The sequence below is a fragment of the Bradyrhizobium sp. SEMIA genome (assembly GCF_014844175.1).
Classification (GTDB): Bacteria; Pseudomonadota; Alphaproteobacteria; order Rhizobiales; family Xanthobacteraceae; genus Bradyrhizobium; species Bradyrhizobium arachidis.
In genome coordinates this window covers 6,307,822-6,365,492 of the sequence record NZ_CP046601.1, presented here as the reverse complement: position 1 = coordinate 6,365,492, position 57,671 = coordinate 6,307,822, and the positions used below count along the sequence as shown (strand labels likewise).

Genomic DNA, 57,671 nt, shown 5'->3' with positions numbered 1-57,671 from the left:
AAATGATCGCCGCAGCCGTCACGCCCCACAACGCGCTCGACACTGGCCGGCAGGTCGCGATAACCTGCTGCGACGACATCAGCGAGTTTGTTGATCTGATCCGGCCGCTCCGTCGGAGATTCAATCAGGACCCAGCGGCGAATGCCCTCGAGAATCTGGGCGATTTCGAACCCGTTGCTGGACAGAGTTGTCTGACGCCTTTGAATTCGATTTGTCATCGCATCTGCATGACCATAATGCCCCTATGTCCTCACGTCAGAATCGAGCCGGAAGATCTAGAGAAGCGCCAACCATTGTGACCCGGGGCGTGCCTATGAACCCGATCCTGCTGCGGCAACGATGCTTACTCGCCTGTCGCTCACAACTGATCTACCAAAGCTGGTAGTTTTCGAGAGGATTATGCAGTTGTCCTGACCAGGTACCCGCATGCGTCGTGGCGCGGCAGGTCGCAGACCGGCACAAGCATAGCTCGACCGGCGAAGCGCCCGAAATCGCCGGAGCTGATGAGACCTTTCAATACGAGCCTAATCTGTGGAACCAGTCGCAGCCCAGGCAATCGTTGGATCGCGGTCGTGGAAGCGACTAGGGAGTGAGGCCATCGACCATTCTGCTGTCCCGACGGGGTCTGCGCAAAACCGCACTCAGTCTAGCAGTAAAGTACGAAGTGCGCCCCGGAAGTTGATCAATGGATTTCCATCGCTTTGTCGGGTGGCGATAATTCGTCCGATAAAGACGGTGTGTGTGCCAAGCAACTTGTGGTCATACAAAACGCATTCGAGCGCGCAAAATGCGTTGGGCAATAGCGGTACATCGAGGGTGCCCTGATCCCAGGCCCCGGTGTCGAAGCGGTGAACGCCTTTCGCCCCCTCCCGACCACCAAAACGCAGCGCAAGGTCCTCCTGGTCACTGCGGAGAACACTGACCCCAAAGCTGCTGTTGGCAAGGATCTCATCATGTGCCTCGGAGCGGGCATTGATGCCAACGACCAGGCACGGCGGCTCCATGCAGATGGACGTCACAGAGCTCACCGTCAGTCCACGTCGTCCGGCTGCCGTCCCGGTCGTCACGATAGCGACACCGCTCGCCAGGCTTTGCATGGCATGGCGGAACTCTGCCGGTTGGATAGATGGCATATCCCGGATCGCAGGAGGGAACTGGTGGCTCATGATTAGCCTCTGCAGTTGAACCCCACTTCTAGCGTCTCCACACCCAGAGACGACTTTGATCCCCATGGGGCTTGTAATGGGGGAGCCGGTGTCGAAATTGCGTGACGAGTAGGCTCAGATGGAGACCGGGTATGACTTCGATGTCTTCTGGATTAGCTGACAGTCACAGCCGGACGGACGTGCAATATCTCGGCGGGTTATGCCGGATGGCGATCGCAGCGACAGAACTAGGAATTGCCGTCGCCTCTGTTTCGACAGTGCGTCCATTAAACAGCAAACCGCGCTGAGCAGCCCGGCGAGGCGCCATTGCACAGGGAATCGTGGTCGCGATCCAAACAGCTGGGCTGGAATCTGGCTCGGCCCCGTGGGGAGGGGATGATGCCGATTGCGGTAACAGCGCGCCTGCCAGAGTTTCTCAGCATGTAGACGGCATCGGCGCGCGCCTAATGTACTTTTAGGAGAACACGTGTTTTTGCCGCGACAAGATGCTCATCGAGCGTCGCGTGCAGCGCACACCGCAACTCCGGTGGGATTGAGCTATCCGTATCGATCAATTCCCGAAACTTCCGTATGATGTGTTCTATCGCAGCAATAGATCCTAGTGTTTCAATCCTCTGCCGGGACATCATCATCTCCTTAGGCGCGCAGCGCGTTTCATCGCGGGTCCTCACCTCGGCAATGTGGTCTGCAACAGGCTCTCATCGCTAAGGAGGCTAGCTCTCGCGCCCGGGCTCGGCGCGAATTGCTTTCGTCAGGGCGAGCGCAGGCAACGCAGGCTCCTTGAAATCCCGCAGAAGTGATGCATTCGTGGCTCCAATATTGTCGCGCTCGTGAACAGCAGACCTGGTCGCAATACTGGAACATCGGCCAGCTCGGCTGTCAGGCGTTCGAAACCGCGATCAGGCGCTTCAGTCGAGCGGCTGCGGCGCCGCGATCAAGTGATTCTTGTCCAAGTGCTACGCCTTCCTGCAGGGTCGAGGCCCGCCCAGCCACGATCAACGCCGCTGCCGCGTTCAAAAGTGCGGCGTCGCGAAATGGACCTGGTACGCCATCAAGCACATTTTGCAGCGCAACGGCATTAGTCTCAGCATCGCTGCTTTCCAGCGCGTCGTTGCGGCGGCGGGGGAGCCCGGCTTGTTCCGGCGTCACTTCGAAGGTGCGGACTATACCCGCCTCAAGCGCAGCAACAAACGTTGGGCCGGAGAGGGTTATTTCGTCGAGCCCGTCCGAGCCATGAACAACCCATACCGACTCGGCACCAAGGTTCTTCAAGACGTACGCCAGAGGCTGCACCCATTGGGCAGACAATACCCCAACGATCTGTCGCTTGACCCCGGCCGGATTGCACAGAGCCTCGATCAGATCAAAAATCGTATGGGTTCCAACTGCGGCCCGGATCTGCCCGATGCGCTGCATCGCCGGATAATGGGCTGACGCAAACACGAAGCCGATGTTGGCTTCCTGCACGCAACGTGCGATCGCGTCAGGCTTGAGATCAACCTTCACACCGAGGCGCTCCAACACGACTGGGGCGCTTGAACCCGACGACGCAGCGCGGTTGGCATGCTTGACCACAGGAATGCCGGCCCCGGCGACGATGAAGGAAGCACACGTCGACACCTTGACCGAATGCGTAGGGGTCTTGCTCGTGCCAGCGAGGCCGACGGGGTCGCATGTCGCCTCGACCCGCGGCGTTCTATTCCGCATCGCCAAGGCGGCGCCAGTGACTTCTTCGACCGTTTCGCCCCGGACCCGCATCCCCATCAACAAGGCGCCGATTTGCGAGGGAGTCGCGTAACCCGACATCATGCTGTCGAAGGCTGACGCAGTTTCCTCACGCGTCAGAGTGGCGCCTGTGGCAACTTTGCCCATGATCGATCTAAGCACTTCCATCGAACTTTACACGTTCCTGTCCAAACCTCGAGCTCTCCCGCAAGACATCGTTGAAGAGACCCGGCACCGATTGCCTTGATGCAGTGGCCCGTCCCACGTGGCATGGCCTCATTTACGCTTGAGGCGGCAGGCGGTTGAGTGTGGGCATGCTTGGTGAGGCTACAACCTGACGCTACGTGAGGGTCAAGCTCTCCATTTCGGTGGTGCCGTCGAGAGGAGATCGTCGGTCAGCTAGAACACTGCCGTTGCTTGTCGCAGGACTGATGACGCGGTTTTTTGGCGGCAATGGCCTTTTGCCGCGGTGTCCCGGCCGGATCACCTCATCCTTCTTATAGCCTGCCGTCGCCGCGGTGGCGAACCGTTGAAGCGGCTTCATCTACCTGCTTCCAGGCTATCCGTGATGGGGAGGTCGAGCCCGATCTCAGCTGGCTCTACACAATAACCCCACCTGGTTGCAAATGAAGGTGGCCGTTCATAGTGCGATGGACCCGTCCCGTTGATCCGCTTGCGTGAGGGCCGGTCATGTTCGGTTCTGCCTTACAGCAGAATACGCCCTGCTGTGGCGCGTCGAGGCGATCGGTTTTCAGAGCAGCCTCTGCTGTGGCAAGATGATTTTGGAGAACATCGAATGGCGTGATGTGCCTGCCTTGCATGATGCCGCTGTCGATCCATACGCCATGCGGATCGAGACGAAGTACTTTGCTTGGTCGGGACGTATACGCGTATCGGAGCCGCCGCGCACGGCCTGAGCGCGATTGCATGCCCAGTTGAAACAATGTCGGACTGCGAAAGTGCAGGTCCTGGATGAACTTCTGCAAACGGGCAGCACCGAACATTCGCGCTTGAAGAGGGGCCCCGCATCAACCTCATGGTAGGATTGCAGAGCCAATTTCAAGTTTGTGCAGCGTTTTGATAACGTGCGTCACACCCCTATTGGCAATCAGAACGTATCGAAGGGTAACTTCTGCATTCGCCTATCTCGACACGCGCGACTGACCATAGTGTTGGTCAATTGTAGGCGGCCATGCTCGTCACCTGACCGCGGGTGACCATCCTGCAGGTCACCCTGGGATCACTTCCCCGGATAGGCGAATGAACAGGCCGCCACATTCACTTCGAGTCGCTGCTTTTCTTGCTAGTGTCTCGCACGGAGATAACGTAGCGACATCGCTGACTGAGGCTCGCTTGCTTGGATCTGAGGCAGGCAGTGATAGCGGTGCGATCTGGTATGTGGCTGCTACAAAGGCGGAACACGTCCTCCATGCAAGCCTCTTTCTCTTCTGCGGTCGGCGTTTCATCGCGCGCGTTGACCGGCCTTGGGATTACAGCTGTCATTGCGGCGACAAGAGCAATGGCGCAGCGGGAGATTGTGAGGCGCGAAGCCAACTGACTTCGTTGATTTTGAGTCATGATATCCATTCAAGTCCGGTTGGGTGCGTTATTGATCTTCCTGCGCGAAGCGCAACGTGACCTATCAGCCAGGAAACAGGCCGGAACTGCTTAAGGAAGGTGCCGGCATGCTCGTTCTTCCGCTTTTGCGTTCGTGCGGTGCTGGTCATCCGTCCGGCACGACAGAAACCACACCTGCTGTAGTGGCGGAGCACCACGAAGAGTGGAAGTACTGGCGGCTGAGCTGGCCCAGCAAGTAATCATTCGGGAGCATCCAGTGGTTCGGTGCATGCCTGGATGTCGCGATGCACCGTTTGGGCCTGACATGTGCTTAGGTACTCTGGCTCAGCCTACCACCAACTGACCAATGACGTCGTAGCCGGCGCGACGACGGGATGAAGGGCATGGCCCTATCGCGAGGCAGGGAGAGCAGGCAAAAACCGCAGGTGCGCCCAAGCCACTGTTCATGATGCATTCGATCGTTCAGGGCGAACCATGATGACGCGCGCCGGGACTATGTTTGCTGTGGTCGCGCCTGTGTTCCGCGTTATGTGAAGACGTCGGGTGAGGTATCTGGGATGGAGTCTCCGTCTGGCGTTGCGCTGACGTTGGCGTGATCGGAGCGCCCGCCGTGTAGAGCTCGAAACGCGCGATTTCGTCCAGTCGCGATAGGAGCAGCTCCGACGCAGCGCGGACAAGGATGCACCCTGAGGATCTTAGCGTCCTGATCGAGTCGCGCCAGGTGAGTTTGGATATCTGAAACATTCGTGATTCGCTTGACGTGTCTGGAACGGCCTGAATTGTCGGAGGTGGTTCCCACTTGTCTAGGATCGTACAATCTAACGCTACGTGCGATTCAAGTCCCTTCGTGCGTCTAATCGTCTGAGGATGTCGAGGCTGTGCATTCTTCGTGCGAGCCTCGGCTGCAACGCGCACTGTGGCTTCAGAATAGCGGCTGTGCGTGGCGACTGCCCTTCAGCACCCGAGGCTTCGAGCGCCGCTGCTACGTGATTATACGGAGCGCCGGTGTCGCATTTCTTTGATCTGCGAATTGCATGCTCTCGGCATGAATGCGAAAAGTAAACTCTACCAAACCGAGCACTGGCGAGGCCGTGCGGAAGCAACGCGAAAGAAAGCGGAAGCGCTCGCTGACGGGAGAGCCAAAGACAGGCTGCTCAAAATTGCGGTGGAATACGACAAACTAGCTCGGCGCGCCCACATGTGGCAGATGCACAAAGACGAGGACGATACGTGACGCGACGCGAGGAAGAGCTGTAAAGTGTTGATCGCTATCCGACCCAATGGTCACGCAGATGTCGCACAGCAAGCAAGTCAGTGCGTGGAAGTGACGTTGAGGGGCACCGTAGGGCGGGGCATCCTGACGGTCCTGTCCCGCGCTCCAGATAGCGAAATATAAGGCGGAGCGATCCGCCTGCCCAGCGCTCCTTCAGTCCTACTTCCTTAGTCAGCTTCTCGAAAGCAAATACTCATAAGAAAAAGCGCAGCCTAGACCTCAATTTGCAGTCTATGCGTCGCAGTAACGCGGAAGCCCGGAGCCAATCCGCGCCAGACCGTTCAGCTGTTACAGGTCAGTGTGTGGAACTTCGTTGCGGCTGCAATGGCATATCAGTTTCGGCAATTCGAGCTATCTGCGTCATTGATGGTGCGTGGGTATACGGAGCGGCCGCGGCATGCGCGAGGCGTGGCAAAGCCCCTACCTGCTCTGCCATCCGCCAGCTTATTCAGAAGAACGCTGCGATGATCCAGTAGAGCCCGGCCCAAAGCAGCACATTTATGAGGAGTGCGGCCAGCGGCCAAGGGTTCCACCTCCTTTGCGCCGACCGGGAGCGACAATCGGCGCGGTAATGCCTGATCGGTGGGTGCTTTGGTGCGCGCCAATGCGTCATTTCATCAGACGTCGCGCTGGTCCGCTGAGAAATGCCGGACTTTGCATGCCTCGTACCACTCATAATCTCGCAGTCCTCTTGCAAGGAGAGTATCGGAATGTTTGTCTGTTGCGCGGCGAGCCTCCGTCCGATGGTATGCTCGCGTATCATCGGTACAGTTGCCGTCGCTTTCCGTCACCGCAGCAATCTACATGCCACAACGCAGAAGTATCCGCACCGCTTTGATGCCAGCAAAAGCGCGTATGTCGGGCGTTGGCGACATAGAGCCGCTGCCAGAGGTCGGATTCGCGACGTCCATGTCTGAAAGACAACACCCGCATTAGCTGCAAAAGGCTGAGCGTATCGCGAGCGCCATACCCTGAGCAATGAGTTCGAACTCGCATCGTAGTGCCGCGTGAAGATCGGCCGACGATGATTGAGATCGACTAATCATTGTTCCTGACCATTAGCTTACGAGGAGAGGCCGAGATGGCAGGCGATCCGCTCGATTGTCGTCGGTTCGACGTCAGTTCATACCAGGCGTCCGCGGCTCTGGGGGCAGGCCGATTCGCGCACCCTCGTTCTATCGTGCCGGGCGCTTTGCCACTGTTCAGACTCGAGGAGAAAGCCATGAATGATCAGGTACGATCTCGCCAAGCAGTAATATCGTCGGTTCAGCTGGAGCCATCACTGGCTTTGCGAGACATCATGGAATCTGGATGTCAAGGCCCACTATAGAGAGAATGCCATGATGACGACCAATTCATTGAAGAGAGGGGGCCGCCAGTCTCTTGCGCTCAAGCGCCATGACATGAATGCGTACTACCGCTTGCTTGAAGCGCGGGAGAGCGATGGCAGACATAAGTGTTGCTCATGCGCGCTGTATTCGGCGATGTGCGACCAATACTGGCCGGCATCCATGAGTAAGATGCTTCGCATGAAAGGGGCTCGATGACGGAGTTGTACTATGAGCCGGGAAGGTGCGGTCGGCGGACCGATTCGCCATCGCCCAGATCGTGCTACCGCCCGCACTCACGTAATCGGTGGCTCCTGAGAGCGTTCCGCCCACGATGCGATCGTTAGAAGACTATAGCAGGAGAACGAGTGATGATGGACATCTGCGGCTTTCTCAGATGGTGCTCTCAAGAGCGGTACCGTAACGATTTGCGAGACAACGTAAGCCGCGTCGGTTTCAAGGCCCTTCGAAAGGCAAAGGAGCGGGCGTGCGAGCGCAGTTGATTGAGAAGCTGGAGGCCGGCCGCGTGCAACACGGCCGGTTCGCTACGGTTCCGGGGTCAGGCCCTTGCGGCGTGTTCCTTGTGCAGGGGCCTTGCGGGTGTGAACTAAAGATAAGTGGATTTGTTCGTCCTGGTTGGGAGCATGTTGCGGTCTCGACGCCGCGGCGCTGTCCGAATTGGGAAGAGATGTGCTTTGTAAAAGACCTGTTCTGGGATGAAGAGGAATGCGTCATGCAACTGCATCCGCCATATTCGCAGTATGTGAATAACAGCCGATATTGCCTTCACCTGTGGAGACCCACTCATCGGGACATCCCGATGCCGCCGCCGAGCTTTGTAGGCATCGTTGGACTAGGGCCCTCGGAGGCAGCAATGTTGTTCGCGCGGATGAGCGCGGCACCATGATGAGCTGATTAGGAATATCCAAGCGCAAGGTGACGCCGAGCGGCTGCAGAAGACCGATTCGGCGCCGCCGAACCGAGGCGCCAAGAGCGTGTATATGTTAGGATCAATTGACCGTAGCCGTGCGCGGGGGGCAGCCGATTAGCTACTATCGACCGGGAGAAGCTAACAGTGCACTGATCCCCGGAGCCGTGCTGAACGCGGATCGGCGGCAACAACAGCATTTCGCCAGGCCGACGATCATCCTCACAAGGCATCACTGGGCGATCCGACGGCGCGAATTGCGCACTCTTGGGAGCGAAGTGTGTGCCGACCGGCGGCGTCGCGATGGTTGTGAGATCGAGGCCGAGGCGACGGTCGCATTCAGTGACGAAGGCGCTCTCGCCCCATCACCCTGACCGCATCCGGAATTGCAGAAGGTCGCGCCTGCCGTCGATGTGCGACAGTCATCAGCTCGCCGGCCACAATCCCACATTTGGCGCGGGGCTCGTGAGCAGCGTCGGTCGAGACACTAATTAGGCGCGGGGCGGCAGCTTCGCTAATTTATCTGGTTGTCAGCTCGTCGTCAGCTTGCCGCACGATCATTCGCAAGCAGAGCGTAAGCAGCCCGCTCGCTCTGAGGAAACGTACGCTGAAGAAGCAGGCGAACCGGCATGTATAATCGAGTTAGTGACCGATCCACACGCCCTAATCAAGCTGACGAACCGAGTGGGTCGGCGGACAGCTACGAATTTGCTCAAGCATTGACGGATCTCGCTCAACGGGAGAGCCCGCCATGCGGGGAATTGTCTGACAAAATGGGCCTCTGCTGCAGCAAGCCACAGACCTCAAATGCAATCATTTACAGTCCAAGCACCTCGGAGCCTAGCACATCCTCTCTGTCCTCCAGCTCAAATCCATCGTCTCCAGCGAGGCCTATTCGTCCTCTGTTCGAATACAGGACTGCGGAATTGTCCGGTGCCAATGTCAACGGAATCTGCGTTGGATTGGCAGCGGAGTGGCTCCTCAATCTCCCGAGTAGCCCGTCATCCCGGATGACGGCACTGCGCCCGGGGACTCAAAATCACAGCTCAGCGGCAATGCGGCAGCAGCGGTATGAAGACCTCAAGCGTCTGTTGCGAAGGAATAGGCGGAAGGTTCCCACAACCTTCAAGCAAAAAGTACGATGTTACGCGAAGCCGGCCTAGAGCCGTTCGCCCAAGAGACGCGATATAGGTTTGGTACATCTTCGCGCATTGAGCAGATCGTGAATGAGGTCGCCGACGATGGGTCGATCTACTTGGTCAGCTTGCGGTTCGCCGCAGGTGGCGCCCACACAATCGTAACGTCGACATCGAATGGAATAACGACCCTCTTTGATCCCAATTATGGGGAATTTACTGTTCGCTCAGATCAGATGGGTGAGTTGTTCAAAAGTCTCGCCGACCGCTACAGGAACCCGAACCAACATGATATATCGACTGTCGTCACACTAAGGATGACGTGAGTGTTTGGGACGTTGTAAAGATACTTGGCCGAGGCCCGCGAGCGGATCCTTTCGCGATCGATGCCGGACATCCGCAACGCGTCCAGCAGTGCAATCACGGGAGGGAACACGGATTGTGGCGCCCTCAACGCGCGCCCGACGTGAAGCAGAGCTCAGGGCGCCCCTTCGAATGTTGGAGCGCCATGCTCGGCGGAAGCTCTCTGGAAGTAATGCAGCGAGGGGAAAATGCTCAGAGAGAGAGAGAGAGGCTGGCCGGTCACTCAGATTGATGAGCTCGTGCCCTGGCGCGTCAAAGCCTAGATGGGCTGCGCTTGCACTCAGGCAGGACGGTGGTCCGTTAGACTTTCCTGAAAGTTGGCTAAGCTCCTTGTGCGGGTTTCGACGCCTTTAGCCCTTGCGCTCAGGGCTAAGGGCGGGCATCACGCATCCAACACAATCGGCAGAGTTGTATTTTCGTCTGCTTTGGAATCTTTGCCAGCCGCTTCTCCACTGACCTCCCCAGGCAAGCAGCTGCTGTCGACGACAATGCGTGCCGTCGCACCAGCGCACGACCGAGTCGACGCTCGCCACGAGCTCGGCAACAATCCGTGCTTGTCCTCGTCTTCCGCTTTTGCTGTGGTCCGGATCTGCTTGAAGATCTCAACGCCAGAACCGAAAGTGATAACACTATGCACTATGTTCGTTCCAAGCCTAACGGCAAACGTTTTGGCGAGCCGACTACAAGGTCCTTCAACAATTTTCGAATTTACGGCCTGCAGCCCCTCTCTGCTGAGCTGGCTGTTGGTTTGATCTGGAAGATCCGATGACTTACATATGATCCCAGTGTCACACCGGAAGCAGCGCGGGCGCGACTCGGCGCTGGTCAGGACGGTGAATCAGACGCTGTCGCTGCCACGCCCGCACTGGTTGAAGTTAGCAGAAACGTGACTCGGCGCCTGAAAGCCCCACGCATACACGGGGCAAGCGCTGTCCCTACCACGCGCCGCTAACTTCCATGTCACTGTAGAAGGACTAGCTTTCCGAAAGCTGACGAACCCGACGCCTTTCACAAAACGAAAGCGGCCGGTGTGGGGCGGTGCCATCCTGGCTCGAAGTCACCCATCTGTCCAGCGGACGTCCGCCCCAAGGGTATGGTCAAGCATAGACATAAGCCGATGTCTTCAAAGAGGTCGTGAAACTCGCATATGCCATGTGCCGCGAGAAGGTGTCAGCAGAAGCCCATCGATATTTGCAAGGCGCGGCTCCGCGACATCATTCACGAAAGACGATCCTTTACCTCCGCGACTTCGACGACACCCGGGCAACGTCCGATCAAGCTCGAAAGTGATCGGAAACCAGTCCAACGGGCGGCCTTTCACTGTTACCCGATACCCTCGGTCGCGTCCTCCGGAAGTTGTCGGCGGTGTGTCGGACCATGTCGAATAGCTCGATGTCACAGGTGACCCCGTCTTTTCCCGATCACGTACATATGCGGCCCGTGCGGCCCATAGATTTTATCGCCGCTTAAGTGGCGGACAATGATGCCGGTGTCTTCGCATTGTCCGGAAGCTGGAAGGCGCGTCAGCGCATCACGCGGGCCAAGATAACCGTGAAGCGCCAATCAAAACGGGATCCGATCTGCGCTTACTGTTCACGACTCATCGTTTGTCGATCTTGTGGCCAGAATCGCACGGTAGTCTCTCCTGAATCAGCTGCCGCGAGTCCGAGCAAGCCGCTCGCGAAGCGTGCCCTCCAGAGCGGAAGCCCCGCGACGATTGAGAGCTGCAGGGCAGTTTCCCTTTCGCCGATGTGGCGATGCATTGCTTCACGAGCGACGGCCTCCTCAGCTTCTGGAAAGCCTATCCATAATACGATCAGCTCAATTGATTGTTTGGACGTGAGGCTAGCGTGGGCTCGTACAATTTCGATCCATCCAATGTAACAGCTTCGCCCCAGGTACGGCATGCGGTCTCGGAAGAGCCCCAGGGCGGGCATGCCGGGCACGAGGGCTCTGAGCAGCACTTGGCAGGCGACAGGTCCTGACCATCGTCAGCATGATGGCGGCACGGTCGGCCCCCGCCGGCTACCGGCGAAGGTCCAGTTGCGCTCCCAGGCGATGCCTCTCAATGCGCGCTCAGCGCAATTGTTAAAGGGCATGATGTTTTCAGCGCTCAAACCCGGTGGAGAGGACTGGTCGTCCGGATTGGTCCGTCGAAGCCGGGATAGGGGCGCTGGAGCACGAAACGGTGGCAGGCCGCCATGACCATGAGCTGCGAGCTCGCTTTGTTACTTTGCCGCCCCCTACGACTTGCCCGGCTGCACTGCGAGCGCGGATCCGTAGATGTCGTGCAAGCCACTGGCTCCTGAAACAAGGAGAACCAAGCATGCAAATCGTCGGCATGGACATCCACCGATCGTTCGCCCAGGTGGCGATCCTGGAGGACGGAACAATAATCCGACAGCTCCGCGTAGATCTCGTCCACGATCGGCCTGTCGCCTTTGCCAAGACACTCAGCCTCGAAGATGAGGTGGTCATCGAGGTGACGGGCAACAGCGCGGCTGCCGAACGTATTCTGCGCCCGCACGTTAAGCGCGTCGCGGTCGCCAATCCGAGGCTCGTTCGGGCGATTGCCTATGCGCGAGTCAAAACGGACAAGGTCGATGCTGGGACCCTGGCAAAGTTGCATGCTGCCGGCTCTTGCCGGAGGTCTGGGTTGCTGACGAGGACACCTACAGCCGCCGGCGCCAGATGGCCGAGCGCGCCGGCGTCTTGGCGCAGATCATCGGGATTGAAGGACGCATGAAGGCTATCCTGCATGCCAACCTCATCCCGCCCTACAAAGGCTATCTCTTCGGCAAGCGCGGACAGCATTGGCTGGACAGTCTGCCTCTGCCATCGGAGGAGCGTGCAATGCTCTGGCGTCTGATCGTGGAACTCGAACGCGTGACGAAGCAACTGTCGGAGATCGACAAAGTCGTGCCCAGCAGGCTCTGGACGATCCACGGGCTCTCAAGCTGATGACGATCCCCGGCGTGAGTTCGGTTGTCGCATCGAGTGTACTGGCCTCCATCGGCGACCTCGCACGCTTCCCGTCGCCGGATCAGCTCAGCAGCTATTTCGGGTTGACTCCGCGGGTTCGGCAGTCAGGCGAGCACCCGGCGTGGCATGGCCGGATCTCGAAGCAGCGCAACCGTGACGCCCGCAAGATGCTGGTTGAGGCGGCGTGGTCAGCCAAGACGGCGCCGGGTGCGTTGCGAGCATTCTTCAACCGAACGCAGAAAAAGCACGGGGTCGGGGGTCGCAGCCGTCGCGACGGCGCGCAAGCTCGCAGTCATGATCTGGCACGTCCTGACGACCGGGAAGGACTACGCTTAGCGCGGCCAGCGTTCACGGCGATGAAACTCGCTGAAGGCTGGGGCTCCCCGTGCCTACGGCAAGGCTGGCCCGGGCCGGGAACTATTGGATCAAGGAAATCCGCGAACGGCAAGCTGGTTACGTCGCACGCGTCGAGCAGGCCTACGAACGCATGGTGGCTGCCTGGAAGGAAAAACCAAAAAAAGCTGCCACGAACTGAAGGTAAGGACTTCTCAACACCATCCGTGGCCAAGCAGATCCCGCCATCGTCGAGGAAGCGGGCGAAGTCGTCCCAGCGGATCATGTAGTTCATAAGCTTCAGGACCTCGGAGGAGGGCGAGAGGGTTTCGTGCCGCGCAACAACAAGGCATGCATGTACTCAAGAAGCGGCTTGCTCTTTTCGTTGTGCACAGCGGGACGCTCGTCGGCGTCCCGGCCGTTGATAGTGCGCTCGATCTCGACATCGATGTGTCTGACCGGAGCGAGATTAGGTTAGGCCCTCATAGCAGCCTGTCGGAATTCGACGTGGCAGTGCATCAGGGATGCTTCGCCTTTCCGCGGTTGCATCGTCCGCGCGCGGAACCAGCAGGTGGAAAGACGTCCGGCATCGGCCAGCTGTCAGACATACTGCACCAATCTAAGGTAATCGTCCGTGAGGACAGGTGAGCGAATCGAACAAGCCGCGTCTTCAAGGAAGGTGGTCAGAGTCCGACTAGCCAGATTGCGCACTTCGACAGATTGCCGGGCCGGCGCGCGAGTACGGAGAGTTGCAAGTTCGGAACTGACCAGGTGAGCCGCCGCTGCGGCGCAATCTGAGGCAGAGAAGCAGCCAGCAGACATGACAGCTTTTGCCAGCCCCAATGTGGTGAGCCAACCCGCATAGATCAGCACGGACCCATCTGTCTCATTGAGCCCAGAGAGCTCCTCAATTGCAGCAGCATGGACTGATGCCGCTCCAACTGACCGAAAGAGATCGGCTATTTCGTCACGCGTGGCTTTAGAGAGGAGGCAGCGGCCGAGATGTGATAGGAGCGCCTCAGTCGGACCTTCGAAGATGCGAAGGATGCGAGCGTCTCGATAGATTTTGGCTAAAGGCGCTCCTTCGTCGTAACCACGGCCACCTAACAGCTGGACGCATTGATCAGCGACAAGGCCGCACCACTCCGAGGACAAAACCTTCGTTGCCGACGCAAGGTGGACGTTTGGCGTGCCTTGCGCTGAAACAAGTTGGCATGATGCGGCCAGCATCGCCTTCACGACTTCCCGCCGCAGCACCATCTGTCCAAATAACTGCTCGATGTAGCTGTTCTCGATCATGCGCAGTTTACCGAGCCGGCGATGGCTTGCATAAGAGGCTGCGACCTGGATAGCGCGCTCAAGGGCTCCAAGACCCATAGCAGCCACACCGATACGGCCGCGGTTCATGCTAGATGAAGCCGCGCCCCAGCCGTCTTGATCGCGAGAGAGCACGTAAGAACGCGGCACCTCAACATCGTGGAACTCCAGGGTATTCTGAATGATGCCACGTAGACCCAGTGTGCGATGCTCGTGCGTGACCTTGAGGCCTGGAGCCTGCCTGTCAACGAGTACACCAACGAGCCGACCTTTCGCATCGGGTCCAGACGCGCGCGCAAAGCAAACGATCCAGCGAGCCCAGTCAGCGAGGCCGATCCAGATCTTGCGGCCAGAAATACGAACTTTATCTTCGCGCATCAGGGCCGAAGTCTCTATGTGCCTCGGGGCCGAGCCAGCTCCGGGCTCCGTCAAAGCGAAAGCGCAGAGATCGCCGCGTGTTGCACCCCAAATGATATGCTTTTGTTCCGGGATGTGCGGTGCCGCTTGGATGCAGGGCAAGGCCAGGAAGTTATGGATGACGAGGGTAGAGGCAGCGGAGACATCGAAGGATGCAGTGGCAGAGATGAGGTTGATGGCCTCCTCTAAGGGGAGAGCTAATCCGCCGTGCTCTCCTGGTGTGGTGAGCCCGAACAGTCCATGCCTTGCCAATATGCTGTGTAGGGTTGGAGGGAATGCTCGGCGGTCATCCGCGTCGGCGAAAGTTAGCTGACTCAGGTCAGCGATCAAATCGGAGTATAGTGCAGCTGCACGGCGTTCGGCCGTGCGTTCCTGCGCCGGGAATTGGGCGTAAACCTGAGTATACATGGCCATAAGGTTCACAATGAGCCCGGTCGCGCTTCATGCCAATTCATCCCCGCGGCTATCTCGGTTACACATTGGTATAGTGTGGATGTAAGTGCAGTATAAGCACGTTCCGCGGGACTTCGACCTATTGCAACCGCTGCGTGGGCTCTCATCAAGATAAGTCTTGTCGGACCTATCGGAGGCACACGCTCGTTTCAGTAACCTCCCATTCTTCTCAAGACTCGCTCTGCATTGTCGATTGGTGTCTTGTCCCAAAGCGAGCCGACCGAGGAGAGGTCTGTCATGCAACATTGGGCAGCATAGCGAGGCGAACGTGAAATATGGCATTCAAAACATGTCCTCTGTGGCTCTTGCGCGTGCAAAAGTCTTTCGCGACCAAAGCGGCTCACATGCGCAAAAGGAAAGAAGATGGTCTTGCGCCACGCACCTCCCTGTCTTGGTCATGATCGGCGCGATGCCGTTCACGAGTTGCGCCAGGCAGGCAACTCCTACCCGATCGGCGTGATTCAGAAGGGAAATGCAGGCGCCGCCGAAGGCGAGCGCGTCCTCCATTGTATAGATTTCCTCAAGGATGGGGGGCCACTAGCCAGCGGTCTACCGCCGGGGTAGCCTCGTTGCGCGTTCGATACCAGACGTTCCATCCGTCGAAGCTGAGCATAAGACGCTTTTTTTGGAGCGCCGCGTGGCCGCAGCCGCATCAGCTAGGACGACGACCTCATCAGTAAAGCAGTCCTCACGTCGGTGCTCGCGAGAAACGAGGCGATGTCCTGACTGTAATTCCCGAACTAAGTATGGATTGAAATTTAGTCGACGTAATCAAGCTGTGTTCGAGGACGGTTTCTTCCCATTGGCCAAAACTAGGTATGTTGCGCAACGATGAACCGCACCGTCTGCGCTCCGATGGCCGGGCTCGTAGATGCCACCATAGATGCATCGGCCCCGATGTTCGACGAAAGCACCAAACAGACGAGAGTTCGTGTAACCAATGGTGAAGTCGCGATCGATCAGAACTGTGGCTTTCCTGATGTTCTTCTCGGCTGGCCTGCGGCTGATGACAGTTACGACGTGGCCTGCTGCTCTGCGAAAGGAACGAATGAAAATGCGTGCCGACACGGGAGAGAACTCCATGAAGCCGATCTGCATCTATTGTGGCATTTGCGCAGTACGAGCCTTCGGCAGCGGCGTCGTGGAGATACCGGAAAGGGCCTACAAAGAAGTGGGATATCGACGATCCGCATCGAGCAGGGCAGCGAGTTGTCTCGCGCAATCTTGACTGAGGGCGACAGCGCGGCGTTATGCTTGGTTTGCCTGCCCGGCAAGCCAAACGATGATGCGTTCATCCAGGCTTTCAACGGCCGCTTCCGGGCGGAATCTCAGCGACGATCGGTGCCTCCGCCTTGCAGGCGCACAGAAAAGGAGGGAGATTTGGCGCAAACACCACAACAAAAAAGCCCCTAGAGAGCAATCGGCAACAAATCGCCAATTTTACGGCAAAACCACGTGGCCCAGCCAGCCCGCTAGGACGTTCAGAGTCGTTAGTATCCTCAAGAAAGTCATTCCCCGTGATCTGCCGGACCGTATGCGCAACAGCATCGATTACGCAACCTTCTGACACACAGCGGCTTGCTAGGGCTATGTTGCAAGCCCGCCGACGCAAAACCCTGGCATTCCCGCCAGGGTTTTGTATGGTCATTGATAATTTGGCAGAGTAGATCAGAAGTCCATACCGCCCATACCGGCGCCTGGAGGCATTGCTGGACCAGCCGCGGCCTTCTTCGGCAGCTCGGCAACCATCGCTTCCGTCGTGATCAGGAGAGCGGCCACCGAGGAGGCGTTCTGGACCGCGATGCGCACGACCTTGGTCGGGTCAATGATGCCCTTGGAGACAAGGTTGCTATACTCGCCTGTCTGCGCATCGAAGCCATAAGAGTACTGCTCGTTGTCCAGGACTTTGCCGACCACGATCGAACCGTCTTCACCGGCGTTGATTGCAATCTGGCGGGCCGGCCAGGACAGTGCCTTGCGCACGATCTCGACGCCGGTCTTCTGATCGTCGTTCTTGGTGCGCAGGCCCTTGAGCTGCTCGGAAGCGCGGAGCAGGGCGACGCCGCCGCCCGGGACGATGCCTTCTTCCACGGCTGCGCGGGTCGCATGCATTGCGTCATCAACGCGATCCTTGCGCTCCTTCACCTCGACCTCGGTCGCGCCTCCGACGCGGATCACCGCGACGCCGCCCGCGAGCTTGGCGAGACGCTCCTGGAGCTACACGCCCTTTATCCCGTCACTCATAACGGTCTGGTTGCAGGTTCGAGTCCTGCCAGGCCCACCACGCTTCGCCCTACGGGCTACGCGTGACGCAGCCGCGCGGAGAACGAGGGGCGGAGCGTGGTGTGCGGCGTAGCCTAGACGAAGTGAGAGCGAAGACGGATGAACTGCTGCGAAACGGGCGAAGGCGGGCTGTAAAATCAATTCCTTGGGCTCTTACCGAATTTTTCGGTGGACTGGCTGATTTTGTTGAAGCCAGACATGATCAAGATCACCACACTCCCCGTTGCGACACGCGACATTCGCGCGTGCATCCAGCGGCGGATGTGTGGCGCCGCGGCTACCTTCTCTTGCCTCTCTCACGCCTGGCTCTCTCATTTTGGGACTGAACATGCGCAAGGTTCTGGCGATTTTGGTGATCTCGTGCTGGGCCAATTTGGCTTACGCACAAAAGGCCGACCTCGTTGTCACGAACGCAAAAATCGTGACGCTGGATTCTGCATCGACGATCGCGCAGGCTCTCGCGGTCCGCGAAGGCAAGATCGTTGCAGTTGGCGGCAACGATGCCATGGAAGGCCTGATCGGGCCCGCGACGCGCCGCGTCGAGGCAGGCGGACGCACGATCATTCCGGGATTGATCGATTCCCATATTCACGCCGTGCGCGCCGGCCTGACCTACGCAACCGAGGTCAACTGGATCGGCGCAAAAACGGTTCGAGAGGCCATGGAACGCTTGCACCAGGCGGCAAAAGCGCGCCCGGCGTCCTGGATCATCGTGGCCGGTGGCTGGAGCGAGTTGCAGTTTGCGGAGAAGCGGCGGCCAACCCTGGCCGAGGTGATGTCGGCAGTTCCCGACAATCCGGCTTACATCCAGCTGTTCTATTCGGCGCTGCTGATGACGCCGAAAGCGCAGCAAGCGCTCGAGATATCCGCGGATCAATTGCCGGCCGGAATCACGGCCGAGCGCGCCGCATCGGGCGAGACCACGGGCTGGTTCAACGGCTCCATTGTCAGCATCTCCGCGCTGTTCGATCGCCTGCCGAGGCCGAATTTCGAAGACAATGTCGCCGGGACCCGGCAGTTCTTCACGGAGCTCAATCGCCTCGGAATTACCGGGATCGTGGATCCCGGCGGCTTCAGCATTTATCCCAGCCACTACGCCGCCTTGCAAAAGCTTTGGCGCGAGAAATCACTTTCGGTGCGAGTCGCCTTCAGCCTGTTCGCGCAGAATGTCGGCGCGGAATTCGAGGAGTACAAGGGTCTCACGCCGTTCCTGCCGATGGGATTCGGCGACGACATGCTGCGATTCAACGGAATCGGCGAGCGGATCACCGGCGCCATGTACAACAACAACGCGCCCGACGCGGCCGCCAGGGACAAGTTCCTCGAGATCGTTCGCTGGGCAGCCAAACAAGGGCTTACCGTCACCATCCACTGGCAGGAAGACAAATCCGTCCACCAACTCCTGGACCTCTATGAAGAGGTCAACAAGGAGACGCCGATCGCACCGCTGCGCTGGTCGATCGCCCATCTCGACAACGCCTCGTCCGAAACGCTGGCGCGCATGAAGGCCCTCGGTGTCGGCTGGACCATGCAGGACGCCATGTACCTCGGAGGCGACCGTATCGTGGTGCAGGCGGGCGAAGCCGCGCGCAGCATGCCGCCCATCGTCACGGCGTTGCGCACGGGCGTCCATGTCGGAGCCGGCACGGATGCGCATCGGGTCGCATCCTACAATCCATTCGTCGCGCTGCAATGGATGCTCGACGGCAAGACCGTCGGCGGAGTATCGACACGCGGCCCGGACGAAACACCCAGCCGCGAAGATGCCTTGCGCCTGTACACGGTGGGAAGCGCCTGGTTCTGCTTCGACGAGACGCGGCGCGGCACGCTCGAAAGCGGCAAGCTCGCCGACTTCGTGATTCTCGATCGGGATTTCATGTCCGTCCCCGTCGAGCAAATCGGCGCCACGACGTCGCTGCTGACGGTCGTGGGCGGCAAGGTGGTCTACGCAGCGGATGTTTTCGCGAGCGCGAAATAATGCTGCCGGGCCCACCAGCAAATCAACTGTGCAAGTTCGTTATCGCAGCTTGCCGAGCCACAGCGCGGTGAGCGCCGAGCGATTGCTCACGCCGAACTTGGCGTAGATCGACTTGACGTGGAAATGCGTGGTGTTCGGACTTTGGTCGAGCCTCTGCGCGATCTGCTTTTCCGTGTCCCCGTCGAGCAGTGCGAGCAACACCCTGCGTTCGGCAGGCGTCAGGGGCGCCTCGGCGATGAGCAAACCGTGACTGAGCAGTTGCTGCCGGCAAAACCATCGCAAGGCGCGCATCACGAAGCCCAGACGCTGGGCGTCCTGCGCCGAGAAGCGTGGTGACTGTGTGTCGCGAAATACGAACAGGCGAATCCTCACGTCGGCGTTGAGCGCGATGCGCACGGAAATGCTGTCGGCGAAGCCGACGTCCAGATAGTGCCGGCGATAGTGCTCGCCCTCGAACCATTCCGGCGGCAGCGCTTCGAACAGCAGGCGGACGCGGAACGGCTCATCTCCCGACATCGATAGGATCTGAGACAGGTCGACGTTGTCGGACCACAGCTTATCGTACTGCTTCTGCACGGATGCCGCCACCGCCGGTATCGGATCCAGCACGCGGACGAGGCGCGGACGCCAGCCGAGCAAGGGATCGGCCCGCTTCGGCGAAGGCAATCGCACGACCACACCCCATAGCACATTGCGTGCCGACAACATGGTGCGCAGTGCGGCCAGCAGATGTGTCAGTGCGGCGTCGCCGTCGCCGACGGAGAACTCGGCCAGCCGATCCCAAAGTGCATAGACATCTTGATTCTGCGGACTGGTGGAATCCGTGGATAGATACATGTCCCCCCCGAAACGAGTGCGCAGGTCACCGACCTTCGAGCAAGCATAGGAGACACCGGACCACCTTTCTAGGTAGTTCCCGGACGCATCAAGTGGCGCGATATTCAGTGCGGGTGTTGGGAGGACTGGCCTTCTCACCGTCACGATATTCGGAGATTAACGATGCGCACAGCAACGGGCGCGCGCCGGCTTGACACGCCCGACGACGACCGGACGGAGCGGCGATGGCGTCTCGGCTTTTTCATCGCCCTATTCTGCGCCGTCTTGATTGCCCTCGCGGCCTTCGCGCAGGAGCAACCCGCTAAAGCGTTGATTCGACCCACCGGCCCGCTGCCGGCGATCAACATTCCCTGATCGGGCGCTGTTGACGCACCATTTGCCTGGAGCCGAGATTTCATTTGCATTGGAAATTGTGTGATCCAGACCGCTAGCGATTGGGCATGTTTGCTCATGCTGATTTCAGTTTGCCTTGGGGCCTGCTTTGTCTGGGCATTCTGGGAGATCGAAGAAGCCCGCCGTCGCCGAGAATGGAATCGTGAGCTCGTGCGCGAAGCACGACGCTCGCTAACGCCCAGTCATTAGCCAACTCCTGGAGATCATCATGCGCGCCGTTGCAACTGCTGCGATCGCAAACGCTTTTGTCCGGGTGTTCCCCGCATCGTCATTGCAGGCAAACGTCCTCGAGCAGACCGCGTTGTTCTGTGGAGCCGCCCTCTTGGTGTGGCTGCTGTCGATGACCTATGGGCTGGATCTCAGTGCCGGATTCTTCTAAAGCGCGATGAGATTGGGATGAATCGTCATCGCGCTTTAGGTTGTTGTTTGCGCATGATCTTTTCGGAAAACCGCTTCGCACTTTTCCGGATCATGCTTTAGCCGATCAGCATCTGATTTTTTGCGTTTGCTTCGGTATCCAGGTCCGCTGAGCACATGTGCGGGGGTCGTCGCGCTCTTCAGGGGCAAGTTGATAGAAGGACGCGGAAATGCGCTGCTCAGACGTTTTGCTCTGCGGCTCGAAGTCCTGGGTTGAAGGTGCCGGCTGTCTCGCATCTCTTCTCGTCTTCGCCACGTTTTGCATGAAGACGATGCTCCAGCTCAGGATCACGGCCATCTTGAGCAATGTCGCGTTCATCGCATGTCTCGGACTTCTCGATATCGCGATCGACGGGCCGGAATCCGACCATTCGGGTTTATCTTCAGATACTCACCGCGATCGGTGCTGAAAGCTGTGGTGTCGAGCAACGCCAGGCATTGCCCCATAAGCCCTGTTGGGCCCAAACCAGGGAGCCGCCCCGCCGGGGAGTTCGAGGCCCATTCTGCCTGCTGGCGTTAACTCACAGTCGTTCAAAATATCCCTATTGGGATACTGGGCCTGAAACGAAGCTGGATTTTGAGTCGCCCATGTCGGGCACTGGGCGCTTGCAGAGCTTATCGCGCCAATCGATATAATCGCTGCAATGATGGAAGTCCTGAATCTAACCATAATCGTGCTCCGAACGTTTGTAGTTTCGTGCGGAGCATTCGCGCTGGCAGAATCAGCTGCTCTGTCGAAAGCGTTTCCTTCGAATTTTTTTGATGGGAGTTAGATAGGTACGCGCTCGAGAAATGACACGCAGTGGAAAATCACAGCTGCGCGAACGGCAGATCGGTACGCTCACCGTTGCGTGACCCGCACATCCGCGCATGTCTGAAGTCGGGATTACGGTGACAGAGCACTCAATGACTCCGGCCGTTTCCTGGATTCGAAGGCTCATGAATCAACGACACTGTCACCGCAATTGCGATCCTAGATCATGCGCCGAGGCTGTTGAAACGAGCCGCCAGCCGCTGGCAAGCGAATGATAGCCGGTGCAGCAGCACATCCCATCGAATGATTCGACCAGCGCTGACGACGGAGACAAGCCCCAAAGCCATCAGCAGCATGCCAAGCCAGGTCCAGACCCATCCGTCATCGTCCGCCTCGGCGGCGGAAAGTGCGAGCGGCATCGCCGCAGCGGCAATGACGTCACTGGCGGCCGGCGTCGCCGCCAGCAGTGCCTCAACGTCGACCTGGCGCAGCGCGATCTCGTCAGCCGTGAGCCGGTCGCGTTTGGAAAGGGGGACCGGCAACGCGCGGGTTGCGATCCCGGCGGCGAGGACGGGACTGGCATCAACCACCTGCGCGAGCACGGACGGGCTCGGCCGGGACGCATCCGCAGCTGCGGAGCGCGGCAGCTCCGCGCGCGCATCCACCACCACCTTCCGCTTGTGCGCCGCGGTCTGGTTCTCTTCGGCGCTAGCGACACGATGTTTGGCGGCGCGTTGCTGAACCAGCTTCTTCACCCTCTCTGTTCCTTCGCCGGCCTGGAACCAGCATCTGCGCCGGCCTTCCAACCGATAGACCCAGTGCTGGCCATCGGCGGTCGACTTGCCGGGCCGCGTCAAGCACTCCGCTTCCGCGGGAGCGGGCGCAGGGGCTGAGGCGGGACCGACATTGAAGAGTTCGGAAATGGAGGCCGAAAACGCGGATGATGTCGACAGACCCGCAAGAAGTGCAAAAGCGGCGTAACAAATTCGCAAATGACCGGACATGAAAAACCCCGGTGTTGCGCCCCCTGCCCGGACGGGAGTCTTGGCCGTGACCTGGGTCGCAATGCGACTTAAATCCGGCAACGCGGTGGATTCATTTTGGCCGCAGGCGAGACGCAAGCGACCTTTCGCCATCTCCTCAAGGTCGCACTTGCAAGCATCAGCGCACGCATAGTTGCAAAGGCGGTAACTTTACCCGAACGGATGTAGCCGATGTACCGGCTGCCAGACGAAGCGCTACATCCGAACTGACGACTGGGCTTTCGACCTTCGCAGGATGACATTCTGTCCGGAGTGCAGAACCCGTCCGATTGCGTGGAGCGATTGCGATGAGGGAGGCTAGGATGGATTTTTCGCGGATGTCGGATGGGATCCGGCTGCATCACGCCTCTCATCGGCACGATGGGTACGATGGTGACGACGAAGCGGGTCCGGCACCGAGCGCGCCGTTCCCGACCGATGCAGTCGGCGGTGGCGCCCTGGTCCATGATCCCGGCCCGTCTGCAGGTCAATTCGCAGGTCAATCTGCAGGTCCTGAAGCGCACCCCGCGAGCGCGAATACCCAGTATCGTGACTCCGACCCGATTCAATCCAAACATCCCACATCGGGGGTCGACACAAGCGGCCACGCCGGCAATCACGCGGTGAGCCTGGATGTCTCGTCCATCACACCCGCATCCCATGCCGGGATGGGCGTTGCTGCGGTCGGGAGCGGAGCCAACACGGCCGGGAACGGCGGAGACGGTTACTTTTACGGAAGTCTCATTCACGCGTCCCTGTTGGTCTATGAACCGATCAACATCTCGGTGAGTTTGGGATACGGCTCGGTCGCCCTCGCCAACCAGTCCAACAATTTGAATGTCGATCAATCCGCCTTTCAGATGGCCGGCGTCGGCGGCCATGGCGGCAATGACAACATGGCATCGGGAGGCAGCGTCAGTACTTCCTTGGCCGCCGGCCTGATCGCGAGCGGCGACAACGGCGCCGGAAACGGCGGCAGCGGTCATTTCTCGGGTGCGATCGTGGACGCTCCCGTGGTGATCTATCATCCGGTCAATATTGCGGTGGCGGCCTCGAGCGGCACTGCGCATGCAAGTCAATCGAACACGGTGGACATCGATCAGTCGGCCACCCAGATCGCGGGCGTCGGCGGAAGTGGCGGAAATGGCAACGTGGCCGCCGGCGGCAGCGTCATGACGCTCGACCCCAGCTGGGGATCAAGCAACGGCGGGAGCGTCGGGGACGTTCAAACGGGCGGAAGCCAGGCCGGCAATGGCGGCGACGGCGCGTTCTACGGCGGGCTCGTCCATTCCTCCGTCGTGGTGTACGACCCGATCAACATCGCAGTCGCGGGCTATGGCTCCAACACTCATTCGGTCCAGACCAACGACGCCTATTTCGATCAATCCATCATTCAGATCGCCGGCATTGGCGGGCACGGCGGCAACGCCAACGCCGCGGCGGGCGGCCATGCAAACCTCCTATCTCATGGCCTTTGGGGCGGCTCCGACACGATCGCGACCGGTTCGAACGGCGCAGGCAATGGCGGCAACGGATATTTTGCCGGCAGCCTGATCGATGTCAGCGTCGCGATCTATGCACCCATCAATATCGCAATCGCAGGTCCCCATTCGACGGCCGTAGCCGATCAGGTCAACAACGTGCACATCGACCAGAGTGCTATCCAGATCGCCGGTGTTGGCGGGGACGGCGGCCACGGCAATCTCGCGCTGGGTGGCGATCTCGCCGCCCATCTTCTGTCGGATCTTCACCTGATGGGATAGCGGAACATCGTGCCGCTCGCGCAAGCCCGATCGCGAGCTGCCTCGATGCTCTGCACATGCGAGCTCGCCCTGCGGGGCCCTCCGGATGTCTCGAGCTCCGGTGTTGCGCGACGAATGTCCATACTTTCGTACGTAGATCGACCAAGCCGGATGGTGTCCGATTTGACATCTATCGCCATCGCGCGTGGCCGGATCAGACTTGCCGCGCGCGTCCGCCTGATCGGGATGGATGATGCACGAAAGCCAACAGAGGGAGGCACACATGATGCCCAAAGCGATCAACATCTCGGACTCGATCGAATTCAAATCGATCAGCACCGGTGGTCAGAACGTCGGAAATGGTGGCGACGGCACCTTCAAGGGAGCCATCATCAGCAAGCCGACGGTCAACTTCGATCCAAGCAACAAGGCAGTCGGTGCCGACGTGCACGTGAACACCGGCGATCACGTCAAACAGACGGCAGATTGGGATGCCGGCGGCGCCAACGCGAAGGCCTCGTATTTTTCGAAGGCCCATGGCGGCGACGCCGAGTCGAACGGAAGCCAGAAGTCCTACAGCGGTTACGATACCTCCAAGGTCTACGCCAATACGGATGCGACCCAGACCAACAAGCTCTGGGTGGACCAGCATCAGGAAGTCGTGGCCGGCGTCGGCGGCCATGGCGGAGACGGCAACGCCGCGCTCGGCGGCGAAGTCAGCTTCCATCTCGATACGTTCTGACCACCAGCTCGTCCGGCAGGACCGGTGGCCGCCGCCACCGGTCCTGAAGTTCGAGCCAATACCCCGCCGAACTCGTTGGCGGATGATTTTGGCCATCGGCCAAGTGCGCCGGACCTCGATTTCAGGCGGTGACTATCATGCTGATGCCGCCCATTCGGTTGCCCATCCTGCCGCAGATCGGGACGCCGCTGCACGCGGCCCTGCGGTCCTGCGCGGGACCGCTCGGTCTCGTATTCGCGTATAGCTGCAGCTACAACCTGCTTCTGTTCGCGCCCTCCATCTATCTTCTTCAGATCTACGACCGGGTGTTGTCGAGCCGGAGCGGCGACACGTTGCTCCTGCTCACGCTCATCGTCGCGATCACGGTGGTCGTCGGCGGCGTATTCGATGCATTGCGGCGCGCCGTCCTTGGACGCCTTGGCGCCTGGCTCGACGATCGCCTTCGTCCTTGCGTGCTCTCGGCCGGCCTCGAATCGGCGCTTCGCAGCGATTGGACCCAGGCGTCGGGCGCATATCGGGATCTCACCGTGCTGCGCCAGTTCGTCGAGTCCGGCGCATGTCCGATGCTGTTCGACGCGCTCTGGGCGCCTTTGTTCCTCCTTGTCCTCTTTCTGATCCATCCCCTGCTTGGCGCGGTGGGCGCCTGCTGCGTCGCCTTCCTGTTCGCGCTCACGGTTGCCGGAGAGCTGGTCACGGAAGACGTTCTGCTCAGATCCGGCGCCGCGCTGTCCAGAAGCTGCGGCCGCCTTCAGACTGCAGCGAGCAACATCCACATGATCCGCGCCATGGGGATGTTCGACAACGCTGCGCGCATGATCCACCGTGACGCGCAGCACGCGCGCAGAGAGCACGATGTGGCGCTCCGGCGCGGCGAGATCGTCTCACTGGCCGCCAAGCCGGTTCGCGCGCTGTCGCAGGTCCTGATCATGGGCGCCGCCGCATGGCTCGTCCTCGATCACGGGAAGAGCCCGGCCATCATCTTTGCTGCCACGCTGATGTTCAGCCGGGCGCTCGCGCCGGTCGAAAGCGCGGTCGCAGGCTGGAAATCACTCGTGTCGGCCGTGAGCGCCTGTCAGCGGCTCGGCGCTCTTCTTGCTGCATTCCCCGTCGCCCGGCAGCAGAGCGCGGAGGATGCTCCACTCCAGGCGCGAAGCGGCCTCGTCGTCGACAATGTTGACGTGCGGCTTGCGGGGACCAACCATCTTCTCCTGAACGGCATCTCGTTCAGCCTCATGCCCGGAGAATGCCTTGGCATTATCGGTCCGTCCGGGTCGGGCAAGTCCTTGCTCGGCCAGGTGATCGCCGGGCTGTCGATGCCAACGCGTGGCCGTGTCGTCCTCGACGATACCGACGTCTTGCTGCTTCGCGAGGGCCGAAACGGCGACCGCCTCGGATATCTCCCCCAGGACATCAACCTCCTCGGCGACACGATCAACGACATCATCGCACGCCTTGAAGATGCCGATCGGCGGAAGGTCATCGAAGCGGCCAAGCTCGTCGGTATCCACGGGGCGATCATGCGCTTGCCGCTGGGTTACGACACGGTGGTTCAGAGTGAAGCAACCTTCTCGCGCGGGTATCGGCAGCGCCTCGGCCTCGCCCGCGCCTTCTTCGGCAGTCCACGCCTCGTCGTTCTCGACGAACCCAACGCCAGCCTGGACTACGGGGGCGAGCGAATGCTCCTGGATGCGATCGAGCGCATGAAGCTCGCAGGCGTCATCCTTGTCGTCGTCACTCACCGGATGGGTCTCCTCGCCGCCACGGACAAGATTGCCATCATGGAGGACGGTGCGGTCGCCGCGTTCGGCGACAGCGAGGACATCTTTGAACGGCACCTGAGCCGCCCCCAGGTTACTTCGCAGATTGCGCCATGATCTGGAATTCCCTCACCATATGGAAGCATCCCGCCGTCTCGAGACTTCCCATGATCTGGGACCAGCTCATGCGAGCGCCGACAAGCCCCTCGCCCGCCCGACGATCTGGCGTCGTGGTGACCGCGATCGACGATTTCGAGCCTCTGGAATTTCCATGGTGCTCGACGCCCACGCCGATCTCTCCGCGCGGAAGGCTTCGCGGTATTACCGTTGCGGGCAATCTGCTGGTGCTCTGCTTCATGCTGGGGCTCGGGACATGGGCGAGCCTCGCGCCGCTCGAGAGCGCCGCGATCGCGTCCGGCGTCGTGGAATCGGAATCGAGTCGCAAGACGATCCAGCATCTGGAAGGCGGTATCGTCAGCAAGATCCTGGTTTCGGATGGCGATATCGTGCGCAGCGGCCAAACGCTGATCGCGCTGGAGGACACAAGGGCGAGCTCGGAGGTGCAAAGTCTTCAAGGCCAATTTTGGGATGCAGCTGCTCGTGCCGCACGGCTTCAAGCCGAGCAGCAGAGATTCGATAAGATCGCAATCCCGGACGCGCTGGAACAGGACAGCAGGCAGAGCGGAGTGGCCGCCGCTGCAGTGTCGGCGCAGCAATTCATTTTCCAGGCGCGCCTGCAGGTTCACGAGTCGCAGATTGCGGTCATTCGCGAACGAAGGCGTCAAGTCGAGAAGGAGATCGAAGGTCTCAAGGCTCAGGAAACCGCCACCGGGCAGCGGGTCGACATCGTTCGGGAGGAACTGGATATGGTCGCGACCCTCGTCAACAAGGGACTCGAACGGCGGCCGCGGCTTCTGAACCTGCAGCGGGAGCTGGCCGAGGTCGAGGGCCGCCGCGGCGAGACCGCCGCGCAGATTGCTCGCGCCGGGCAGGTCATCAGCGAACAGCAGGCCACCTTGTTCAAGCTCGAGAGCGAGAGACAGAACGAGATCGCACAGTCGCTTCGTGAAGCACAGAACCAGATATTCCAGCTCCGCGAGCGGTTGCTTGCGGCAAGGGACCAGCTATCGCGAACGGAGGTCAAGGCGCCCGAGGACGGCGTGATAACCGATCTGCGGTTCATACGGCCGGCGGCGTCATCGGAGCGGGTGCTCCGCTCATGGACCTGGTGCCCCGGCAAGACCGTCTCATCGTAACAGCGCGCCTGAGGCCCGAGGACATCGATGTGGTTCATCCCGGCCTCCACGCCGAGGTTCACCTCGTACCGTACAATCAGCGCCGCGTACCTCGCCTGAAGGGGACCGTCGTGCACGTATCCGCAGACCGGCTCCTCGACAAGCGCACCGACCAGCCATACTACGCGACCAAGATCCGGATCGACGACGGGCAGATCGCGGCGAACGACATCCAGATCGTCCCCGGCATGCCGGTCCAAGTGTTCATCACGACGGGGCGCGGCACCGTGGCTCTCTACGCGCTCAGGCCCCTGCTCGACAGCTTCCGTGGTGCATTCAGAGAAGATTAGGTCTCGTGCATGGGAGCTGCGCCGCCGTCGTGATCGCGACTCTGCGCGGGCAACCGGCCGCGCCAGCGGAGGACGGCTTCCGTGCGATTGTGCGCGGCACATTTCCTCATGATATGCTGAATGTGCATTTTGACTGTGCTTTCCGAGAGGCCCAGTTTGGCGGCGATCAGCTTGTTGGGCAGGCCGAGCTCCAGTTCCGCCAGAACCTGTTGCTCACGAGGCGTGAGATCGTTCACGCTCCTGTCGATAGCCACTCTGGCTCCCTCGTTCATCAGATATGCGGGCCCGCGCGCATCAGGCGGCTCGAAATCCGGTATCCTGTTGATCCCGGCCACGGGCAACGGCCTGTAGGCGCCGCCGACAAGAACAAGGCGCAGGCCAGCTATCGCGATCTCGATCGGCAGCGAGGAGGAAAGAAAGCCGCGCACGCCCCGCTGCATCGCGGCCTGCACGGTCGGCTCGTCGTCATGGTTTGACAGGACCACAGTGGCGGCATTGGGACAACACTCCGCAACGAAGGCGAGATCGTCCTCAACCGAGGGATCGCCGATGGGCTTGTCCGCGATACTCAGCATCACCAGACGAACATCGCGGGCTGACGTGCAGTCCAGGCCTTGGGCCGTTGCCATGTCAAGGATCTCAAGTTCGTCCAACTCCCTCCTGAGGATCTGCAGAATGCATGTACGAGGCAACAGAAGCGGCTCGATGATCACCAGAACCGGCAAGTGAAGCGATTCATTGAGCCGTTTTGACGGGTTGGTTATGTCGTGCATGATGTCCTCGAGATGAAAAGAACTTCCGCGATATTCCCATTCCGTATTGCGTCTCCCTGCTGCCCGCATTCATCCTGAATGCATCAACACGAGAGCGGCGCAGTGCCGCCGTTAGTGCCGCATCCACTGCGGGATCACTTGACACCTGGGTGGAAGTTCTTTCCGCTCAAAACATTTGGGCGCGCACCACGCCGTGGCGAAGTCGACGCATTCCCTCAATTGCAGATATTTCGATACGCCGTTGACGCCGCCGACCCTGACTTGCCGTCGACGACATATGCTTCATCCTCCTTCACGAGATACAGAAACGGCCTCTCTCCAGTCTCGCCGCCTGACGCGCTTCTTCCTTTCGCGCGCCCGCAAATCGTATCCACGGGGCGTCCAAGCATGTTCTTTCGCGTTGCGCGCTTCACGTCGCTGAGTTCGAGCGTTTCCGGAGTTCCCATCTGCGTCGCGATCGCAACCTTCGCCTTGTCCAGAGCAGGATCCGGCATTTCCGCGGGCCGTTCGCTGATCCTCGTTCGCGGGGACGAAGCTTTGGCAAGCTCGGTCGATCCGCGTTTTTTCGAGGTTGATGTCTTGCCGGGCTTTGCCGGCGTTGCGGAACTCGATCTGACAACCGCAGGCTCTGGCGCCAACGCCTTCGGCATTGGCTGCGCGGATTGGGCGACAGCAACCCTGTCGAAACAGGGCCGTGACGCACACCCGAGGAAATACCCCCGGGAAGGCGCAAACCAGCCAAAGCCGATCAGGACTCCTGCCAGCACTCCGACAAAAAGCAGTCCCATCCGATTTCCCCTCCTCGGGAGCTCGGCTCGCACTCGTAACTAGGACTAATTCCGCGCTGGTGATCTATCTGTTGCGCAAAAGCATTAAGCGCCCATTAAGCGCGCCGCTGTCCGGCCCATGTCCGGATGGCCGGACTGGATCAGGTTCCAGACGAGAAAGGCCGATGGTGAGAGCAATCATGGCCGATTTGGTCCGCTCTTGGACCCTTCTGCAACTTGCGAGTTCGTCTGAAGGTTTGCGCTACCAAACGCTGCCGATCGCCGACTTAGGGCCTTCAGGCACGAGACGCAACGAAGGCAATTGGGCTCGAACAGAATCGCCGGGGATCAACGGAGCTGACCAACATTCGGCCGCTCATAACGGTCGGGTCACAGGTTCGAGTCCTGCCGCTATCACGGTGACAGTGCATTCAACGGCTCGGCCGTCTTCACAGCTCCAAAGGCTCGTGAATTGAGTCCGCTGCCATCGTAACCCGCTCCACTACGTCCGCCGTTCAGCATATCATCGGATTATCCCCGTGGTCGCAAACGCCGCCCGGCTGCTCCGAGGGCGCCGGCGCAAATGCGTGGTAGGCCGGCGTCGCGATCGACCGGTCGCCCTCGATGCGAGAGCTGCCGGACCCCACGCTGTGCTCGGCGTGTCGATCGCCGGCGCGGTGCTCGCGTGCCTGGAGCGGCGTGCCAGAGATTGCGGTGACGACCAGTCCGGTCAACAGGGCCTTGAACAGCACCGACCCCACGGGATTTTTGAATGATGTCATCGTGGCTACTCCTTCTCGATTGGGTGATCTCTCGCAAGGCAAGAGATCCAATCCACCCCTAAAGCATGAGATCAGGATGAATCATCATCGCGCTTGGGTTGCCCCTCACCCGGAATTTGCTTGCGCAAATTCCGACCTCTCCCCGCAAGCGGGAAGAGGTTAAAAAAACCATCTCACCTTGCCTCTTCAAACCCCGCCAGCACCGAGGTCAGGTTCGCGCCCAGAATATCGGAGAGATAGCCGCCTTCCTGCACGAACACGGTGGGCAGGCCGAGCTTGGCGATGGCCTGGCCGATGCGCCGGAAGCCGGGCGTGGTGACGGCGAGGCCGCGCAGCGGATCGTGCTCGGAGGCATCGAGGCCGAGCGCGATGACGAGGGCGCCGGGCGCAAAGGACTCGATCGCCTTGCGCGCAACGTCCATCGCCTGGATGTAGTCGTCATCGCCGGTGCCGATGGCGAGGGGAATGTTCAGATTGGTGCCGAGGCCCGGGCCCTCGCCGCGCTCATGGGCATAGCCCCACACGAAGGGATAGTACGCAACGGGATCGGCGTGGATCGAGATCGTGTAGACGTCCGGCCGTGCGTAAAAAATGCCTTGCGTGCCGTTGCCATGATGGACGTCGACGTCGAGGATCACGACGCGCTCGTGCTTGAGCCGCAGATGTGCGGCTGCGATCGCGCTGTTGTTGAGGAAGCAGAAGCCGCCGGCCATGTCGCGATAGGCGTGATGGCCGGGCGGACGGCAGAGCGCATAGGTCGCATCCTCGCCGTCCATCACCATCTGCGCCGCGGTGACAGCAACGTCGGTCGCAGCGCAGGCCGCGGCCCAGGTGCCGGGACCGATCGGCGCCGCGGTGTCGGCGGTGTGCCAGCCGAGCTTGCCGACGATATGGGTCGGATAGGTCGCGGCATGGCGCACGGGATGGATGTTGCCGATCATCTCCGGACCGGAATCGCCGAGCGCGGTCCAGGCGTCCCAGGCTTCGCTGAGGAATGTCAGGTATTCCGGGCTGTGGATGCGTGCACGCGGCCCCTGCCCGAATCCCTTGGGTTCGACCAGTTGATGCTTGCCGTCCTTCAGTCCCTTGAGCAGGCGGTCGGCGCGCTCGGGTTGCTCGGTGGTGCGCTTGACGACGCCGCGAACCAGGAAGAATTGCGGATCGTGGCTACGATGCAGTTCGGTATGGACGGCTTTCACTCAAACACTCCGTGGCGTGCGCTCTTGGAATAGTGCCACAGCTGTCTTGATCGCTGCGGCGGCCGGATGCAAGCAAGAAGAATGCCGCCCTTGCCGCGCCGCTCTGCGCCGGAAGCAGAGCGCCCGTGAGATGCGCTTTTATTTGAGCATGATCTTTTCGGAAGACCGCTGCACGCTTGTCCGGATCATGCTCAGCAGCGCCCGCGCTGGAGGCAGTGCTCGCGACCCTGCTGGTCGGTGCGGAAGGCCTCGATGAAGCCGCCCTGGCGCTGGGTGACGAAGACGGTCTTGCCGTCGCTGCCGCCGAAGGCGAGGTTGGTCGGCTCCTTGGCCCTCAGCGCGATCTCGCGCTCGACCGCGCCATTGGGCTTCATCACCGCGATGGTGCCCTTGAGGATGCGCGCGACGAAAAGGCGGCCGGCGACATCCGTGCGCAGCCCGTCGACGGTGTCAGGCTGGAATGCCTTGACCATCTTCGCACCGGTGAGCTCGTTGCCGTTGATCGCATAGGACCAGATCTGGCCGCTGCTGGATTCCCCGACATAGAGCGTCTTGCCGTCGGGGCTGAGGTCGATGCCGTTGGTGGTGCCCATGGCACGCGGTGCCGACATCACCTGCCCCTGCACCGAGCCATCGGCGGCCTTGGCGATGCGCCAGATGTGGCCCTCCCTGCCCTTCCAGTTCGGATCGCTCGCATAGATCGAGCCATCGCGCGCGACCGTGATGTCGTTGGGCTGGTTCATCTCGTCGGAGTGAAACCAGACGGCGGGCTCGCTCGCGCCCTTCGGGATCACGAAGATGTTGTGCTTCTTGTAGTCGGCGATGAACATGGTGCCGCTGCGATCGAAGCGGATGGCGTTGCCGACGCTGCCCTCGGGCAGCGCCGTGAACAGTACCGACGCCGCGCCACCTGCCGGCAGCCTGCCGATGGTGCCGGGCTTGCCGAGATTGACCACGAAGAGATTGCCATCGAGATCGGCGGCGGGCCCTTCAATGCCGAAAGTGTATTCACCTGAAGGCGTCACCTGCACGCTTTCGAACAGTTTTGTCTCCGCTTGCGCGGACGCCGTCGCGATGACGAGGACAATGCTACTGCACAGGCACCAGAAATTCCTGCCGGATGTAATAGCCATCGTCGTCGCTGCACTCGCCATTCAGATAGGGATCGGCCGGCCGGAAGAACCGGCTGAAGCCGGATTTGTCTACAGCGCTCCTTTGTGTCACGACGACGACCTTGCCGGCCGGTATTTCGCCGCATTCCTTGTTGGTTTTGCCAAAGAACTTGCGTTGCGGCGGACCGGCCTTGATCCGCATGCGCGTGCCCGGAACCATTTTCGCAACCAGCAAATCCGCGGTATCGAGCAGGCGCGTGTAGCCGGGCTCGGTCTTCGGCAGGCTCTCGCCGCCGGGCGGCATCAGCTTCTCAGCGCCGATACCGCGCAGGCGCGTGCGCAGCCGGCCGGACTCGGGGTCGCCGGGATAGATCCAGCCGTCCTGCGACAGCATGAAGCGCAGCACCGTCCCGTCCTTCTCCGAGTCCGACTGTCCCGCCTTCAGGCCGAAATCGGAGTGGCAGCCGACGCAGTGTTTTTCGACGAGGCCCTTGCGAAGCGTGGTGAGACGGATGCTGTTCTGCGCGTCTCTGGCAACGAACGCTGCGAGCTGGTCGATCATCGCCTGGCTGCGCGTGTCGCAGGGGAGCGGCTGAGGCGCTTCACCCGCGGCACGATCGATGCGGATCACGGTCTGGTTCTTGTCCTCGACCAGCCAGATCGCACCGTCTTCGGCGACCGTCATGCCGACCGGCGCGCCTTGCGGCCGCGCGCCGTTGACGCGGTGCCAGCCGGCGATCAGCTCCTCGAACGGCGCGGCGGCGACCTCGCCGGCCTCGGTCTGGAAGCTGTGGGTCGGATCGGCGGCGCAGCTGACATGGTAGCGCACCGGTGGCGGGCTCGGCTGGGGAAAGCCGTGGTCGTCGACGTCGTAGACGATGACGCGGCTGCCGGTCGGGCGATAGCCGTGCAGGCCGACCAGCAGCTTGCCCTCGAGCTCCGGAAATTTTGCGCCGTGATAATAGAGCATCGCGAGCGGCGCGCCGTGCGGCGGCAGCAGCGAGAATGGCGGCTTGTAGAGCGCATTGGCGGTGCAGAGCGATTTGTAGACACCCGACTGCAGCACGAATTTGAATTCGGGGCTTGGCGTCGAGAGGTCGTAGCAATAGGGCCAGCCATAATGCCTGCCCTGCTCGATCGCGTTGATCTCCTCGTTCGGCTTGAAGATGTCGGGCAGGTCGCGGCCGTTCTCGCCTTGCAGGAAGGCGTAGCCGGCGTCGGGAAAGTTTGGATGCAGAGCCAGCGCCATCGAGTTGCGCAGGCCGCGCGCGTAGACGATGTGCGGCGGGTCGGGATCCTTCGGTGTCAACGCCGGAAAGACCCCATTCGCGGGCGGCGTGAACAGCCAGATCGACGCCATCGCGGAGGCGCCCTCGGCCGCCGCGCAGGGCTTTGTGATCGGCGCCGGCGTGATGCAATCGTCGCTGTGCGAGCCGACATTGACGAACAGCCGACCATTTTTATCAAAAGCGAATTGCTTGAGCGGATGCGCGCTCTCGTCGAGACTGGTGCCGTCGGGCAGCTTGATCCGCCGGCCGGGCATGTGCCGGATGATAGTCTCGACCGTGCTGCGCGGATTCTCCGCCAGCGGATCGAACCGGAAGATCGCCTCCGCGGACGAGGCATAGAGTTTCTTGTCGGGGCCGATCACGAGGCCGAATGGATATTCGATCCCGGTCAGCAGCTCCTTGAAACGCTGGCCCTGCGGCGCGCGCGGATCGAGCAGCAGCAGCCGGCCATCGGTGTGGCCCCAGCCGCCCATGTCGGCGACCACGAACAGGTCGCGTCCCGGCACCTGGACGATCGAGCGCGGAAATTTGAGATGGTCCTCCTCGCTGGCGACGAGGCCGGCGCAGAATCCCGCCTTCATGTCGATCTGGATCCTGGGAAAGGCGAGGTCCCCGCTGCCGCAGAGGTCCGTGCCGATCGCATAGCCGCTTTTCCTCACCGGCTCGGAGGAGGCGGCGGGCGCGACGCCAAGCAGCACGCCGGCGAGGACCGCCGCCAACCAGCGCCGGCATTTGCGCGACAATGTGAGCTGATTCACGGCGGCCCCCCGGACTTTCCCGTAAAGCTTGTTCCATGCCGCCCATACGCCGTCCAGTCGATCATCACCCGCCTGTGATTAAACCCGTAACGACCTTGGAGCCGACCAATCTCCGTAAATTCCCTTACCGGGCTCGCCCCGAATGTTTCGCGAAGGCCTCGGGTGGTATCGGTTTGCCGTCCCAATCGCTCCCAATAGGAGACGCATATGGTCCAGGTCTATTTTCACTGCTCCAACACCGAGGGCACGCTGATCGATCGCAGCGGCGCTGCCGTGGCCAACCTGACCGAAGCGCGCGACCGCGCCGCCCAGATCATGAGCTCGATGATCCTGACGCCTGGTGCCGAAGACTGGCGCGACTGGGTGATCCATGTCAGCGGTTCCGACGGCGAGGATCTGTTCGATCTCCCCTTCACCGCCATGCTCGGCAAGCCGCATTGAGGTGATGCCGTGCTGTCACTGAGCCTCATTCGCCAGCCGCTGAGCTTCGTCGCCGCCAAATGGCAGAAGCTGGTGCGGATCGCCGGCAACCCCTATCGCCCCGAGCTTCACTACATGCGCGGGCCGGGCCCGAAATGGCACGCCAAGTACCAGGCCAGCCGGCTGAACCGCGGGCTCTGAGGGCTGCGGCTTTCCTCCAGCATCTCGATCCTTCTCCGTCATGGCCGGGCTTGTCCCGGCCATCCACGTTCTTGAGGCGCAAAGACGTGGATGCCCGGGTCATAGGCGAGCGTAAGCGACGCCGTCCTTCGGACGGCTATGCCCGGGCATGACGTGGGGAAGAAGCGTGCCCTGCCTCACTTCCCCGTAAACTTCGCCTTGCGCTTCTCGACGAAGGCGGTGCGGCCTTCGATCGCATCGGCGCTCTTGCGGATGATGCCCTGAAGCTCGATCTCGCGGCGGAACTGGGCCTCGTAGGTCGCATGCTCGCTCTCCTCGACCAGCGCGCGGGTTGCGACCAAAGCGCGCGTCGGCCGTCGGCAAGACGGCGCGCCAGCGCGAGCGCCTCGTCCATTAGCCTCTCATCGTCGACAACCTGCCGCACCAGGCCGATCTCCCGAGCGCGCTCGGCCGTCAGCGGCTCGTTCAACAGCATCAGCTCGAGCGCGCGCTGGCGGCCGATCAGGCGCGGCAGCAGCCAGGTCGAGCCGAGATCGGGCACCAGCGCGATGCGGCTGAACACCTGGATGAAGCTCGCCGACCGCGCCGCAACAATGATGTCGCCGGCCATCGCGAGGCTGAAGCCGCCGCCGGCCGCGACACCGTTGACGGCAACGACGACAGGCACGCGGCATTCGCGCAATGCCTTGAAGGCCGGCCAGTAGAAACGCATCACGCCGGCCGCGATGTCCTCGCCGAGCGCTTCCGACGCCTTCAAATTCTGTCCTGAGCAGAATCCACGCCCGGCGCCAGTGAGGACCAGCGCGCGGACCTCCTCATCCCCAGTCATCTCGGCGACAGCGGCGGCGAGCGCGCCAAGCAGGTCCGGCGTCATCGCGTTCAGGCTTGCGGGCTCATCGAGCGTCAGGATCCCGACCGCGCCATCCCGCGCCTGTTTCACACCTGCCATGTCGCTCCTCCGTTTGTTCTCGTTGACGGCAATGTGCCATCCTCCGCGCGCCCCGCCAATGCTGAGCTTCCGCGCCAGCGCCACAAACCAAAAACAACAGAGATGAAGACGACATCATGCCTCATCAGTTCAGCCTGAACCAAACCGTCCGCAAGCCCGCCGTCACATCCAAGGGCGGCATCGTCGCCTCGCAATCGCGGCGGGCGGCCGAAGTCGGGGCGCAGGTGCTGGCGGCGGGCGCGACTGCGTGGACGCTATCGTCGCGACCACCTTTGCGCTGAACGTGCTGGAGCCCTGGAACAGCGGCATCGGCGGCGGCGGCGCGATGGTGCTCTACCGCGCCAGGGAAAATCGCTATGAGGTGATCGACTACGGAATGAGCGCGCCGCAGAGCCTGCGCACCGCCGACTATCCGCTCAGCGGCGAAGGCGCCGCGTCGGACCTTTTCCCCTGGCCGCGGGTAAAGGACGATCGCAACATCCACGGCCCCGGTTCGATCGCCGTGCCCGGCGTCGTCGCCGGCATGGAGGAGGCGCATCGCCGCTACGCCAAGATGCCGTGGAAGGATCTGGTCGCGCCGGCAGCCAGGCTCGCCGGCGAAGGCCTGCTTGCCGATTGGTGGACGACGCTGACGATCGCGGGCTCGGCGGCCGATCTCAGGCGCTATCCTGCGAGTGCGGCGGCATATCTGAAGGATGGCCTGCCGCCGAGCGCGCCATGGGGCATCAAGTCCGAGACGCGGCTGCCGCAGGATTCGCTCAAGGCGACGCTATCGCATCTCGCCGACGCAGGGTCGCGCGATTTCTATCAGGGCGATCTCGCCCGGAGCATCGCATCCGACATCAAGGCCGACGGCGGCTCGCTGTCGGTCGAGGACCTCGCCGCGTTCCGCGCGCATCCGCGCGAGCCGCTGGCGATCCCCTATCGCGACGGCAAGGTTTACGCGACGCCGGAGCTGACGGCCGGCCCGACCATGGCACATGCGCTGCGCCTGTTGCAGCAGAGCCTGAAGCCGGCGGACGCGCCGGATGCTGCCGCCTATGTCGAATATGCGCTCGCGCTGCAGGGGGCCTTCCGCGAGCGGCTCAAGGACATGGGCGATGCGGACGGCAAGCGCTCGCTCGGCGCCGAATATCTGGCGCCCGCCTGCACCACCCATTTCTCCGTGGTCGACCGGCACGGCAACATCGCGGCGGTGACGCAGACCCTGCTCTCGTCCTTCGGCTCGAAATACGTGACGCCGCATAGCGGCATCACCATGAACAACGGCATCATGTGGTTCGATCCGACGCCGGGCACCACAAACTCGCTCGCACCCGGCAAGCGCTGCCTGTGCAACTACACGCCGGTTATCGCCGAGACGAAGAACGGCAAGCGTCTCGCCGTCGGCGCCTCCGGCGGCCGCCGCATCCTGCCCTCGGTGATGCAGCTCGTCTCCTTCGCGATGGATTTTGGCATGGACCTGGACACTGCCATCCACCAGCCGCGTATCGACGCGAGCGAAGGCGCGATCGTGATTGGCGATGCCAGATTGCCGGCGGACGTGCGCAAGACCCTGGCCGCGCGCTTCGACTATGAGGAAAGCCGGGTGCAGGCCGTGCCGCAAAAATTCGCCTGCCCAAGCGTGGTGATGCGCGAGGGCGGTACCAATTCGGGCGCGGTCGAGATCTTCCAGCCTTGGGCTGATGCTGTGGCCGAATCCTGAGCGTCACGACTCCTCCGCATTTGCGCGCGACATCGCGATCGATGTCGGTTCGTCGAACGGACAGATGCGTGCCTAACAAGAGAGGATTTCGGATGAAGAAGCTCGCGCTCGCCGCAACAGTGATCATCACTGCCGGCTTGACCATGCCCAGCGTGGCATTGGCCAAAGGCGGTCATGGTCATAGTCACGGCCATGGCCACGGCCATCATGGCGGATACCATGCGCATCGCCATGGAACTCCGCCCGTATGGCATCATGGACGCAAGGTCGGCTGGCGCGGTCACGGGTGCCCGCCCGGGCTGTGGAAACAGGGCCGCTGCTGACGAGCCTAACTGCAAGTCTTGCAAGGCGTCGCTCCTGACCGGGCGGCGCCTTCTTCTTTAAATCCCCAGCCGGTCGCGCACGCGGCCTGCGATCACGGCGGTCGTCACGCCGACCGGCCAGAACGCATGCATCGGGATCGGCTTGATGCCTGATATCGGCATGTCGATCTCAGCCTTGGCGCCGCCGATCAGGCGACGCGCGAGCTGCGCGCCCATCGCAGTCGAGAGCGCGACGCCGCGGCCGTTGCAGCCGAGCGAGACCAGGATGTTCTCTGCGGGCTCGTGCACATGCGGATAATGATCCCCGGTGATGGCGAGGCGGCTGTTCCAGCCATGGGTCCAAGTGACGCCCTTGAGCTGCGGCCACAGCCGCTCCGCATAACGCATGAGATAGGCGACGTCGTGCGGCGAGTTGATCCAGCGCATCGGGCCGCGGCCGCCCATCAGGAGGCGGTTCTGCTGGTCGATGCGGTAATAGACGGTGATATGGCCGCTCTCATAGAGCACCGGGCGCGTCGGCATGATCGAGCGCGCGACCTCGTCGGAGAGCGGCGCGGTGGCGGCGATCGACGAAAACACCGGCACGATGGTGCGGCGGAGCGCGGGCCAGAGATCGTCGGTGAAGCCGTTGGTGGCAAGCAGCACTTTCTCCGCATGCACGACCGCGCGCGGCGTCTCGATGCGCCAGCGGCTGCCGTCGCGGCGCAGCGACAGCGCAGGCGTCTCACCATGGACCTTCGCGCCCGCCGAGATCGCGGCGCGCGCGAGGCCGCGGGCATAGCTGAGCGGATGCAGATCGCCGCCGCGCGTGTCGAGCATCGCGCCGATGTAGCGATCGGTGCCGGTCATCTCGCGCAACTGTTCGCGATTGAGGTACGTTACCGGCATGCCGCGACGGATACATTGCTGCGCCGTGCTCTCGATCGCGGCGGCGCTGGCCTCGTTATAGGCTGCGCGTAGCGTGCCGTTCTGCCGCGCCTCGCACGGGATCTGGTAGCGGCGGATCAGATCATGCGTGAAGTTCGTGGTGCCGTAGGAGAAATCGATCATGCGGCGGCTGAGCTCCGCGCCGAAGTCCGCCTCGATCTGATCGGGGTCGTGCTTCAGGCCGGGATTGGTGTGGCCGCCATTGTTGCCGGACGCGCCCCATCCCGGCTCCTGCGCCTCCAGCACCAGCGCCTCGACGCCCTGCTCCGCCAGATGCAGCGCGGTGGAAAGGCCGGCGTAGCCGCCACCGATGATCGCAACGGAAACGCTCTTGTCCGTATCGAGCGGCGGCGTCGCGACCGGCGCGACGGCGGTGTCGGCGTAAAGCGAGGGCGGCAGAGGCAGGCGCGTCATCATGAGAGTCCGGTCAGAGCGGATGCAGCACGCGGCGCAAGAAGTCCTGCGTGCGCGGATGCTGGGGTTGGTTGAGCAGCGCCTTGGCCGGCCCCTGCTCGACGATGACGCCGCCGTCGATGAATAGCACGCGATCGGCAACGTCGCGGGCAAAGCCCATCTCATGGGTGACGACGACCATGGTCATGCCCTCGTTGGCGAGCTTGCGCATCACGCCAAGAACGTCGCCGACGAGCTCGGGATCGAGCGCCGAGGTCGGCTCGTCGAACAGGATCGCCTTGGGCTGCATCGCCAGCGCCCGCGCGATCGCGACGCGCTGCTGCTGGCCGCCGGAGAGTTGCGGCGGATGCACGTCGGCCTTCTCCGCAAGCCCGACCCGGGCGAGCAACGCGCGGCCGTGCTCGTACGCCTGCGCGCGCGGCTCCTTCTTCACGAACAGCGGGCCTTCGACCACGTTCTCCAGCGCGGTGCGGTGCGGAAACAGGTTGAAGCGCTGGAACACCATTGAGACCTGGGTACGGATGTTCACGATCGACGGCGCGTCGCGGTCGACCTTGAGGCCCTCGACGCTGATCTCGCCACGATCGTAGCTTTCGAGGCCGTTGATACAGCGCAGGATGGTGGACTTGCCGGAGCCCGAGGGGCCGATGATGCAGACCACCTCGCCCTTCTCGACGTTCGCTGTGATGCCCTTGAGGACCTCGACCTTGCCAAAGCTCTTGTGGACGTCGTTCAGCTCGATCATTTCTTGCCGGCCCGCTTCTCGAAGTGACGGACCAGCAGGATTAGCGGAATGCTCATGGTGAGATACATCAGGGCCACCAGCGTGAACACGCTGGTGTTCTTGAAGGTGGATGACGCGATCAGCTTGCCCTGCAGCGCAAGCTCGGCGACCGTGATGGTCGAGGCTTGCGAAGAATCCTTCAGCATCATGATCATGACGTTGCCATAGGGCGGCAACACGATGCGCACCGCCTGCGGCAGCACCACGCGGCGCAGGCGTCCAGCACACGCCATGCCGATCGACTGCGCCGCCTCGATCTGGCCCTTGTCGATGGCCTCGATGCCGGCGCGGAAGTTTTCCGCCTGATAGGCCGAATAGGCGATGCCGAGGCCGAGGATCGCGGCCTGCAACGCGCTGAGCCTGACGCCGAGATCGGGCATGACGAAGTAGAGGTAGAACAGCAGCACAATGATCGGGATGCCGCGGATCACGTTGATCAGGCTGGCGCTGAGCATCGACAGCGCCTTGATCCCGGAGACTCGCATCATCGCCCAGATCAGGCCGAGCACCGTCGAGAGCAGCAGCGAGCCGATGGTGACAATGATCGTCAACGCGACGCCATTCATCAGGATCGGAAAGAACTCGACGGTGTCGTGCCAGAAGCCTTTCATCGGGTAGCCTTCAATGACGCGCTATCAGCCTCTATCAACCCTGGGCCTTCAGGCCCCATTTATCGAGGATCTTGTCGATGGTGCCGTTGGCCTTCAGCTTCGCCAGTGACGCGTTGATCTTGCCGAGCAGCGCGGTCTCGCCCTTGCGGACGCCGATGCCGACCGAGCCGACGGTGACCGGCTTGTAGCCGTCGACGAGGCGCACATCGGGGAAGCCGCCCTGCTTCAGATTGTAGGCGAGGATCGGATAGTCGGCATAGCCGGCCTTGAGACGGCCGGTGTTCACGTCGCGCAGGATGTCGGGGATGGTGTCGTAGGCCTTCACCTCGGCGAACAGGCCGGTCTTCTTCAGCGCGTCGACGAAGGCGGTGCCGACCTGGGCGCCGACGGTCTCGCCCTTCAGATCATCCTGCGTGACATAGGCCTTGGTGTCGCTCTTCGGCACCACAAGACCTTCGCCATAGGTGTAGATCGGATCGGAGAAGTCGACGACTTCCTTGCGCGGCGCCGTGATGAACATCGCTGCGGCGATGATGTCGATCTTGCTCGAGGTCAGCGACGGGATCAGCGCCGAGAACTGCATCGGCTCGATCTGCACGTTGAAGCCGGCATCCTTGCCCACTTCGGTGACGAGATCGACCATGATGCCCTGGATAGTGTTGGTCTTGGTATCGAGGAAGGTGAAGGGAATGCCGGTCGGCGTCGAACCGACCTTGAGCACCTGCTGCGCCGAAGCCGGCGTTATCGCTGCAATTGCGAGCACCGCGATCGCGGCCAGACCAAAACGCTTCATCGCATCCCCCTTTGGGCTTGGCCGATGACGGCGCTCGCGCAGGTCGTGATCAGACGTTGCGGGCCAAGCCGTTTCGGCCTATTTTCACCAATATGAAAATTTGGTCACACTTTCGCGGACGATGCAAGCGGTTTTCATGCACATGAAGGAAGCGGTTTGACGTGAGCGGTGGCAAAAGAATGCGCAAACCGGCCGCCGCAAAGCCGGCCAGGAAGGTGAAGGGCAAGACGACCGCCAAGCCGGCCGAGCCGGCGATGGACGTCGCAGTCGGCCGCCGCATCAGGGATCTCAGGCGTGTCAGGCAATTCTCGCTGGAGACGGTCGCGGCGCGCACGGACCTCTCGATCGGCTTCCTCAGCCAGATCGAGCGTGGCCTCTCCTCGCCGTCGCTGCGCGTGCTGGCGACGCTCGCCGATGTGCTCGGCGTCGGCATCGCCGCGCTGTTCGGCGCGAGCCCAAGCGCCGACGGCGCATCGGATCAGGTGGTGACGCGCGGATTGCAGCGACCCGAATTGAAGCTGTGGCGCACCGGCGTGTCGAAGCAATTGCTCAGCCCGGCCGGTGCCGACAACCGGCTCAACCTGTTCCTGGTGCATCTGGAGCCCGGCGGCTCCACCGGAGACGAACTCTACACCCATGACGGTGAGGAAGCCGGCCTCGTGCTCGAAGGCGAGATGATGCTGACGGTAGATAGCGAGACGTGGTCGCTGAAGACGGGCGACAGTTTTAGATTTGCCAGCCGCAGGCCGCACCGGTTTTCGAATCCAGCGAATGATGCGAAGGCCGTGGTGCTGTGGGTGAATTGCGTGACGGGGGCGGGGTAGCATCCTTTCGCGCGGCGAGCACAATTCTAATCCCGTCATCCTGAGGTGCTCGCGCAGCGAGCCTCGAAGGATGGACGGCCCAGATGCAGCCGGGCCGTCGCCCTTCGAGGGCCGCTTCGCGGCCACCTCAGGGTGACGGTGATGGTTCGATGACGAGAAGAGCGCCTAGCCAAACCGATGCATATACCGCTCCACCGTCAGCGCGCTGACATCGACATCCGGCTTCTTGCCCGACAGCATGTCCGCGAGCACCCGCCCAGAGCCGCAGGACATGGTCCAGCCGAGCGTGCCGTGGCCGGTGTTGAGGTGGAGGTTGGCGTATTGCGTCGGGCCGATCACGGGCGGGCCATCCGGCGTCATCGGGCGCAGCCCGCTCCAGAACGTCGCCTTGGAGAGATCGCCGCCGCGCGGGAACAGGTCGGTCAGGGAATGATCGAGCGTGGCGCGGCGCGCGTCGTACAGCTTGCTCGAATAGCCCGAAATCTCCGCGGTGCCGCCGACGCGGATGCGATTGCCGAGGCGGGTGATCGCGACTTTGTAGCTCTCGTCCATCACGGTGGATTCCGGCGCGCCGGAGGCGTCCTTGATCGGCACCGTGATCGAATAGCCCTTCACCGGATAGACCGGCAGCGAGATGCCGAGTGGCGCAACGAGCCGCGACGACCAGCTGCCGAGCGCGAGCACATAAGCGTCGGCCTGCAGCATCCCCGCGCTGGTCGCAACACCGCTGACGCGCGCACCATCCGTAACGATGCGGTCGATGCCGGTGTTGAACATGAAGCGAACGCCGAGCGCCTGGGCATGCTTGGCCAGCGCCTGCGTGAACATGTGGCAGTCGCCGGTCTCGTCCTGCGGCAGGCGAAGCCCGCCGGCGAACTTCTCCTTCACGCCTGATAGCGCCGGCTCGACCGCGATGCAGCCCTCGCGGCTCAGCACCTCGAAAGGCACGCCGTACTGCTTGAGCACGGCGATGTCTTCGCCGGTGCCGTCGAGCTGGGCCTGGTAGCGGAACAGCTGGAGCGTGCCCTGCGCGCGCTCGTCATATTGGATGCCGATGTCGCGGCGCAGGTCGCGCAGGCAGTCGCGGCTGTATTCCGCGATCGGGATCATCCGGCTCTTGTTGACCGCATAGCGCGCGCTGGTGCAGTTGCGCAGCATCTTGAGCAGCCAGACCCACATCACGGGATCGAGCTTCGGCCGGATCACCAGCGGGCCGTGCTTCATCAACAGCCACTTGACCGCCTTCACCGGCACGCCGGGGCCGGCCCATGGCGAGGAATAGCCGGGCGACACCTCGCCGGCATTGGCAAACGAGGTCTCCAGCGCCGGCTCCGGTTGACGGTCGACGACCGTCACTTCGTGGCCGGCACGTGCGAGGTAGTAGGCGGAGGTGACACCGATGACACCGCTGCCGAGGATCAGAACTTTCACGCTTGGTCAAACTCCCGCGGCATCACACGCGCCGCTGCAAGATAAAACCCTGCAGCGGCGAGAGCAATTATCAGGCCACCTTCTTGATGGCGTCGCCGAGGATCGAGACGATCTGGTCGATATGGCTCTTCTCGACGATGAGCGGAGGCGACATCGCGAAGCTGTCGCCGCTCATGCGCAGGTAAAGGCCGGTGTTGAAGCAGTCGACCATCACGTCGTAGCCGCGCGCACCGACGACACCGTCACGCGGGGCGAGCTCGACCGCGCCCATCAGACCGCAATTGCGGATGTCGACGACGTTCGGCAGGCCCTTCAGCGAATGCAGCGCATCGCGCCAGTATTCGGCCATCGTCGCACCGCGCGTCAGCAGGCCCTCGTCCTTGTAGATGTCGAGCGTGGCGATACCCGCGGCGCAGGCGGTCGGATGCGCCGAATAGGTGTAGCCGTGGAACAGCTCCATCTGGTTCTCCGGGCCGACCATCATGCCGTCATGCACCTTGCGGCTCGCGAACACCGCGCCGCAGGGGATGGTGCCATTGGTGATGCCCTTGGCGGTCGTCATCAGGTCAGGCGTGACGCCGAAGAAGTTGGCGGCGAACGGCGTGCCGAGGCGGCCGAAGCCGGTGATGACTTCGTCGAAGATCAGGAGGATGCCGTGCTTGTCGCAGATCTCGCGCAGGCGCTGCAGATAGCCCTTCGGCGGCGGCAGCACCGCGGTCGAACCCGGCACCGGCTCGACGATGACGCGGCGATGGTCTCGGCGCCGTGCAGGCCGACCAGACGCTCGAGATCGTCGGCGAGCTCGGCGCCATGCTCGGGCTGATCCTTGGCGAAGGCGTTGCGGGAGAGATCATGGGTGTGGCGGATGTGGTCGACGCCCGGTAGCAGCGTCGCGAAGGCACGGCGGTTGGCGACCATGCCGCCGACCGAGGTGCCGCCGAAACCGACGCCGTGATAGCCGCGCTCGCGGCCGATCAGGCGGGTGCGGCTCGACTGACCGTTGGCGCGGTGATAGGCGAGCGCGATCTTCAGCGCGGTGTCGACCGACTCGGAGCCCGAATTGGTGAAGAAGACGCGGTCGAGGCCCTTCGGCGCGATCTCGGCGAGGCGCTCGGCGAAGTCGAACGCGAGCGGATGGCCCATCTGGAACGTCGGCGCGAAGTCCAGCGTCATCAGCTGCCGCTCGACCGCAGCCGCAATCTGCTTGCGGCCGTGGCCGGCATTGACGCACCACAGGCCGGCGGAGCCGTCGATCACCTTGCGGCCGTCGACGGTGGTGTAGTGCATGCCCTCGGCCGAGGAGAACAGGCGCGGCGCCTTCTTGAACTGCCGGTTGGCCGTGAACGGCATCCAGAACGAGTCGGTCTTGATAGTGTTCGGAATCTGATGAAGGGTCACGGCCGCGCTCCTTTGCTGACCCGCTAGCAGAGCCACGGCTTCCATAGCGCAACAAGTCCTTTTCTGGTGACCTGCAAACCATTGATTTCACTGGGGCAGTCGGTCCATATTTGCGCGATCCGCAACACTTGCAACACGGGACTAGGCATGAGCGTCGACATCGGTGGACGGCTGCGATTCATCCGGGCGCGCCACAAGCTGTCGCAGCGCGAGCTGGCAAAGCGCGCCGGCGTCACCAATTCGACCATCTCGCTGATCGAATCCAACCAGATGAACCCGTCGGTCGGCGCGCTCAAGCGCATCCTCGACGGCATTCCGATGGGGCTCGCCGAGTTTTTCGCACTGGAGCCGGAGTCCAGGCGCAAGATCTTCTATCGCGCCGAGGAGCTGACCGAGGTCGGCAAGAAGCCGATCTCGTATCGGCAGATCGGCGACAATCTGTTCGGCCGCAGCCTGCAGATTCTGAAAGAACGCTACGAGCCCGGCAGCGACACCGGCCGCGTGCACCTCGTCCACGACGGTGAGGAAGGCGGCATCGTGATCTCAGGCAAGCTCGAGGTCACCGTCGAGGACGAGCGACGCATCCTCAATCCAGGCGATGCTTACTACTTCGAGAGCCGCCGGCCGCATCGCTTCCGCTGCGTTGGCGGCAAGGCTTGCGAAGTGATCTCGGCCTGCACGCCGCCGACGTTCTGACGCGCGATCAACGTTATCCGGGATCCTACGGGAGTGCCCCGGTGTCTTACGGAGCTTGATGCATCTCAATTTCCAAGCGCCGATCCTCTATATGATGCGAGCCGCAGCCGAGAGACATTCCGGCGCCGCTTCATAAGGCTCGCAGATGAAGATCACGCTCGCCAATGCAGAGGCTGCGCTCGACGAAGTGCAGCGTGATGCCGACAAGCTCCATTCGCAGGAGCTGCGCAAGGCGATTGCCGAATACATCGAGACGCAGCGAGCGGCGCTCAAAGCGGTCCGCAAGAAGCTGCATTAAAGGTGCGCGGCGGAGCGAGACGATCTCGCCCCGCCTTTTGCCTCAACGCTGCGTCAGCAATTCCTCGATCCTGATCGGGAAGCGACGCACGCGCACGCCCGTCGCATGCCAGACCGCATTGGCAACCGCGCCGGCGCTGCCGGTAATGCCGATCTCGCCGACACCCTTGATGCCGAGCGCATTGACGTGCGGATCGTGTTCCTCGACCGTGATCACGTCGAGCGGCGGCACGTCGGCATTCACGGGGATGTGGTACTCGCCGAGATTAGCGTTCATGATCCGCCCGCTGCGGCGATCGGTGATGGCCTCCTCGTGCAGCGCGAAGGACATGCCCCAGATCATGCCGCCGAACAGCTGGCTCTTCACCAGATGCGGATTGACGATGCGCCCCGCCGCGAAGGCGCCGACCATGCGGGTGACGCGGACCTGGCCGAGCTCGGGATCGACCTTCACCTCCGCGAACACCGCGCCGTGGGCATGCATCGCATATTCCTGCATCGCCGCAGGGTTCGGCGCGCCCGTGCCGCGGGCCTCGACCTCGGCGACGCCGGCACGCGCCAGGATCTCGGCATAGCTCTCGCTGCGGCTCTCGTCGTCGCGACGGACCAGTCTGCCATCGCGCGCGATCACGCCGGCATTGCCAGCGCCGAACAGCGGCGAGCGCTCGTCGCCGGTCGCGAGATCAGCGAGCTTTGCGATCACGGCTGCGCCGGCGCTGTGGATCGCAGCACCTGCGGTCGCCGTGTGCGCCGAGCCGCCGGCGATACCGGCATCGGGCAGATCGGATGTACCGGCCTTGAAGTCGACACGGTCGATGTCGAGGCCGACCGCATCAGCCGCGATCTGGGCAAGCGCCGTCCAGGCGCCCTGCCCCATGTCATGCGCGCCGATCTCCATGGCACCTGAGCCGTCGCGGCGGATCACCGCGCGCGCCTCGGCCTGGAACATCAGCGCCGGAAAGGTCGCGGTGCCCATGCCCCAGCCGACCAGCAGGCCGGCATCGTCGCGCATCTGCCGCGGCTGAAGCGAGCGCTTCGACCAGCCGAAGCGCGCCGCGCCCTGCTCGTAGCAGGCCCGCAGCGCCTTCGAGGAGAAGGGTCGTCCCGTCATCGGCTCGACCTCGGCATAGTTTTTCAGGCGGAAGGCGAGCGGATCCATGCCGCAGGCCCAAGCCATCTCGTCGATCGCGCTTTCGAGCGCGATCGAGCCGGTCGCCTCCCCTGGCGCGCGCATGAACAGCGGCGTGCCGGTGTTGACGCGCACGGCGTCATGCGAAGTGCGGATCGCCGGCGCCGCGTAGAGCGTGTGCGAGGCATCAGCCGCGGGCTCGTAGAAATCGTCGAACGTGCTCGACACGGTCCGCGCATGATGATCGAGTGCGGTCAGGAGCCCCTCGCCGTCGGTGCCGATGCGCAGGCGCTGGCGCGTCGGCGCGCGATGGCCGACCGGGCCGTACATCTGCTCACGGCGCAGCACCAGCTTGACCGGCTTGCCGACGAGCTTGGCCGCCATGATGCCGAGGACCGGGGGACCGGCCATCAGCCCCTTGGAGCCGAAGCCGCCGCCAAGGAACGGGCTGCGGATGTGGATCTTGTCATGCGCAATGCCGAACAGCTCGGCAACGCGCGCCAGCGACAGCATCAGGCCCTGCGTCGGCATGTCGATCCGGAGATTGTCGCCGTCCCAGTGCGCGACGATCGCGTGCGGCTCCATCGCGTTGTGATATTGCGGCGGCGTCTCGTAGATCGCGTCGATCTGCTTCTCCGCCGCGGCAAGCCCCGCCTCGACATCGCCGCGGTGGCTTTCCGTGGGATTGCCGACGCCGACGACCGGCGGGACGTAACTTTCGCCGGCATCGAGGCCGACCAGCGCGGGCAGCGTCTCGTAACGCGGCGCCAGCAATGCGGCGCCTTCGGTGGCAGCTTCCAGCGTTTCCGCGATCACGACGGCGATCGGCTGGTTGGCGTAGCGGACCTCATTGCTCTGCAACACCTCCATCCGGAACACGAATGGATTGGTCTTGATCTCCGGATCGATTGCGAGCTCAGGCTTGTGGTCTGGCGTCATGACATCGACCACGCCGGGATGGCGCTTTGCGGCAGCGACATCGAGCGAGGTGACCCGGCCATGCGCGATGCTGGCGACCGCCATCACCGCGAACAGCATCCCCGGCGGGTGGTTGTCGGCGGCATAAGTGGCACGGCCCGTGACCTTGAGCATGCCGTCGCGGCGGGTCAGCGGCTGGCCGATGTTCGAGCCGTGGCGGAGATGAGCGGGCGCGCTGGTGAGATTGAGCTCAGGCATGGACGGCTCCGGACATGGAGGCAAAGGGAGAGGCCGGCAGTGCGGGAATACGCGCGGGCGTACCGGCAGCGGCGAGGGTCAGCGCGCGCACGACGATGCGGCGCGCAAGCTCGATCTTGAAGGCGTTGTCGCCAGACGGCTTTGCGTCGGTGAGCGCGCGCCAAGCGGCTTCCTGGAAAGCGTCGGCCGTGGGTGCGACGCCCTTGAGCACATCCTCCGCCGCGCGGGCGCGCCAGGGCTTTGCGGCGACACCGCCGAGCGCTAGCCGCGCTTCGGCGATCTTGCCGTTCTCGATCCGCAACGCAGAAGCGGCCGAGACCACGGCAAAGGCGTAAGACGTACGCTCGCGGACCTTGAGGTAGCGCGCATGGGCGGCAAAGCCGCGCGCCGCAGGCGGCAAACGAACGGCGACGATGAGATCGCCGGGTTCGAGAGCGGATTCACGCTCGGGCGTGTTGCCGGGCAGGCGATGCAACTCGTCGAGCGCGATCTCGCGACGACCGTTCCTACCCTCGATCTCGACGACGGCGTCAAGCGCGACCAGCGGCACGCAGAAATCGGACGGGTGCGTAGCGATGCAGCTCTCGCTCCAGCCGAGCACGGCGTGGCCGCGGTTCTCGCCATCGCGGGCATCGCAGCCGGACCCGGCCTCGCGCTTGTTGCAGCGGCTAGCGGTGTCGTAGAAATACGCACAGCGCGTCCGTTGCAGCAGATTGCCGCCGACGGTCGCGGCATTCCGCAATTGAGCCGATGCGCCGGAGAGCAGCGCTTCCGCCACTGCGGGATACGACCGCGCGAATTCCGCGTCGTGCGCGAGATCGGCGTTACTCGCGAGCGCGCCGATGCGCAACGATCCGTCGGAAAGACGCTCGATCTGATCGAGCCCGTCGAGATGCGTGACGTCGACCAGGCGATCCGGCCGGCTGACGCCGCCCTTCATCAGATCGAGCAGATTGGTGCCGGCGGCGAGATAAACAGCGCCCGGCTGGGCGGCCGCAGCGACGGCTTCGGTGACCGTGGCCGGCCTGATATAATCGAACTGTTTCATGCGGAGCGCCTCTGGTTGGTTTCATCCATGCCGGCCTGCGCCTCCAGCACGGCATCGACGATGCCGGCATAGGCACCGCAGCGGCACAGATTGCCGCTCATGCATTCGCGGATGCGCTCGGGATCGTTGCCGGCCTGCGCCTCCTGCATCATGCCGATTGCGCTCATGATCTGGCCAGGCGTGCAGAAGCCGCACTGGAATCCGTCATGGGCGATGAAGGCGGCTTGCACCGGATGAAGCTGGTCGCCACGCGCGACACCTTCGATGGTGAGGATGTCGGCGCCGTCATGGCTGATGGCGAGCGCGAGGCAGGAATTGATGCGCTTGCCGTCGACGAGAATGGTGCAGGCGCCGCACTGGCCGCGGTCGCATCCCTTCTTGGTGCCGGTGAGATGGAGGCGCTCACGCAGGAGATCGAGCAGCGTGACGCGCGGATCGTCGAGGACGAAGTCGCGCCGCGCACCGTTCACGGTGAGGCTGATGGAGTGGTTCATACAAGGCTCCGATCAGATATGGACATGAGTCATCGGCCAGCGCGCCACCGCCGTGGCCGCCGTCGATATCGCGTGGGCCGGGCGGAACCCGGCCAACATCAGCGAAGATACGGAGGCACCCTCCGCTTAACAAGGGCTGCGCAAAAATATTTGGAAATCGTCAAAAGCCCATGCGCATACAACGCGATGCGGCCAGCTAAGGGTTCAATCTAACCAATTCGTGATCTACATTGCCTGATATGGACGACCATACCGACCACACCCGCAAGCCCCGCGCCGATGCCGTGCGCAATCGCGAGCGCGTGCTCGAGGCTGCAAAGGTCGTCTTCAATGCAGGCGGTCCTGAGGCGAGCCTGGAGGCCGTGGCCAAGCGCGCCGGCGTCGGGATCGGCACGCTCTACCGGCATTTCCCGACGCGCGAGGATTTGTTCGAGGCGGTGTACCGGCGCGAGGTCGAGCAGCTCAGCGAGCTTGCCGAGCAGTTGAAGAATGCCAAGGATCCGGTCGATGCGCTCAGGCGCTGGCTGCGCTCAGGTGTCGAATTCGTCGCCACCAAGAAGGGCATGGTGGCAGCCTTGGCGCTTGCGGTCCAAAGCGGTTCCGAGCTGCACGCCTTCTCGTTCGATCGGCTGACGAAGGCCATCGGCTCGCTGCTCGACCGCGCAGTCGCTGCCGGCGAGATGCGCGCTGATATCAGTCCCGAGGATTTGCTGCGCGCGTTCTTCGGCATGTGCTACATGCACGACCAGCCGGGCTGGCAATCGTCGGTACTGCGGATGCTCGACGTGTTCGTCGACGGGCTGCGGGTGCAGACGGCCGCCAAGGCCAGGGCGCGCACGGCCAAGCCCGCGAAGCCCGCAGTGAAACGGAAGCGATAGCACGCCCGTATTTCCTGGAGGTCGTGCTAGGATCGGCACCGCCGGGATTTCAACGCGGAGCCTGTCATGCGCATCGCCGCCTTGCTGGTCGCTCTCACTTTTGCTCTTCACGCCGTCCCAGCGCTGGCCGGCGATGTCGTCTCGACGGCGCAGGGCGTCATCCGCGCCCAGGAGCAGGCCTTTGCGCGCGACGATGCGGCCGCGGCCTATTCCCACGCCGCGCCGGCGATCAAGGAGATTTTTCCGGCACCCGACATCTTCATGTCGATGGTGCAGAACGGCTACGCACCGGTCTACCGGCACAAGAGCTTTGAGTTCGGCGAGAGCAAGAGCGAGGGCAACTGGATCGCCCAGCACGTCCATATCGTCGATGCCAATGGCGAGGCCTGGGAGGCGCTCTACACGCTCGAGCAGCAGGCCGACGGCAGCTACAAGATCACAGGCTGTTCGCTGCTGAAGGTTGGACAGGAAGCTTAGGTCGCGAAGCCCGGATCGGCCTTCGTCGCGCTCATCCGCGAGCGGATCAGCAGCAGCACGACGATGCCGATATTGAGCGCGTTCCAGGCGACGCCGTTGGCGAAGGCCGCGCCGTAGGATCCGGTGGCATCGAAGATGACGCCCGACACCCAGCCGCCAAAGGACATGCCGAACACCGAGGCGAAGATCACGATGCCGACACGGGTTGCGGCTTCGCTCGCCGGCATCGCCTCGCGCACGATGATGGCGTAGCTCGGCACGATGCCGCCCTGGAACAGGCCGAACATCGCCGAGATGATGTAGAGGGAGGCGAGGCTGTCGAAGAACAGGTAGAACACCAGCGCAAAGCCTTGCGCCAGCGACCCCACCAGCAGCGTGCGGATGCCGCCGATCTTGTCGGCGAGATAGCCGGATCCGATGCGGCTGACGATGCCGCAGGCCATCATCAGCGACAGCATCTCGGCACCACGCGCCACGCCATAGCCGAGGTCGCCGCAATAGGCGACGATATGGACCTGCGGCATCGCCATGGCGACGCAGCAGGAGATGCTGGCAATCGAGAGCAGCACGGTCAGCGTGTTGGTCGAGAGCTTGAGGTCGACCCGCGGCGGAGGTGCCTTGGCGTGGTCATGGACCGTGTCATTGCCCATCTGCGCGCGCAGGACCAGAACCAGGATGGTCATCAGGCCCACGCAGACGAGCCCGATGCCGATATGGGTGGTGCGCCAGCCGATCGTCTGCATGCCCCAGTTCACGAGCGGCGGCCACATCGTGCCGGCGACATAATTGCCGCTGGCGACGATGGTCACGGCCAGGCCGCGATAGCGCTCGAACCAGTGCGAGGCCTCCGCCATCAGCGGTGCGAAGGTCGCGGACGTGCCGAGCCCGATCAGGAAATAGGCCGCGACGAACTGCCAGAGCTGGGTCGAGAGCCCCGCGAGCGTGTTGGCGACGCCGAGGAAGGCGATGCTGATCGCCATCGCCGGGACGATACCGAACCTGTCGGTGATCTTGCCCGCGATCACGCCGCCGAGCCCGAAACCGAACATCATCACGGTAAAGGCCAGCGACACCGCGCCGCGCGTGGCGGCGAACTCGGCCTGCACTGCGGGAATCATCACCACGATCGCCCACATGCCGACGCCCCCGATCGAGCCGATCACGAGCGCGAGCAGCAGTCGTACCCAGGCCTGACGGGAATCGGGAGTGAAAGAAGGCGGTCTTTGTTCTGGATGATTTGGCGCGTGCACGGCGCGGACCATGTTCGCTGAACGCCTCGCGGTCAAGCATCGTGCCGCGATAATGGGCATGCGCGGTGCACTGCGGTAAGAAGGAGCTTGGCGAAATCGCGCTTTGCCATTAGTTTGCAACATGCGTGTGCAACATTGCCGCGCGAAGAGCATGTCGGCGGAATGTTGTTGCAATTGACACGATCGATGCGGATCAGGGTGGGGCGCCTCATTGCCCTCGCCTATCTGTTCTGCGTGCTCGCGCCGGCAGCCGCCCTTGCCTGGGGCAGTGGTCCAGCGCCATGCCTCGACGACGCGCGTCTTGCCGACCTCGTTCCGGCACATCACCAGATGGCCGCGAATCATGCGCACGGCGACGTGTCGCATGATCACGCAGGACCGCACGCGCATCACCAGACCGCCGCACAGGACGCACCCGCGTCGCATCATCATGACGGCAAGGGCAAGGCTGGCCCGTGCTGCGCGATGATGTGCGTGAGCGCGCTGCCGGCCGATCTGCCCGACGTCGCAAAGCCGCTTCAGCCCGTCTCCGCCTGCGCGCCCGAGATCGTGGCCAGCCTGCACAGCGCAGCGCCGCCCCGGCACTACCGCCCTCCCATCGCCTGATCTGACACGCGACGACGTCAGGCCGCGCGCATCCGCGCGCGCGGACCTGTGGTCTCCAGACAGATCAGGAATAATTCATGCTTACGCTTTCCGGGGCGAGATCCGCCGCCGCATCCGCGGCGCGTGGAGGACACTTTCTATTCAATTGGCCATTGCTGGCCTTGGCTGCATTGACGCTGTCCGGCTGCGTACCGGCAACGACGCAAATTGCGAGCGCGGATCCCGCCGATCCCGCGGCAAAGGTCGCGCGCGCCGGCTATCGGTCGACGATCGCGCCCTACACCAGCCTGCGGCCGGCGGCGCCGGCCCCATGGCACGAGCACAACGACCGCGCCGCGCCACAGCCGAAGCAAGACCGGTAGGAGCGCGCCATGGCACACCATTTTGCGCGAAGCCTGCTCGCTGTTGCCGCCTTCGGTCTCTCCGGCTGCGCCGCGTTCTCGCCCGACAGCGGCATGAGCACGGTCTCGGAGCTGACGAGCCAGACCATCAACAAGGACGTCGCCTTCGTGCGCACGGCGGAGGGAGCCGGTGCGGTCGACGCGCGCGTTCGCCAGCTGCTGTCGCGGACGCTCAGCGCAGACGCGGCCGTTCAGATCGCGCTGCTCAACAACAAGGGGCTGCAAGCCGCCTATAACGAGCTGGCGCTGGCCGAGACCGACCTAGTCGAGCAGAGTTTGCCGCCCAATCCCGTGTTCTCGGTCTCGCGCATCTCGGGCAATGGCGCCAGCGAGATCGAGCGCCAGGTGGTCGGCGACATCCTCGCGCTCGCCACCCTGCCGTTCCGCTCCGACATCGCCCGCGAACGTTTTCGTCAGGCGCAACTGCGCGCGGCGCTGGCGACGCTGCGGCTCGCCGCTGACGTGCGCCGCGCTTACATCGGCGCAGTCGCCGGCAACGAGATGGTGGTGCTGCTCACCGACGCGAAGGCGACGGCGGAATCGACCGCGCAGCTTGCCGTGAAACTCGGCGAGACCGGCTCGCTCAACAAGCTCGACCAGGCCCGCGAGCAGGTGTTTTACGCCGAGACGACGGCCGACCTCGCCACCGCGCGGCAGGCAGCGACGAGCGCACGCGAAAGGCTGGCGCGGCTGATGGGGCTGTGGGACGGCGGCCTCGATTTCCGCCTGCCCAATCAGTTGCCGCCGCTGCCGCGCCGGCCACAAGCGCTGCCCTCGATCGAAGCCGATGCGGTGTCCCATCGCATCGACTTGCAGATCGCGCGGCTGGAGCTGGCGGCGCTGGCGAAATCGCTGAACCTCACTGAGGCAACCCGCTTCGTCACGCTGCTCGATCTCGCCGGCATCTCCCGCCGCACCCAGGATCCGGAAGGGCCGCCGTTCCGCGAGCGCGGCTTCGATGTGCAGTTCCAGATCCCGATCTTCGACGGCGGCGAGGTGCGCGTGCGGCAGGCGGCAGAGACCTACAATTTCGCCTTCAACCGCCTGACCGAGCGCGCCGTGAACGTCCGCTCGGAAGCGCGCGACGCTTATCGCGTCTATCGCTCCAGCTACGACATCGCCAGCCACTACCAGCGCGAGATCCTCCCGTTGCGAAAGATCATCACCGAGGAGATGCAGCTGCGCTTCTCCAGCATGCAGGTCGACATCTTCGCGCTGCTGACCGAGGCGCGGCAGCGCCTGGCCTCGCTGCGCGGCGCGATCGACGCCAGGCAGAGATTCTTCCTCGCCCAGTCCGAGCTGCAGACCGCCGTCAATGGCGGCGGCGTGCCCGCATCCGGCGGCGAGACTTCAACCACCTTCGCCGCGGCAGCGCCTGCCGATGGCGGCCACTGAGATGGAGACCAGCATGTTTTCCCGCCGAGGATTTTTGGGCACGGCCGCGCTCGCCAGCGCATCCGTCGTCAGCGGCCGCGTGCAGGCGGCCTCGATTCCGGAAGCCCCGCACATGGACAAGGTGGTGATGCAGCCGCCGCTGCACCCCATCAGCGGGCCAGATTATCGCCCCGTGGTCACGCTGAACGGTTGGTCGCTGCCGTTCCGCATGAACGGCGACTGGAAGGAATTCCATCTCGTCGCCGAGCCCGTGGTGCGCGAATTCGCCGAAGGCATGAAGGTGAATCTGTGGGGCTATAACGGCCAGTCGCCGGGCCCGACCATCGAGGCGGTCGAAGGCGACAAGGTCCGCATCTTCGTCACCAACCGCCTGCCCGAATACACCAGTGTGCACTGGCACGGCATGATCATCCCGAGCGGCATGGACGGTGTCGGCGGCCTGACCCAGCCGCACATCCAGCCGGGGAAGACCTTCGTCTACGAGTTCGAGATGAAGAAGAGCGGCACCTTCATGTACCACCCGCATTCCGACGAGATGGTGCAGATGGCGATGGGCATGATGGGCATGGTCGTGGTGCACCCGCGCGACCAACGCTTCCGGCCCGTCGACCGCGACTTCGTGTTCGTGATGAGCACCTATCGCGTCGATCCCGGCACCTACCTGCCGCAGGTCAACGAGATGACCGATTTCAACATGTGGACCTGGAATGCGCGGGTGTTTCCCGGCATCGATCCCTTGCCGGTACGGCTCGGCGACAAGGTGCGCGTGCGCATCGGCAATCTCAGCATGACCAACCATCCGATCCATCTGCACGGCCACAGCTTTGCGGTGACCTGCACCGACGGCGGCTGGATTCCCGAGAGCGCGCAATATCCGGAGACGACCACCGACGTCCCGGTCGGTGCGATCAGAGTGTTCGACGTGCTCGCCGACAATCCCGGCGACTGGGCATTTCATTGCCACAAGTCGCATCACACCATGAATGCGATGGGCCACGACATGCGCAACCTGATCGGCGTGTCGCGCAAGGACCTTGCGAAGGCCGTCGGCAAGCTCGCGCCGGATGCGATGGTGATGGGCCAATCCGGCATGGCGATGGGCAACATGGAGATGCCGGCGCCCGACAACACGCTGCCGATGATGTCAGGCACCGGCCAGTTCGGCCCGATCGAGATGGGCGGCATGTTCACGGTGATGAAGATCCGCGAGGACCTTGCGCGTGACGATTATCGCGATCCCGGCCCCTATCAATTCCCCAAAGGCACCGTCGCCTACGAGGTCGCAGCACCAGCCACGGAGCCGGCGAGGCAACCCGGCGCGCCCGCGCACAAGATGAAGATGTGAAGATTTCGATGAACCATCAACTGGAGAACAAGATGAAGACGATCAAACTCGCTCTCGCGCTGGCTGCGCTGTCGATCGCGCCGGCCTTTGCCCATGAGCAGCACGGGCACGAGTCCTTTTCGGCCGGGGAGCCCGGCAATCCCAAAAAGCCCGCGCGCACCATCGAGATCCTGATGAACGAGATGGACTACACGCCCGCCAAGATCGAGGTCAAACGCGGCGAGCAGATCCGCTTCGTGCTGCGCAATGTCGGCAAGGAGGACCATGAATTCCTGCTCGCCACTACCAAGGAAAATCTCGCGCATGCCGAGGTGATGAAGAAGCATCCGCACATGGAGCACGACGATCCCAACGGCGTGCGCCTCGCACCGAGCAAGACCGCCGAGATCCTCTGGAAATTCAGCAAGGCCGGCACGTTCGAATTTTCCTGCCTCATTCCCGACCACCGCAACTACGGCATGGTCGGCCACGTCACCGTGAAGTAACGCGAAGGAAGACTCCCATGAACCG

The 57,671-nt window shown here is 62.5% G+C and carries 46 protein-coding genes and 7 pseudogenes (2 of these 53 only partly in view); 25 read left to right on the top strand and 28 right to left on the bottom strand.

Annotated features, from left to right (window positions below; translation table 11 throughout):
- From FOM02_RS30840 to FOM02_RS30825, 4 genes are all read right to left on the bottom strand, one after another.
- Nucleotides 1–218: the 5' portion of a M20 family metallopeptidase gene (locus tag FOM02_RS30840; RefSeq protein ID WP_265440448.1), read on the bottom strand. The gene continues 940 nt to the left of window position 1, outside the view; the window shows 218 of its 1,158 coding nt (coding positions 1–218); the start codon lies at nt 216–218; its stop codon lies beyond the left edge, outside the window.
- A gap of 423 nt (nt 219–641) precedes the next feature.
- On the bottom strand, nt 642–1,166 hold the full coding sequence (locus FOM02_RS30835; protein WP_265440447.1) for a flavin reductase family protein: 525 nt from the start codon (nt 1,164–1,166) through the stop codon (nt 642–644).
- An 879-nt stretch (nt 1,167–2,045) separates the two neighbouring features.
- Nucleotides 2,046–3,059: an anthranilate phosphoribosyltransferase gene (trpD, locus tag FOM02_RS30830; protein WP_265440446.1), complete on the bottom strand. Its 1,014-nt coding sequence runs from the start codon at nt 3,057–3,059 to the stop codon at nt 2,046–2,048.
- A 172-nt stretch (nt 3,060–3,231) separates the two neighbouring features.
- On the bottom strand, nt 3,232–3,435 hold the full coding sequence (locus tag FOM02_RS30825; RefSeq protein ID WP_141263256.1) for a hypothetical protein: 204 nt from the start codon (nt 3,433–3,435) through the stop codon (nt 3,232–3,234).
- A 5,192-nt stretch (nt 3,436–8,627) separates the two neighbouring features.
- Between FOM02_RS30825 and FOM02_RS47275 the strand changes: the two are divergent.
- Both FOM02_RS47275 and FOM02_RS30815 read left to right on the top strand, forming a co-directional pair.
- Nucleotides 8,628–9,460, top strand: a pseudogene (locus tag FOM02_RS47275) (YopT-type cysteine protease domain-containing protein).
- Between the two features lie 2,378 nt (nt 9,461–11,838).
- Nucleotides 11,839–13,014: pseudogene (locus FOM02_RS30815) on the top strand (IS110 family transposase).
- Here the strand turns inward: FOM02_RS30815 and FOM02_RS30810 are convergent.
- The 3 genes and pseudogenes from FOM02_RS30810 to FOM02_RS30800 form a co-directional block, all read right to left on the bottom strand.
- A pseudogene (locus FOM02_RS30810) lies at nt 12,985–13,280 on the bottom strand (IS66 family transposase); the annotation flags it as partial. The pseudogenes FOM02_RS30815 and FOM02_RS30810 overlap by 30 nt on opposite strands.
- 132 nt (nt 13,281–13,412) lie before the next feature.
- A complete protein-coding gene (locus tag FOM02_RS30805) occupies nt 13,413–14,960 on the bottom strand; it encodes an acyl-CoA dehydrogenase family protein (RefSeq protein ID WP_265440444.1) in 1,548 nt (515 codons plus the stop codon).
- Between the two features lie 321 nt (nt 14,961–15,281).
- The gene (locus FOM02_RS30800; protein ID WP_265440443.1) at nt 15,282–15,506 is read right to left on the bottom strand and encodes an alpha-L-arabinofuranosidase C-terminal domain-containing protein; all 225 of its coding nucleotides are present in this window, start codon (nt 15,504–15,506) and stop codon (nt 15,282–15,284) included.
- A 324-nt stretch (nt 15,507–15,830) separates the two neighbouring features.
- Between FOM02_RS30800 and FOM02_RS30795 the strand changes: the two genes are divergently transcribed.
- On the top strand, nt 15,831–16,412 hold the full coding sequence (locus FOM02_RS30795) for a hypothetical protein (protein ID WP_265440442.1): 582 nt from the start codon (nt 15,831–15,833) through the stop codon (nt 16,410–16,412).
- 255 nt (nt 16,413–16,667) lie between these two features.
- Here the strand turns inward: FOM02_RS30795 and FOM02_RS30790 are convergent.
- Nucleotides 16,668–17,216, bottom strand: a pseudogene (locus FOM02_RS30790) (TCP-1/cpn60 chaperonin family protein); the annotation flags it as partial.
- Nucleotides 17,217–17,610: 394 nt separating this feature from the next.
- On the opposite strand from FOM02_RS30790, the gene FOM02_RS30785 reads away from it, so the two are divergent.
- Nucleotides 17,611–19,260: an amidohydrolase gene (locus tag FOM02_RS30785; RefSeq protein ID WP_027562627.1), complete on the top strand. Its 1,650-nt coding sequence runs from the start codon at nt 17,611–17,613 to the stop codon at nt 19,258–19,260.
- A 39-nt stretch (nt 19,261–19,299) separates the two neighbouring features.
- Here the strand turns inward: FOM02_RS30785 and FOM02_RS30780 are convergent, their stop codons facing one another.
- Complete coding sequence (locus FOM02_RS30780; RefSeq protein ID WP_231164122.1) at nt 19,300–20,235, bottom strand: helix-turn-helix transcriptional regulator; 936 nt, start codon at nt 20,233–20,235, stop codon at nt 19,300–19,302.
- Nucleotides 20,236–20,259: 24 nt separating this feature from the next.
- Here FOM02_RS30780 and FOM02_RS30775 point away from each other — a divergent pair, with 24 nt between their 5' ends.
- Entirely contained in the window at nt 20,260–20,451 is a 192-nt protein-coding gene (locus FOM02_RS30775; RefSeq protein WP_027562625.1) for a hypothetical protein, read from the top strand.
- A gap of 247 nt (nt 20,452–20,698) precedes the next feature.
- Nucleotides 20,699–20,869: a hypothetical protein gene (locus FOM02_RS30770; RefSeq protein ID WP_167336560.1), complete on the top strand. Its 171-nt coding sequence runs from the start codon at nt 20,699–20,701 to the stop codon at nt 20,867–20,869.
- Between the two features lie 105 nt (nt 20,870–20,974).
- Here FOM02_RS30770 and FOM02_RS30765 read toward each other — a convergent pair whose 3' ends face one another.
- Nucleotides 20,975–21,226, bottom strand: coding sequence for a hypothetical protein (locus FOM02_RS30765; protein WP_027562624.1), 252 nt, complete (start codon nt 21,224–21,226; stop codon nt 20,975–20,977).
- A 659-nt stretch (nt 21,227–21,885) separates the two neighbouring features.
- Complete coding sequence (locus tag FOM02_RS30760; RefSeq protein ID WP_027562623.1) at nt 21,886–22,665, bottom strand: hypothetical protein; 780 nt, start codon at nt 22,663–22,665, stop codon at nt 21,886–21,888.
- A 341-nt stretch (nt 22,666–23,006) separates the two neighbouring features.
- Here FOM02_RS30760 and FOM02_RS30755 point away from each other — a divergent pair, with 341 nt between their 5' ends.
- The 5 genes from FOM02_RS30755 (at nt 23,007) to FOM02_RS30735 (ending at nt 28,509) form a co-directional block, all read left to right on the top strand.
- Nucleotides 23,007–24,446, top strand: a complete 1,440-nt coding sequence (locus FOM02_RS30755; RefSeq protein WP_231164123.1) for a hypothetical protein — start codon at nt 23,007–23,009, stop codon at nt 24,444–24,446.
- Nucleotides 24,447–24,708: 262 nt separating this feature from the next.
- Nucleotides 24,709–25,167, top strand: coding sequence for a hypothetical protein (locus FOM02_RS30750; protein WP_027562621.1), 459 nt, complete (start codon nt 24,709–24,711; stop codon nt 25,165–25,167).
- 137 nt (nt 25,168–25,304) lie between these two features.
- Nucleotides 25,305–27,041 carry a type I secretion system permease/ATPase gene (locus tag FOM02_RS30745; protein WP_035730787.1) on the top strand — a complete coding sequence of 579 codons (1,737 nt, stop codon included), beginning with the start codon at nt 25,305–25,307 and terminating at the stop codon, nt 27,039–27,041.
- 50 nt (nt 27,042–27,091) lie between these two features.
- Nucleotides 27,092–28,180: a biotin/lipoyl-binding protein gene (locus tag FOM02_RS30740; RefSeq protein ID WP_265440441.1), complete on the top strand. Its 1,089-nt coding sequence runs from the start codon at nt 27,092–27,094 to the stop codon at nt 28,178–28,180.
- Entirely contained in the window at nt 28,144–28,509 is a 366-nt protein-coding gene (locus FOM02_RS30735; RefSeq protein WP_265440440.1) for an HlyD family secretion protein, read from the top strand. Before FOM02_RS30740 ends, FOM02_RS30735 begins: the two co-directional genes overlap by 37 nt.
- On the opposite strand, the gene FOM02_RS30730 is transcribed toward FOM02_RS30735, so the two are convergent.
- The 6 genes from FOM02_RS30730 to FOM02_RS30705 form a co-directional block, all read right to left on the bottom strand.
- Nucleotides 28,506–29,282, bottom strand: coding sequence for a response regulator transcription factor (locus tag FOM02_RS30730; RefSeq protein WP_035730786.1), 777 nt, complete (start codon nt 29,280–29,282; stop codon nt 28,506–28,508). The genes FOM02_RS30735 and FOM02_RS30730 overlap by 4 nt on opposite strands.
- 215 nt (nt 29,283–29,497) lie before the next feature.
- A complete protein-coding gene (locus FOM02_RS30725) occupies nt 29,498–30,070 on the bottom strand; it encodes a hypothetical protein (protein WP_231164125.1) in 573 nt (190 codons plus the stop codon).
- Nucleotides 30,071–30,564: 494 nt separating this feature from the next.
- A complete protein-coding gene (locus FOM02_RS30720) occupies nt 30,565–30,831 on the bottom strand; it encodes a hypothetical protein (protein WP_027562616.1) in 267 nt (88 codons plus the stop codon).
- Nucleotides 30,832–31,004: 173 nt separating this feature from the next.
- On the bottom strand, nt 31,005–32,030 hold the full coding sequence (locus FOM02_RS30715) for a histone deacetylase family protein (RefSeq protein ID WP_027562580.1): 1,026 nt from the start codon (nt 32,028–32,030) through the stop codon (nt 31,005–31,007).
- 191 nt (nt 32,031–32,221) lie between these two features.
- Nucleotides 32,222–33,163 carry an SMP-30/gluconolactonase/LRE family protein gene (locus tag FOM02_RS30710; protein WP_027562579.1) on the bottom strand — a complete coding sequence of 314 codons (942 nt, stop codon included), beginning with the start codon at nt 33,161–33,163 and terminating at the stop codon, nt 32,222–32,224.
- Nucleotides 33,120–35,189 carry a PQQ-dependent sugar dehydrogenase gene (locus FOM02_RS30705; RefSeq protein ID WP_027562578.1) on the bottom strand — a complete coding sequence of 690 codons (2,070 nt, stop codon included), beginning with the start codon at nt 35,187–35,189 and terminating at the stop codon, nt 33,120–33,122. Before FOM02_RS30705 ends, FOM02_RS30710 begins: the two co-directional genes overlap by 44 nt.
- Nucleotides 35,190–35,396: 207 nt before the next feature.
- On the opposite strand from FOM02_RS30705, the gene FOM02_RS30700 reads away from it, so the two are divergent.
- Together FOM02_RS30700 and FOM02_RS30695 are read left to right on the top strand one after the other, a co-directional pair.
- Entirely contained in the window at nt 35,397–35,630 is a 234-nt protein-coding gene (locus tag FOM02_RS30700) for a DUF6894 family protein (protein WP_027562577.1), read from the top strand.
- Between the two features lie 9 nt (nt 35,631–35,639).
- Entirely contained in the window at nt 35,640–35,810 is a 171-nt protein-coding gene (locus tag FOM02_RS30695) for a hypothetical protein (protein WP_167336558.1), read from the top strand.
- Nucleotides 35,811–35,986: 176 nt separating this feature from the next.
- On the opposite strand, the pseudogene FOM02_RS30690 reads toward FOM02_RS30695, so the two are convergent.
- Nucleotides 35,987–36,759, bottom strand: a pseudogene (locus FOM02_RS30690) (enoyl-CoA hydratase-related protein).
- 116 nt (nt 36,760–36,875) lie between these two features.
- Between FOM02_RS30690 and FOM02_RS30685 the strand changes: the two are divergent.
- Nucleotides 36,876–38,464, top strand: a pseudogene (locus FOM02_RS30685) (gamma-glutamyltransferase family protein).
- Nucleotides 38,465–38,844: 380 nt separating this feature from the next.
- Here the strand turns inward: FOM02_RS30685 and FOM02_RS30680 are convergent.
- The 4 genes from FOM02_RS30680 to FOM02_RS30665 are packed head-to-tail and all read right to left on the bottom strand — an operon-like array spanning nt 38,845 to nt 42,316.
- Nucleotides 38,845–40,131 carry an NAD(P)/FAD-dependent oxidoreductase gene (locus FOM02_RS30680; protein WP_027562573.1) on the bottom strand — a complete coding sequence of 429 codons (1,287 nt, stop codon included), beginning with the start codon at nt 40,129–40,131 and terminating at the stop codon, nt 38,845–38,847.
- Between the two features lie 10 nt (nt 40,132–40,141).
- Nucleotides 40,142–40,873 carry an amino acid ABC transporter ATP-binding protein gene (locus FOM02_RS30675; protein ID WP_265440438.1) on the bottom strand — a complete coding sequence of 244 codons (732 nt, stop codon included), beginning with the start codon at nt 40,871–40,873 and terminating at the stop codon, nt 40,142–40,144.
- Complete coding sequence (locus FOM02_RS30670) at nt 40,870–41,523, bottom strand: amino acid ABC transporter permease (protein WP_265440437.1); 654 nt, start codon at nt 41,521–41,523, stop codon at nt 40,870–40,872. Before FOM02_RS30670 ends, FOM02_RS30675 begins: the two co-directional genes overlap by 4 nt.
- Before the next feature lie 34 nt (nt 41,524–41,557).
- Nucleotides 41,558–42,316 (bottom strand): ABC transporter substrate-binding protein, encoded by a 759-nt coding sequence (locus tag FOM02_RS30665; RefSeq protein WP_027562570.1) that lies wholly within the window; start codon nt 42,314–42,316, stop codon nt 41,558–41,560.
- A 179-nt stretch (nt 42,317–42,495) separates the two neighbouring features.
- Here FOM02_RS30665 and FOM02_RS30660 point away from each other — a divergent pair, with 179 nt between their 5' ends.
- Nucleotides 42,496–43,140, top strand: a complete 645-nt coding sequence (locus FOM02_RS30660) for a helix-turn-helix domain-containing protein (RefSeq protein ID WP_035730782.1) — start codon at nt 42,496–42,498, stop codon at nt 43,138–43,140.
- A 165-nt stretch (nt 43,141–43,305) separates the two neighbouring features.
- On the opposite strand, the gene FOM02_RS30655 is transcribed toward FOM02_RS30660, so the two are convergent.
- Nucleotides 43,306–44,571 carry a D-amino acid dehydrogenase gene (locus tag FOM02_RS30655; RefSeq protein ID WP_027562568.1) on the bottom strand — a complete coding sequence of 422 codons (1,266 nt, stop codon included), beginning with the start codon at nt 44,569–44,571 and terminating at the stop codon, nt 43,306–43,308.
- 70 nt (nt 44,572–44,641) lie between these two features.
- Nucleotides 44,642–45,921, bottom strand: a pseudogene (locus FOM02_RS30650) (aspartate aminotransferase family protein).
- Between the two features lie 195 nt (nt 45,922–46,116).
- Between FOM02_RS30650 and FOM02_RS30645 the strand changes: the two are divergent.
- Together FOM02_RS30645 and FOM02_RS30640 are read left to right on the top strand one after the other, a co-directional pair.
- Complete coding sequence (locus FOM02_RS30645; RefSeq protein WP_027562566.1) at nt 46,117–46,665, top strand: cupin domain-containing protein; 549 nt, start codon at nt 46,117–46,119, stop codon at nt 46,663–46,665.
- A gap of 145 nt (nt 46,666–46,810) precedes the next feature.
- Nucleotides 46,811–46,963, top strand: a complete 153-nt coding sequence (locus FOM02_RS30640) for a hypothetical protein (RefSeq protein ID WP_167336557.1) — start codon at nt 46,811–46,813, stop codon at nt 46,961–46,963.
- 42 nt (nt 46,964–47,005) lie between these two features.
- Here FOM02_RS30640 and FOM02_RS30635 read toward each other — a convergent pair whose 3' ends face one another.
- From FOM02_RS30635 to FOM02_RS30625, 3 genes are read right to left on the bottom strand one after another with little or no spacing between them, the layout of a single operon-like run.
- Entirely contained in the window at nt 47,006–49,267 is a 2,262-nt protein-coding gene (locus FOM02_RS30635) for a xanthine dehydrogenase family protein molybdopterin-binding subunit (protein ID WP_027562565.1), read from the bottom strand.
- Nucleotides 49,260–50,315, bottom strand: coding sequence for an FAD binding domain-containing protein (locus tag FOM02_RS30630; RefSeq protein ID WP_027562564.1), 1,056 nt, complete (start codon nt 50,313–50,315; stop codon nt 49,260–49,262). Before FOM02_RS30630 ends, FOM02_RS30635 begins: the two co-directional genes overlap by 8 nt.
- On the bottom strand, nt 50,312–50,809 hold the full coding sequence (locus FOM02_RS30625) for a (2Fe-2S)-binding protein (RefSeq protein ID WP_027562563.1): 498 nt from the start codon (nt 50,807–50,809) through the stop codon (nt 50,312–50,314). The genes FOM02_RS30630 and FOM02_RS30625 overlap by 4 nt, the downstream gene beginning before the upstream one ends.
- Nucleotides 50,810–51,048: 239 nt before the next feature.
- Between FOM02_RS30625 and FOM02_RS30620 the strand changes: the two genes are divergently transcribed.
- Nucleotides 51,049–51,687, top strand: coding sequence for a TetR/AcrR family transcriptional regulator (locus FOM02_RS30620; protein WP_027562562.1), 639 nt, complete (start codon nt 51,049–51,051; stop codon nt 51,685–51,687).
- Between the two features lie 66 nt (nt 51,688–51,753).
- Nucleotides 51,754–52,164 carry a DUF4864 domain-containing protein gene (locus FOM02_RS30615; protein ID WP_027562561.1) on the top strand — a complete coding sequence of 137 codons (411 nt, stop codon included), beginning with the start codon at nt 51,754–51,756 and terminating at the stop codon, nt 52,162–52,164.
- Here the strand turns inward: FOM02_RS30615 and FOM02_RS30610 are convergent.
- Nucleotides 52,161–53,426 (bottom strand): MFS transporter, encoded by a 1,266-nt coding sequence (locus FOM02_RS30610; RefSeq protein ID WP_027562560.1) that lies wholly within the window; start codon nt 53,424–53,426, stop codon nt 52,161–52,163. The genes FOM02_RS30615 and FOM02_RS30610 overlap by 4 nt on opposite strands.
- Nucleotides 53,427–53,501: 75 nt before the next feature.
- Between FOM02_RS30610 and FOM02_RS30605 the strand changes: the two genes are divergently transcribed.
- The 6 genes from FOM02_RS30605 to FOM02_RS30580 all read left to right on the top strand — a co-directional run.
- Complete coding sequence (locus tag FOM02_RS30605; protein WP_231164126.1) at nt 53,502–54,020, top strand: hypothetical protein; 519 nt, start codon at nt 53,502–53,504, stop codon at nt 54,018–54,020.
- 77 nt (nt 54,021–54,097) lie between these two features.
- Complete coding sequence (locus FOM02_RS30600) at nt 54,098–54,382, top strand: hypothetical protein (protein ID WP_265440434.1); 285 nt, start codon at nt 54,098–54,100, stop codon at nt 54,380–54,382.
- Nucleotides 54,383–54,391: 9 nt separating this feature from the next.
- Nucleotides 54,392–55,816: a TolC family protein gene (locus tag FOM02_RS30595; protein ID WP_027562557.1), complete on the top strand. Its 1,425-nt coding sequence runs from the start codon at nt 54,392–54,394 to the stop codon at nt 55,814–55,816.
- A 13-nt stretch (nt 55,817–55,829) separates the two neighbouring features.
- On the top strand, nt 55,830–57,161 hold the full coding sequence (locus FOM02_RS30590; protein ID WP_027562556.1) for a copper oxidase: 1,332 nt from the start codon (nt 55,830–55,832) through the stop codon (nt 57,159–57,161).
- A gap of 32 nt (nt 57,162–57,193) precedes the next feature.
- Nucleotides 57,194–57,646, top strand: a complete 453-nt coding sequence (locus FOM02_RS30585) for a cupredoxin domain-containing protein (RefSeq protein ID WP_027562555.1) — start codon at nt 57,194–57,196, stop codon at nt 57,644–57,646.
- 17 nt (nt 57,647–57,663) lie between these two features.
- On the top strand, nt 57,664–57,671 hold the start of the coding sequence (locus tag FOM02_RS30580) for a copper-binding protein (protein WP_027562554.1). Its footprint extends 307 nt past the window's final position; 8 of the gene's 315 nt are visible here — the first part of the coding sequence; its start codon is at nt 57,664–57,666; its stop codon lies off the right edge, out of view.

Bases quoted from the DNA above. Each gene is read 5' to 3' on its own strand.
- FOM02_RS30835 (WP_265440447.1), bottom strand. From the start codon at position 1,166: ATGAGCCACCAGTTCCCTCCTGCGATCCGGGATATGCCATCTATCCAA.
- trpD (WP_265440446.1), bottom strand. From the start codon at position 3,059: ATGGAAGTGCTTAGATCGATCATGGGCAAAGTTGCCACAGGCGCCACT.
- FOM02_RS30825 (WP_141263256.1), bottom strand. From the start codon at position 3,435: ATGAAGCCGCTTCAACGGTTCGCCACCGCGGCGACGGCAGGCTATAAG.
- FOM02_RS30805 (WP_265440444.1), bottom strand. From the start codon at position 14,960: ATGGCCATGTATACTCAGGTTTACGCCCAATTCCCGGCGCAGGAACGC.
- FOM02_RS30800 (WP_265440443.1), bottom strand. From the start codon at position 15,506: ATGGAGGACGCGCTCGCCTTCGGCGGCGCCTGCATTTCCCTTCTGAAT.
- FOM02_RS30795 (WP_265440442.1), top strand. From the start codon at position 15,831: ATGAACCGCACCGTCTGCGCTCCGATGGCCGGGCTCGTAGATGCCACC.
- FOM02_RS30785 (WP_027562627.1), top strand. From the start codon at position 17,611: ATGCGCAAGGTTCTGGCGATTTTGGTGATCTCGTGCTGGGCCAATTTG.
- FOM02_RS30775 (WP_027562625.1), top strand. From the start codon at position 20,260: ATGCGCACAGCAACGGGCGCGCGCCGGCTTGACACGCCCGACGACGAC.
- FOM02_RS30770 (WP_167336560.1), top strand. From the start codon at position 20,699: ATGCGCGCCGTTGCAACTGCTGCGATCGCAAACGCTTTTGTCCGGGTG.
- FOM02_RS30765 (WP_027562624.1), bottom strand. From the start codon at position 21,226: ATGAACGCGACATTGCTCAAGATGGCCGTGATCCTGAGCTGGAGCATC.
- FOM02_RS30760 (WP_027562623.1), bottom strand. From the start codon at position 22,665: ATGTCCGGTCATTTGCGAATTTGTTACGCCGCTTTTGCACTTCTTGCG.
- FOM02_RS30755 (WP_231164123.1), top strand. From the start codon at position 23,007: ATGGATTTTTCGCGGATGTCGGATGGGATCCGGCTGCATCACGCCTCT.
- FOM02_RS30750 (WP_027562621.1), top strand. From the start codon at position 24,709: ATGATGCCCAAAGCGATCAACATCTCGGACTCGATCGAATTCAAATCG.
- FOM02_RS30745 (WP_035730787.1), top strand. From the start codon at position 25,305: ATGCTGATGCCGCCCATTCGGTTGCCCATCCTGCCGCAGATCGGGACG.
- FOM02_RS30740 (WP_265440441.1), top strand. From the start codon at position 27,092: ATGATCTGGGACCAGCTCATGCGAGCGCCGACAAGCCCCTCGCCCGCC.
- FOM02_RS30735 (WP_265440440.1), top strand. From the start codon at position 28,144: ATGGACCTGGTGCCCCGGCAAGACCGTCTCATCGTAACAGCGCGCCTG.
- FOM02_RS30730 (WP_035730786.1), bottom strand. From the start codon at position 29,282: ATGCACGACATAACCAACCCGTCAAAACGGCTCAATGAATCGCTTCAC.
- FOM02_RS30725 (WP_231164125.1), bottom strand. From the start codon at position 30,070: ATGGGACTGCTTTTTGTCGGAGTGCTGGCAGGAGTCCTGATCGGCTTT.
- FOM02_RS30720 (WP_027562616.1), bottom strand. From the start codon at position 30,831: ATGACATCATTCAAAAATCCCGTGGGGTCGGTGCTGTTCAAGGCCCTG.
- FOM02_RS30710 (WP_027562579.1), bottom strand. From the start codon at position 33,163: ATGGCTATTACATCCGGCAGGAATTTCTGGTGCCTGTGCAGTAGCATT.
- FOM02_RS30700 (WP_027562577.1), top strand. From the start codon at position 35,397: ATGGTCCAGGTCTATTTTCACTGCTCCAACACCGAGGGCACGCTGATC.
- FOM02_RS30680 (WP_027562573.1), bottom strand. From the start codon at position 40,131: ATGATGACGCGCCTGCCTCTGCCGCCCTCGCTTTACGCCGACACCGCC.
- FOM02_RS30675 (WP_265440438.1), bottom strand. From the start codon at position 40,873: ATGATCGAGCTGAACGACGTCCACAAGAGCTTTGGCAAGGTCGAGGTC.
- FOM02_RS30670 (WP_265440437.1), bottom strand. From the start codon at position 41,523: ATGAAAGGCTTCTGGCACGACACCGTCGAGTTCTTTCCGATCCTGATG.
- FOM02_RS30665 (WP_027562570.1), bottom strand. From the start codon at position 42,316: ATGAAGCGTTTTGGTCTGGCCGCGATCGCGGTGCTCGCAATTGCAGCG.
- FOM02_RS30660 (WP_035730782.1), top strand. From the start codon at position 42,496: ATGCGCAAACCGGCCGCCGCAAAGCCGGCCAGGAAGGTGAAGGGCAAG.
- FOM02_RS30645 (WP_027562566.1), top strand. From the start codon at position 46,117: ATGAGCGTCGACATCGGTGGACGGCTGCGATTCATCCGGGCGCGCCAC.
- FOM02_RS30640 (WP_167336557.1), top strand. From the start codon at position 46,811: ATGAAGATCACGCTCGCCAATGCAGAGGCTGCGCTCGACGAAGTGCAG.
- FOM02_RS30635 (WP_027562565.1), bottom strand. From the start codon at position 49,267: ATGCCTGAGCTCAATCTCACCAGCGCGCCCGCTCATCTCCGCCACGGC.
- FOM02_RS30630 (WP_027562564.1), bottom strand. From the start codon at position 50,315: ATGAAACAGTTCGATTATATCAGGCCGGCCACGGTCACCGAAGCCGTC.
- FOM02_RS30625 (WP_027562563.1), bottom strand. From the start codon at position 50,809: ATGAACCACTCCATCAGCCTCACCGTGAACGGTGCGCGGCGCGACTTC.
- FOM02_RS30620 (WP_027562562.1), top strand. From the start codon at position 51,049: ATGGACGACCATACCGACCACACCCGCAAGCCCCGCGCCGATGCCGTG.
- FOM02_RS30615 (WP_027562561.1), top strand. From the start codon at position 51,754: ATGCGCATCGCCGCCTTGCTGGTCGCTCTCACTTTTGCTCTTCACGCC.
- FOM02_RS30610 (WP_027562560.1), bottom strand. From the start codon at position 53,426: ATGGTCCGCGCCGTGCACGCGCCAAATCATCCAGAACAAAGACCGCCT.
- FOM02_RS30600 (WP_265440434.1), top strand. From the start codon at position 54,098: ATGCTTACGCTTTCCGGGGCGAGATCCGCCGCCGCATCCGCGGCGCGT.
- FOM02_RS30595 (WP_027562557.1), top strand. From the start codon at position 54,392: ATGGCACACCATTTTGCGCGAAGCCTGCTCGCTGTTGCCGCCTTCGGT.
- FOM02_RS30590 (WP_027562556.1), top strand. From the start codon at position 55,830: ATGTTTTCCCGCCGAGGATTTTTGGGCACGGCCGCGCTCGCCAGCGCA.
- FOM02_RS30585 (WP_027562555.1), top strand. From the start codon at position 57,194: ATGAAGACGATCAAACTCGCTCTCGCGCTGGCTGCGCTGTCGATCGCG.